The following is a 57,434-nucleotide window of genomic DNA, read 5'->3' on the forward strand; positions in this document are numbered from 1 at the left end:
TGCGCATCGCCGAGGAAGGCGACGGCCTGCTGCGAGTGCGGGTCAACTGGCAGACCCTGTTCCAGCGCCTGGACCAGACCGGCAGCTTCTTCGGCCATGCCACCTACCGCCTGAAACCCCATGGAGAGGCCTGGCTGATCGCGCGCAAGCACATCGTCCTGCTCAACGACCGGATCGACTCGGTCCTCGACTTCTACCACCTCTGAACGGCGGGACCCGTCACGATGAATCACAAAGTCGCCCTCAGCTTCGCCGACGGCAAGACCCTGTTCCTGCCCGTCGGCCACGACGACCTGCTCCTCGACGCCGCCCTGCGCCACGGCATCAACCTGCCGCTGGACTGCCGCGAAGGGGTCTGCGGCACCTGCATGGGCCGCTGCGAGGCGGGCAGCTACAGCCTGGACTACGCCGACGAGGACACCCTCTCCGCCGCCGACCTGGAGCAGCGCAAGGTGCTCGCCTGCCAGACCCGGGTGCGCTCCGACGCGGCCTTCTACTTCGACTTCGCCTCGACCCTCTGCCATGCCGCCGCGGCCCAGGCGCACAGCGGCGTGGTGCGCGAACTGCGCCTGCTCTCCGAGGACACCGCGCTGCTCCGCCTCGACGCCGGCGCCGCGGGCCGCCAGCTGGACTTCCTGCCCGGCCAGTACGCGCGCCTGCAAGTACCCGGCAGCGACTGCCGGCGCGCCTACTCCTTCGCCAACCGGCCGAATCCGCAGAACCACCTGCAATTCCTCATCCGCCTGCTCCCGGGCGGCGCCATGAGCGACTACCTGCGCCAAGGGTGCCGGGTCGGCGACGAGATCCGCTTCGAGGCGCCGCTGGGCACCTTCTACCTGCGCCAGGTGGAGCGCCCGTTGCTGCTGGTGGCCGGCGGCACCGGCCTGTCGGCGTTCCTCGGCATGCTCGACGAACTGGCCGAGCGCGGTTGCGAGCGGCCGGTGCATCTCTACTACGGGGTACGCCGCGCCGACGATCTCTGCGAATTGCAACGGATCGCCGGCTACGCCGAGCGGCTTCCCGGCTTCCGCTTCGTCCCGGTGCTCAGCGAGGCGGACGCCGACTGGGATGGCCGGCGCGGCTACCTGCACGAGCATTTCGACGCCGCCCGCTTGCGCGACGAAGCTTTCGACCTCTACCTGTGCGGGCCTCCGCCGATGGTCGAGGCGGTCCGCCAGTGGCTGCGCGAGCACTCCCTGGAGCATCTGCGGCTGTACCTGGAGAAGTTCACCGAAAGCGGCGACTGAAGCGCTCAGCCGAGGTCACCGCCAGCTACCGGCAGGGTCACGCCGGTGATGTAGGACGCCTCGTCGGAGGCGAGGAAAAGGATCGCCGCGACCTGTTCGTCGATGCTGCCGTAGCGCTTCATCAGGCTGCTGTCGAGGGTCTGCTCGACGATCTGTCGATACCAGCGCCGCTCCTCCTCGCTCTGCGCCGCGGCGTTGCGCGGAATCCTTCGCGGCGGCGCGTCGGTGCCGCCCGGCGCCACCGCGTTGACGCGGATGCCCTGGTCGGCGGTCTCGAACGCCAGGCAGGCGGTCAGCGCGTTCACCCCGCCCTTGGCGGCGCCATAGGGCACCCGGTTGACCCCGCGGGTGGCAACCGACGAGACGTTGACGATCGCCCCGCTGCCCTGCCCCAGCATCGCCGGCAGCGCCGCTCGGCAACACCACAAGGTGGGCAGCAGCGAACGCCGCAGCTCGGCCTCGATCTCGTCCTCGGCGTAGTGTTGGTAGGGCTTCGCCCAGAGGGTGCCGCCGACGTTGTTGACCAGGATGTCCAGCCGGCCGAAACGCTCCAGGGTCCGCTCCAGTACCCGCTGGCATTCGGCGTAGCGCTCCAGGTCGGCGGTCAGGCACAGGCAGGCGTCGCCGGCCAGTTCGTGGACCAGCTCGGAGCGGTCCACCGCCACCACCCGCGCGCCTTCCTCCAGCAGGCGCCGGACCACGCCCAGGCCGATACCCTGGGCGGCGCCGCTGACCAGGGCGACCTTGTCGCGGAATCTGTCGTTCATGGGAATCTCCTTGGCTGCTCGGGTTCAGGCCGCGCTGGCAGCGAACTTTTCGTAGTAGAAATTCGCCGGGCGCACGCCCTGCTCGCGCAGGTAGCGCTCGACCGCCTCGACCATCGGCGGCGGCCCGCACAGGTAGATGTCGACGTCGCCCTCGTGCAGGTGCTGCGCGGCGATGTGCTCGGTCACGTAGCCCTTGCGCGGATAGTCGCTGTCGGCGCTGGCCACGCAGGCGCTCCAGGTGAAGCCGGGAATCCGTTCGGCGAACGCCTCCAGGCGCTCGAGCCCGACCAGGTCGACGTCGTGGGTCACCCCGTAGACCAGGTGCAGCGGGTGCGCGCTGCCCTGCTCGGCGATCCGTTCGAGCATCGCGGTGAACGGCGCCAGGCCGGTGCCGCCGGCCAGCATCAGCAGTGGCCGGTGAATCTCGCGCAGGTAGAAACTGCCCAGCGGGCCGTCCATCGCCAGGCTGTCGCCGGCCCTGGCCGTGCCACTGAGGAAGCCGCTCATCAGCCCGCCGGGGACGTTGCGGATCAGGAAGCTGACCTCGCCGTCCTTCGCCAGCGAGCTGAAGGAGTAGGCGCGGCGCTGCTCGCTGCCGGGTACCTGGAGGTTGACGTACTGCCCGGGCAGGAACGCCAGGCTGGCCAGCGCCTCGCCGCGCAGCGACAGGCCGATGGTGCTCGGCGACAGTTGCCGGACTTCGCTGATGCGCGCCTCGTAGCGCGCCTGGCCGGTCCTGCACAGGGTCGAGGACGCCGGCACGCGCAGCACGCAGTCGCTTTCGGCGCGCATCTGGCAGGTCAGCACGTAGCCGCGGGCGGCTTCCTCGGCGCTGAGGGCATCGTCGATGTAGTCCTGGCCCAGCGCATAGCGCCCGGCCTCGGCCAGGCACTTGCAGGTGCCGCAGGCGCCGTCGCGGCAGTCCAGGGGGATGTTGATGCCCTGGCGGTAGGCCGCGTCGGCCACGGTCTCGCCGGGCGCGGCATGGATGAAGCGGGTCACCCCGTCTTCGAAGTTGAGTGCGATCCGATGGTTCATGGCATGTCCCTCGACAGCCCGCCGGCGCGGGCGTCAGACGTGGTAGACGTCGATCAGCTGGCGAACGTAGTCGTTCTTCAGGATCACTTTCTTGGCCTTGATCAGCGGACTCTCGCCGCGTACGTCGAGGTCGTAGAAGGTGGTGCCGAAGTAGCTGTCCACGGTCTTGTAGCGATAGCTCAGGGTGTGCCAGTTGCAGCGCGCGCGGCAGATGCCGTCGTCCTCGCCGAGCAGTTCGATGTTGCTCAGGTTGTGCGAGGTGCGGGTGTCCGGCAGGGTCGCGCTGGAGCGCTCGGTGCGGATGCGGAATACCCGGTCCTCCAGGCCGCCGCGGTTGCCGTACCAGATCAGCGAGATTTCCCGCTGCGGGTCCTCGGTGAGCTGGTCGCGGTCGTCCCAGGACGGCATCCAGAAACTGGCGTCCGCGGCGTACAACGCCAGCCAGGCGTCCCAATCCTTGTCGTCGAGATAGCGCGCCTCGCGGTAGAGGAAATCGCGCAGGGCGTCGTAGCCCAGGCTCATGACGCCACCTCCCGCAGCGCCACGCGCTGCGTCCGCTCGCGCTCCAGGGCGGCGAGCAGCGCCTCCTGCCAGTAGCGATGCTGCAATACGAACAGCCCTTCGTCCTCGGTGCGCACGCCGCTCAGGCGCGGCCGCAGGTCGATGGCCGCGGCCGCCGCGTCGGCGCCCTCTATCCAGTGTTCGGCGCCGCGCGACAGGTCGTTCCAGCCGACCACGCTGCCCTGGTAGCCCTGCTGGCAGGAACGGAACTCCTCCAGGTCGTCCGGGGTGGCCATGCCGCTGACGTTGAAGAAGTCCTCGTACTGGCGGATGCGCCGGGCGCGCGCCTCGGCGCTCTCGCCTTTCGGCGCGATGCAGTAGATGGTGATTTCCGTGCGGTCCACCGACAGCGGCCGGGCGATGCGGATCTGCGAGCTGAACTGGTCCATCAGGTACACGTTGGGGTACAGGCAGAGGTTGCGCGAGTTCTCGATCATCCAGTCGGCGCGGGCCTCGCCGAAGTCGCGGGCAAGCTCGGCGCGGCGCTCGAAGGCCGGCCGGTCCTCGGGGTTGGCCCAGCGACTCCAGAGCAGCATGTGGCCATGCTCGAACGAGTAGAAGCCGCCGCCCTGCCGGGCCCAGCCCGCGGCGCTCATGGTCCGCAGCGGGTCCGCGGCGTCGCGCTGCTGGCGCTGGCTCTGGGTCGCCGCGTAGTTCCAGTGCACCGAGCTGACGTGGTAGCCGTCGGCGCCGTTCTCGGCGGTGAGCTTCCAGTTGCCTTCGTAGACATAGCTGGAAGAGCCGCGCAGCACCTCGAGGCCTTCCGGCGACTGGTCGACGATCATGTCGATGATCTTCGCCGACTCGCCCAGGTGCTCGGCCAGCGGCCTGACATCGGGGTTGAGGCTGCCGAACAGGAAGCCACGGTAGGACTCGAAGCGCGCCACCCGGGTCAGGTCGTGCGAGCCCTCGCAGTTGAAGCCCTGCGGGTAGCCGGCCTCGGCCGGGTCCTTGACCTTGAGCAGCTTGCCGGAGTTGTTGAAGGTCCAGCCGTGGAACGGACAGGTATAGCTGCTGCGATTGCCGCTCTTGTGCCGGCAGAGCATCGCGCCACGGTGGCTGCAGGCGTTGATGAAGGCGTTGAGCTGGCCGTCGCGGTTGCGCGCGATGACGATCGACTGGCGGCCGATCTGGGTGGTCAGGTAGTCGTTGACTCCGGCAACCTGGCTTTCGTGAGCGAGATAGACCCAATTGCCCTCGAAGATGTGCTTCATCTCCAGTTCGAACAGGCGTGGATCGGTGAACATCTCCCGCTTGCAGCGGTAGACGCCGCGCTCGGGGTCTTCCTCGAGCAGAGAACGCAAGTAATCGCTACCCAGGGACATGGCCGGGGCCTCCGTTGTTATTGTTCAGGCCCGGTCAGGTTAGGTAGCGCGTGCTGCTGGGGATATCCGTTGCCTGCGGATCGCTGGCCGATTCCTGCACGCCGTGGCGGTCGGCGCTAGGCGCGCCGGCGCAGGGTTTCCGAAGGCAGCTCGCCGAACTGCCGGCGATATTGCTCGGCGAAGCGGCCGAGGTGGGCGAAACCGAAGTCCAGGGCCAGTTCGGTGAGGTTGCGTACCCGGCAGCCGGGGTCTTCCAGGCAGGCGCGGATGCGCTCCAGGCGCAGCCGGCGAATGTATTGCCGAGGGCTCTCGCCAAGCTGGCGCTCGAACAGCGCGTACAGCGAACGGGTGCTCATGTGCGCCTGCTCGGCCAGCGCCGCGACCTCGATCTCGCTCTGCAGATGGCGGCGGATGTAGGCATCGAGGCGGGCGAAGACGACCTGCGCATCGCCGGGGTCCTCGCGGCTGACGTTGGTCTTCAGCAGGGTCAGCAGCTTGCTGCCGAGGATCTGCTCGAAGTGGCTGTCGACCCGCGCCAGCCGCTCGCCGGACTCGGCCTCGCGGCAGACCAGGGCGAGCAGGCCGACGAAGCCTTCCAGCTGGTCCAGGCGATAGCGATGTTCGAGGAAACGCACGCCGCGCGCCGGATGGCTCCAGCGCTGCTCGGCGCAGATCGCTTCGAGCAGCGCGCAGGGCAGCTTGACGATGAATTTCTCGCAGTCCGCCGAATAGGTCAGGTCGACCGGATCGTCCGGGTTGATCAGCAACAGCTCGCCCGGCGCCAGGGCGTGTTCCTGCCCGCCGCCGCGCCACAGGCAGTGGCCGCGCAGGAGGATCTGCAGGTGGAAGATGCTCTCCAGCGCCGGCGAGGTGACCCGTACCGCCGCGCCGTAGCTGATCCGGCACAGGTCGAGGCTGGCGAAGGTGCGGTGGTCGAGGCTGGCTTGCGGCCTGCCGGCGGCCGGCAGGCGTATGCAGTGCGTACCGACGTGCCGGTTGACATAGCCGGACACCGCATAGGGGTCGGCACGTTCGAACACCCGGCTGCGCTCGCTGAGCAAGGAGGCATTCATGGGCAGGACACTCAGGCTGCTATCGTTGTTGTTATCGCCGCGCGGCACCAAGCGCCGGGCGCGGAACGTCCACCCACACTACGCAAGCCCTCCGCCGGCGACAATCCGGGCCGGCAATCGCGTGCGGTAATCGAACGGAATCCGTCCAACGGCCAACGAAAAAGGGCCGCCAGGGTTTCCCCTGCCGGCCCGCTTGCGCGCCCGCTTCAGCCGGCCGCCGGCGTCTCCTCGCGCGGCCCGGCGTCGCGCCCGTGGGTCCAGCGATAGAGCACCGGCAGCACCAGCAGGGTCAGCATGGTCGAGGACAGGATGCCGCCGATCACCACCGTCGCCAGCGGCCGCTGCACCTCGGCGCCGGTGCCGGTGGCCAGGGCCATCGGCACGAAACCGAGGGACGCCACCAGGGCGGTCATCAGCACCGGACGCAGGCGGGTGATGGCGCCCTCCCACACCGCCTGGTCGAGGCTGCGTCCTTCCTGCAACAGGTTGCGGATGAAGGAGATCATCACCAGGCCGTTGAGCACCGCCACCCCGGACAGGGCGATGAAACCCACCGCCGCCGAGATCGACAGCGGTATCCCGCGCAGCCACAGGGCCAGCACCCCGCCGGTGAGGGCGAAGGGGATGCCGGTGAACACCAGCAGGCCGTCCTTGACGTTGTTGAACATGGCGAAGAGCAAGGTGAACACCAGCAGCAGCGCCACCGGCACCACTACCTGCAAGCGCTTGGCGGCGGACTGCAACTGTTCGAACTGGCCGCCCCAGGTGGTCCAGTAGCCGGCCGGGATCTTCACCCCGTCCTGCAGCTTCTGTTGCGCTTCCAGCACGAACGAGCCGATGTCGCGGCCGCGCACGTTGGCGCTGACCACGATGCGCCGCTTGCCGTTCTCCCGGCTGATCTGGTTCGGTCCCGGCGAGAGGACGAGGCGCGCCACGTCCGACAGCGGGATGAAGTCGATCCGCGCCAGGTTGTTCGGCGGCAGCGGGATCAGCAGGTTGGACAGTGCCGGCAGGTCGGCGCGCAGGGTTTCCGGCAGGCGGATGACGATGTCGAAGCGGCGGTCGCCCTCGAACAGGGTACCGGCGTTGCGTCCGCCGAGGGCGGTGGCCACGGTGTCCTGGATGTCGCCGACATTGAGGCCGAAGCGTGCCGCCTTGTCGCGGTCGATGTCCACCGTCAGCACCGGCAGGCCGGTGGTCTGCTCGACCTTCACCTCGGAGGCGCCGTCGATGCCTTGCAGCACCTTGGAGATCTTCTCCGCGGTGTCGTTGAGCACCTGCATGTCGTCGCCGAAGACCTTCACCGCGACGTCGCTGCGCACCCCGGAGATCAGTTCGTTGAAGCGCAACTGGATCGGCTGGGAGAACTCGTAGACGCTGCCCGGCACCTCAAGGGCCGCGGCCTGCAATTCTTCCAGCAGCGCCTCCCGCGACTTCTTCGGGTCCGGCCACTGGCTCTGCGGCTTGAGCATCACGTAGCTGTCGGAGGCGTTCGGCGGCATCAGGTCGGAGGCGATCTCGGCGGTCCCGGTGCGGGCGAAGACCCGCTCGATCTCCGGGAACTTGCCCATCAGCTTCCTCTCCAGGGTCTGCTGCATCTCGACCGACTGGGTCAGGCTGGTGCCCGGCACCCGCAGGCCCTGCATGGCGAAGTCGCCCTCGCTGAGGCTGGGAATGAACTCGCTGCCCATCCGCGAGGCCACCAGCCCGGTGAGCAGGATCGCGCCGAGGGCGCCGCCGACCACCAGCGCGCGGTGCCCGAGCACCCAGCGCAGCGCCGGTTCGTAGGCCAGACGCGCGCGGCGCATGACGAAGTTCTCCTCCTCCTTGACCTTGCCGGTGATGAACAGCGCGATCGCCGCCGGGACGAAGGTCACCGAGAGGATCATCGCGCCGAGCAGCGCGGTGACCACGGTGAACGCCATCGGGTGGAACATCTTCCCCTCGACCCCGGTGAGGGCGAAGATCGGCAGGTACACCACCATGATGATGATCTGGCCGAAGACCAGCGCCCGGCGCGCCTCCCTGGACGCGGCGAAGACCTCGTGGAAACGTTCCGCGCGGGTCAGCTGGCGGCCGTGGTGGGCCTGGGCGTGGGCCAGGCGGCGGATGGCGTTCTCGACGATCACCACGGCGCCGTCGACGATGATGCCGAAGTCCAGCGCGCCGAGGCTCATCAGGTTGGCGCTGACCCTGTTGCCGACCATCCCGGTGAAGGTGAACAGCATCGATAGCGGGATGATGGTGGCGGTGATCAACGCCGCACGGATGTTGCCGAGGAACAGGAAGAGCACCGCGATCACCAGCGCCGCGCCTTCCACCAGGTTCTTCTTCACCGTGGCCACGGCCTTGTCCACCAGGGTGGTGCGGTCGTAGACGGTGATCGCCTTGACCCCCTTGGGCAGGGTCCGGTTGATCTCCTCCAGGCGCTGGCCGACCGCCTGGGCCACTTCCCGGCTGTTCTCGCCGATCAGCATGAACACCGTGCCGAGCACCACTTCGCGGCCGTTCTCGGTGGCCGCGCCGGTGCGCAGCTCCTTGCCCAGGCCGACCTCGGCGACGTCGCGGATACGGATCGGCACGCCGTCGACGTTGGAAACGATTATCCCGCGGATATCGTCCATGTCCTTGACCTGGCCCGGCGCGCGGATCAGCAACTGCTCGCCGCGCCGCTCGATGTAGCCGGCGCCGACGTTCTCGTTGTTGCGCAGCACGGCGTTCTGCAGGTCGCCGAGGGTCAGCTTGTAGGCCGCGAGCTTCTTCGGATCCGGGGCGATGAGGAATTGCTTGGCGTAGCCGCCGATGGTGTTGATCTCGGCCACGCCCTTCACGTTGCGCAACTGCGGACGGATGATCCAGTCCTGGATGGTGCGCAGGTCGGTGGGCGTGTAGGCGCTGCCGTCCTCCTTGGTCGCGCCCTCCTCGGCCTCAACCGTCCACAGGTAGATCTCGCCGAGACCGGTGGAGATCGGCCCGAGGGTCGGCGAGATGTCTTCCGGCAGTTGCTCGCGCGCCGTGCTCAGGCGTTCGTTGACCTGCTGGCGGGCGAAGTAGATATCGGTGCCCTCCTCGAAGATCACCGTCACCTGGGAAATCCCCGGCCGCGACAGCGAACGGGTTTCCTGCAAACCCGGCAGGCCGGCCATGACGGTCTCCACCGGGTAGGTGATCCGCTGCTCCACTTCCAGCGGCGAGTAGCCGGGGGCGGCGGTATTGATCTGCACCTGGACGTTGGTGATGTCCGGGACCGCGTCGATGGACAGCTTCTGGTAGCTGCCGATGCCGACCCCGGCCATCCCCAGCACCGCCAGCAGGACCAGCCAGCGTTGCTCGATGGCGAATTGGATGATGCGTTCGAACATGCGAAGACTCCTGGAGCGGGACTCAGTGACCGTGTTCCGCCGAGCCCTTGCCCAGTTCGGATTTGAGGATGAAGCTGCCGCTGGCGGCGACCTGGCTGCCGGCGCGCAGGCCCTCGAGGACCTCGACGCGCTGGCCGTCGCTGATGCCCAGCTTGACCGGCTGGAGCACGAAGCCATCGGCCACGCGGACGAACACCACGTCCTCGCCGTCGACGTTCTGCACCGCGCCGTCGGCGACCGTCAGGACTTCCTTGCGGGTCGCCTCGGCCACCTGCACGGAAACGAACAGACCCGGGCGCCAGGTGCTCTCGGGGTTGCTCAGGGTGACCCGGGCGGTGGCCGCGCGGGTCTGCTCGCCGAGCAGGTCGCCGATGTAGGACACGGTGCCCTCCACCTCGCTATCCAGCGCCTGGGCGAGCACCTTGACCTTGCTGCCGACGCGGACCTGGCCGAGCAGTTGCGCGGGCACGTTGAAGGTGGCCCAGACCGAGGACAGGTCGGACAGGGTGAAGACGTTGGCGGTGCCGTCCACCGGCTCGCCCTGGGTCAGGTGCTTTTCCACCAGCACCCCGGCGAACGGCGCGCGCAGCTCGTAGCGGTTGCCGCCCTGCAGGCTGGGATTGCCGCCGAGCGCGGCGATCTTCGCCCGCGCGTTGTTCAGCGCGATCTCGGCTTCCTGCAAACCCTGGCGGGCGAGCAGGAATTCCTGCTCGGCGGAAATGCCCTCCTTCCACAGCTGCTGCTCGCGCTTGTAGGTGCTCTGCGCCAGGCTCAGGCGGCGCTGGGCGGCGGCGAATTCGCTGCGCTGGTCGGACAACTGCGGGCTGCTGATCACCGCCAGCAGCTCGCCCTGCTTCACCGCCTGGCCAAGATTGGCCGGCACGCTGTCGACGATCCCCGGCAGGCGCGGGACGATATGCGCGGTGCGGTCCTCGTTGAAGCGGATCTCGCCGGGCAGCGAGACCACCTGGGCCAGGCTGATCGTCCGCGCCGTATCGAGGGTGATGCCGGCGGCCTCGATCTGCTCGGCATCCAGCTCCAGCTTGCCCTCCTCGCGGGTGAAGGCGAAGTCGTAGCCCTGCTTGCCGGCCATCAGCTTGAGGCGCGCGGTGAAGGCATGCGGCTCGGCGATCCCGGCATTGGCCACCAGGCCATCGCCGCTGGCCTTGAACAGCAGGTCCTCGACCTCGCCGGTGGCACGCTCGACGTCGGCGCCGAGGACCACCTCCTGCGGCGCCAGCGCCTTGCCGCCGCGCTCGACCCAGGCCTTGAGCGGGCTGCCGTCCTCCGGCACCAGCAGTTCCAGGGTCAGGTCGCCCTGGCGCAACAACATGCCGCCGCGCGGTCCGCTGCCCTCGCCCTCGGCGGCCGCTTCGCCGGCGCCGGCCGGCGCCTTGCCGCCCAGCTCCAGGTAGGCGCCGCCGCCCAGGCCGAGCAGTGCCAGTGCGGTCACCGCGATAATCGTCTTCTTGCCCATTCTGTTCTCCCGAACCGTTCGGGGGGCGCGCCGGCGGCCCGCCCCGGAAATCTCACTGGCCGAGGTGGCCGATGTCTTCACCGAGCAGGCGCTCCATGCTCACCCGCGCCTGCGCCGCGGCGTCCAGCGCGCGCACGTACTGGGCACGGACGCCGACCAGGGTGCGCTGGGCATCGAGCACGTCGAGGAAGTTGAACTTGCCCATCTCGAAGCCGCGGGTCATCGAGTCCAGCGCGCTCTGTGCGCCGGGCAGCAGGTCGCGACGGACCAGCGCCAGCTCCTGTTCCGAGGTGCGCAACTGGTCGTAGGCCTGTACCGCTTCGCTGCGCAGGCGCAGCAGGGTCGCGCGCTGCAGGTCGCGGGCCTGGTCGGCGCGGCTCTGGGCGGCGTAGATGTTGCCCTGGTTGCGGTCGAACAGCGGCAGCGGCATCGACAGGCCGATCAGGTTGACCCGTTCGCCACGTCCGTCGCGGGCGGTCTGGTCGTACTTGCTGCCGATGCTGACCGTCAGGTTGGGGATGCGCTGGCGCTTCTCCAGGTCGACCTGGGCCTCGCCGCGCGCTACCTCCTGGGCCGCCAGGCGCAGGGTCGGCGACTCGTCGAGATGGCGCAGCAAGGCGCCACGGGTGATGCTCGCCGGCACCGCGTCGAGCGCGCCGCCGACCCTGGCGAAGCCTGGCTGCGGCTCGTCCCAGGTGCTCGACAGCTGCACATAGGTGCGCTGCTGCTCCAGCTCCGCCTGGCTCAGGTCGAGCTGGGCGTTGTCCGCCAGGACCTGGGCGCGAACCCGTTCCACCGAGGAGATGCTGCCGGCCTTGACCCGTCGGTCGGCGGCCTGCAGCGCGCGCCTGGCCAGGTCCAGGGAGGTCTTCGCCAGGCGCACCCGCTCCTGCGCGGTCAGCGCCGCGTAGTAGGCGCCGCGGACCTGGGCGCGCAGTTCGGCGCGACGGACTTCCAGTTGGGTCCAGGCGATCTCGCTGCCGCGTTTCGCCACCTCCACCCGCGCACCGCGCTTGCCGCCCAGCTCCAGCGGCTGGGCGATGCTGACGCTGGTCTGGCGATTGCCTTGGCGGGTGTCCTCGACGCTCCAGGACAGATCCGGGTTGGGGATCAGCCCGGCCTGCTGCCGCGCGCCGCTGGCGATCTCGGTCTCGCGCCCCACCGCCGCCAGCTCGGGGTTGCTCCGCAGGGCTCGCTCCAACGCCTGCTCGAGGCTGATCGAAGTGCCGTTGAAACTCACCGGCGCCTCGTTCGCCAGGGCCGGCAGGCCCAGGCAGAGTCCCATCAGTAGCCAGCAGGCGCGTTTCCCCGCGCTGGCCAGTGGCCGAAGTATCGGCATGTTCCGCTCCTCGTCTGCTGATCGTCGTCGGCGACGGCGATCCATTACCGGCCCGGAACCACGCAACCGTTCATCGGCGATATCTCGCCGGCGATATTCGAAGTTGCACTTCCGGGATGCGGCAGATGTTAGGTAGCGGGGCTTATCGGCAAGGTGACGGAAGAATTACAAGTCGGTAATGAATATTCTCCACGGACAATTAGCGGTTACACTTCGGCAACCTTCGAAGAGACTGGCAATAGTTGGATGAAACATAGGGACAAAAGCAACATGCGCTTACAAAAGGCATTGCCTCTCACGCCCAGCGGTGCTTGCGCCGCGGACATTTCCAAAGTTCTCAGGCGGACTCCCGGGAGAACTACCCGGTCATTCGATAATTATCATCGAAGCAGCGCAACGATATGAAATTACATTTCCAGGATTCTATCCAGGCAACGCCCGCAATGTAACTTTATAGCAATGCACTTAAACATTTACTTGAAAATGAATCCATACTTTATATAGGGGCGAACATGCGCATCCTTATTATCGAAGATGAAGTCAAGACTGCCGACTACCTGCACCAGGGCCTGACCGAAAGCGGCTACATCGTCGACCGCGCCAACGATGGCATCGACGGCCTGCACATGGCCTTGCAACACCCTTACGAACTGGTGATCCTCGACGTCAACCTGCCCGGCATCGACGGCTGGGACCTGCTCCGCCGCCTGCGCGAACGCAGCAGCGCGCGGGTGATGATGCTCACCGGGCATGGCAGGCTGACCGACAAGGTGCGCGGCCTCGATCTCGGCGCCGACGACTTCATGGTCAAGCCGTTCCAGTTCCCCGAACTGCTGGCGCGGGTCCGCTCGCTGCTGCGCCGCCACGACCAGGCACCGATGCAGGACGTCCTGCGGGTCGCCGACCTGGAGCTGGACGCCAGCCGCCACAGGGCCTTCCGCGGCCGGGTGCGGATCAACCTGACGACCAAGGAGTTCGCCCTGCTGCACCTGCTGATGCGGCGCAACGGCGACGTCATCACCCGGACGCAGATCATCTCGCTGATCTGGGACATGAACTTCGACAACGACTCCAACGTGGTGGAAGTCGCCATCTGCCGCCTGCGGGCGAAGATCGACGACGGCTTCGACCTCAAGCTGATCCATACCATTCGCGGCGTCGGCTACGTCCTGGAAGCGCGCCGATGACGCCACCAGGCCGACTGTCGCTGCGCCTGGCCCTGCTGGTCGGCGCCCTCGGCGCGCTGCTGGCCCTGGCGCTCGGCGCAATGGCGCACTGGAACCTCGGCCGCGAGCTGGAAGCCCGCGAGCGGGAAAACCTGCAATTGAAGCTGGAGCAGATCCGCCACAGCCTGGAAGACGATCTCGACCTGCGCAGCGACCCGGCCGTACAGGCGCATGCCCTGCAGGACCAACTGGTGGCGCACAGCGGCCTGCACCTGAGCATTCTCGACAGCCGCAGCGGCCAGCCGCTGATGAGCTTCGGCGACCAGGCCGCGGCCAGCGTCGCGGCCAACCGCGCGCTTCTCGCCCGCTTGCAGGCGGATGCCCGCCAGCCGGTGTTCCAGAGCTGGAGCACCGGCAACGACCAGCGCCTGCTGAGCATCGGCGCTTCCATGCGCATGAAGAACGGCACCCCGGTACAGGTGTTGCTGAGCAGCGAGCGCAACGCCGACGAGCGCCTGCTCGACGGTTTCCTCCGCGCCACCCTGCTGGCCCTGCCCTTCCTCCTGCCATTGATCGCCCTGGCCGCCTGGTGGGTGGTGCGTGCCGGCCTCGAACCGTTGAACCGCTTCCGCCGGGTGGCCGCCCAGGTCAGCCCGCAGGATCTCTCCTACCGCATCCCCGAGCAGAACCTGCCGCGCGAGCTGGACAGCCTGGCCCGCAGCTTCAACCACATGCTCGGCCGCCTCGAGGATGGCGTACGCCAGCTCTCGCAGTTTTCCGACGACCTGGCCCACGAACTGCGCGCGCCGATCTGCAACCTGCTGGTGCGCAACCAGGTGCTGCTCAGCCAGCATCGCGACAGCGCGGCATACCGCGAAGCCCTGGAGTCCAATGCCGAGGAACTGGAGCGGCTGTCGCGGATCGTCACCGACATGCTGTTCCTGGTGCAGGTGGACAACCCGGCGATCCAGGCCCAGTTCGGCTGCGTCGCCCTGCACGAGCAGGCGGCCAAGGTCATCGACCTGTACGAGATGGTCGCCGAGGACAAGGGCGTCGAGCTGCGCCTGTCCGGCAGCGGCTTCGCCCACGGCGACAACCTGATGATCCAGCGCGCCATTTCCAACCTGGTGTCCAACGCCGTGCGCCACACCCCGCAAGGCGGGCGCATCGACGTGCGGATCGGGGAGCGCGCGGGGCACACCGAGGTGAGGGTCAGCAACGACGGCCCGGGCATCCCGCCGGAGTACCTGCCGCACCTGTTCGAGCGCTTCTACCGCCGCGCCGGACGCCAGACTGGAGCCCAGGCCGGCACCGGCCTGGGACTGGCCATCGTGCAATCGATCATGGCCTACCACGGCGGCCGCGCCGAAGCGGAAAGCGTACCGCAGCAGAAGACCCACCTGCGCCTGCTGTTCCCTTCGACGGGCGCTGCCTGACGCCGGTTTCAGCAACCGGCGCGGCGCCGCCACAGCCGGTACTCGCCGCAGAAACCGGCGAGGAACAGCGCCAGGCCGAGCGCCAGCAGGGTCCAGGGCGTCCGCAGCGGGGCGCGCTGGAGCGGCGGATCGCCGTGCAGCAGGACGAAGCATTGCAGCAGCGCCCAGAACATCGCGGCGACGCCGCCAAGCATGGCCAGGCGGCACAACCAGCCGAGCCAGTAGCCTCGGCGCGAGGGCATTTCCGGAAACTTCCCCGACACGTATTCACCTCCACATCCGCCGCCGTACTCTAGCCGAGACGCGGACGGCGGTGTGTCATGCAAGCGCAATAGCGGGGAAAGGCATTCGTCAGGAACAGGCAGCGAGAAGAACTCAGGGCGAAGGCGGCAGGCCCTCTTCGACCCGGCCGAGCCGCTCGTCGGTCCGCTCGATGTCGGCGCTGTCCCAGCCGCCGCCCATTGCCGCGATCAACTGGACGCTGGCGGTCAGGCGGCTGCCGAGCAGGGTCAGCACGGTGCGTTCGTTGCTCAGCGCGGTGGCCTGGTTGGTGACCACGTCGGTGTAGTCGACGGTGCCGGCCTTGTACTGGTTCTCGGCCAGGCGCAGTGCCTCGCGGGCCGACTCCAGGGCTTCGCGCTGCACCCCGCTCTCCTCGTCGAGGACGCTCAATTGCACCAGGTAGTCCTCCACCTCGCGGAAACCGTCGAGCACGGTCTGCCGGTAGGTCGCCACGGTCTGGTCGTAGGTCGCCTCGGCCTGGTCCACCTGGGAGCCGATCAGGCCGCCGTCGAACAGGGTCATGGCGAACTGCGGGCCGATCGACCAGAAGCGGTTCGGCGTGCTGATCCAGTTGCTCAGGCTGCCGCTGCGGTAGCCGCCGGCGGCGCTCAGGGTGAGGTCGGGGAAATAGGCGGCCTTGGCCACGCCGATCTGGGCGTTGGCGGAAATCACCTTGCGTTCCGCCGAGGCGATGTCCGGCCGTCGTTCGAGCAATTGCGACGGCACCACTGCCGGCAGGTCCGGCAGCTTCGGCACGCTCGCCACCGGCGGCAGGTTGAATTGCGCCGGCGGCAGGCCGACCAGCACGGCGATGGCGTGCTCCAGCTGGGCACGCTGGTACTTCAGGTCGATGGCCTGGGCCTGGGTGCTTTTCAGCTGGGTGCGGGCCTGGGCCACGTCGGCCCTGGTGACGATGCCGGCGCGGTATTTGTTCTCGGCCACCTTCAGCGAACGCTCGTAGGCCGTCACCGTGTCGTTGAGCAGGCGGATCTGTTCGTCCATCACCCGCAGTTGCAGGTAGTTCTGCGCCAGTTGCGACTGCTGGCTGAGGCGCACCGCGGCGAGGTCGGCGGCGCTGGCATGCAGGCTCGCCTGGTTGGCCTCCAGTTGCCGGCGCAGCTTGCCCCAGAGGTCGACCTCCCAGCTGACACCGAGGCTGGTCGAGTAACTGTTGCTGATCGCACCGGAACCACCGCCGCTGCTCACAGTGGAGCCGTCGGGCAGGCGCACGGTGCTGTCGCCGCCGCCCTGGCCGCTGCGGGTCTTGCCCACGTTGCCGGTGATCGACGGGAAGAACGCCGCCCGCGCGCCGCGCACCAGCGCCTCGGCCTGGCGGAACTGCGCCACCGACTGGGCCAGGGTCTGGTTGGAACGTTCCAGGTGCATCTGCAGGTCGTTCAGGGTCTGGTCGCCGTACAGCTCCCACCAGGCGCCGCGCTGGAACACGTCGCGCGGCTCGGCGCGGCGCCAGCCTTCGGCTTCCTTGAATTCGGCGGGCACCGCCAGGTCCGGTCGCTGGTAGTCGGGGCCGATGGCGCAGCCGCCGAGGGCGGCGACCAGGGCCAGGGCGAGCAACGAGGGGGTGTGTTTCATAGGGGTGTCTCCAGCGCACCGTCCGTGCGTACGCCGCGTTTCTGGTTGACCCAGTGGCGCAGGCGGTCGAGATAGAGGTAGACCACCGGGGTGGTGTACAGGGTCAGCAACTGGCTGCCGATCAGCCCGCCGACGATGGTGATGCCCAGCGGCCGGCGCAGCGCGGCGTCGCCGCCGATGCCGAAGATCAGCGGCAAGGCGCCGAGCAAGGCGGCCAGGGTGGTCATCATGATCGGCCGGAAGCGCATCATGCAGGCCTCGAGGATCGCCTCGCGCGGGCTCAGGCCGTGGTTGCGCTCGGCCTCCAGGGCGAAGTCGATCATCATGATCGCGTTCTTCTTGACGATGCCGATCAGCAGGATGATGCCGATCAGCGCGATCAGGCTCAGCTCGCTGCGGCAGAGGATCAGCGCGAGCAGCGCGCCGACCCCGGCCGAAGGCAGGGTCGAGAGGATGGTCAGCGGGTGCACATAGCTCTCGTAGAGGATGCCGAGGACGATGTACACCGCCAGCAGCGCCAGGAGGATCAGCCAGGGCATCTGGTTCTGCGTGTCCTGCACCGCGCCGGCGTTGCCCTCGAAGCTGGTCTGCACGTCCACCGGGATGTGCAGCGGCTCCAGGGCCTGCATGATGGCCTCGCGGGTCGGGCCGATCTGCGCACCCGGTGCCAGGTTGAAGGACAGCGTGGTGGCGGCGAACTGGCCCTGGTGGTTGACCTCCAGCGGTGCCCGGCTCGGTTCGTAGTGGCTGAACGCGGACAGCGGCACGCGCTGGCCGTCGTTGCCGATCACCTGGACCTGGCGGAGGATCTCCGGGCTCTGCTGGTACTGCTGGTCGACCTCCATCACCACCCGGTACTGGTTCAGCGGGTTGAAGATGGTCGACACCTGGCGCTGGCCGAAAGAGTCGTTGAGCACCGCGTCGACCATTTCCACGTTGATCCCCAGGGTCGCCGCGCGGTCGCGGTCGATCACCAGGCGGGTCTGCACGCCCTTGTCCTGGGAGTCGCTGTTGACGTCCACCAGCTGCGGCAGCTTGCGCATCGCCGCCTCGACCTTCGGCGCCCATTCGCGGAGCAGGGTCAGGTCGTCGCTGCGCAGGGTGAATTCGTACTGCGCGTTGCTGTCGCGGCCGCCCAGGCGCACGTCCTGGCCGGCGTTGAGATAGAGCGCCGCGCCGGGCACCTTGGCGATCCGCTCGCGCAGCCGGGTGAGGACCTTCTCCACCGGGTCGCGCTCGCCGATCGGCTTGAGAGTGACGAAGAACGAACCGGTGTTGCTCGACTGCCAACGGCCGCCACCGATGAAGCCGACCACGTTTTCCACCGCCGGATCGGAAGAGAGGATCTTGCGGTACTCGCCCATCTTCGCGCTCAGGGACTGGAACGAGATGCTCTGGTCGGCCACCGCGTAGCCGCGCAGGCGCCCGGAGTCCTGCTGCGGGAGGAAGCCCTTGGGCACCACCACGAACAACCAGAGGTTCATGGCGATGCAGGCCAGCATGATCGCCACCATCAGCCGCGAGTGCTCCAGCGCCCAGCCCAGGCTGGCGCGGTAGCGCAGCATGAAGGCGGCGAAGAAGCGATCGCTGCGCCGCGCCAGGGAAGCGCCTTCGGGCCGTTTCAGCGGACGCAGCAGACGCGCGCAGAGCATCGGCGTGAGGGTCAGGGATACCACCAGGGACACCAGGATCGCCGCCGAGAGAGTCACCGCGAACTCGCGGAACAGCCGTCCGGTGAGGCCGCCCATGAGCAGCAGCGGGATGAACACCGCGACCAGCGAGAGCGTCATCGACAGCACGGTGAAACCGACCTGGCGGGCGCCGGTGATCGCCGCCTGGATCGGCGGATCGCCCTCCTCGATGCGTCGGGCGATGTTCTCCACCACCACGATGGCGTCGTCCACCACGAAGCCGGTGGCGATGATCAGCGCCATCAGCGACAGGTTGTTCAGGCTGAAGTCGCACAGGTACATGGCCGCGAAGGTGCCGATCAGCGAGACCGGCACCGCCAGGCTGGGGATCAGCGTGGCGCGGCCGTTGCGCAGGAACAGGAAGACCACCAGGATCACCAGCGCCACCGAGATCAGCAGGGTCAGCTCGGCCTCTTCCAGCGACGCACGGATCGACGGGCTGCGATCGTCCATCACGTTCAGCTTGACCTGCGGCCCGAGCAGTTCCTGCAACACCGGCAGTTGCGCGTGGATGGCGTCGGTGGCCTCGATGATGTTGGCGCCGGGCTGGCGGGTGACGATCAGCAGCACCGCCGGCAGGTCGTCGGAAAAGCCGGCGTTGCGCACGTCCTCCACCGAGTCGCTGACCTTGGCCACGTCGCCGAGGCGCACCGCGGCGCCGTTGTCGGCGTTGTAGTGGATCACCAGCGGCTCGTACTCGCGGGCCTTGCGCAACTGGTCGTTGGCGTCCACCTGCCAGTGCTTGTCGTCCTTCTCGACGGCGCCCTTGGGGCCGTTGCTGTTGGCCGCGGCGATGGCCGTGCGCACGCTGTCCAGGGACAGCCCGTACTGGCTCATGGCATCCGGGTTGAGGTCGACCCGCACCGCCGGCAGCGAGCTGCCGCCGATGCTCACCTGCCCTACCCCCTGCACCTGCGACAGCTTCGGCGCCAGCACGGTCGAGGCGAGGTCGTACATCTCGCCGCGACTCTGGGTCTCCGAGGTCAGGGTGAGGACCATGATCGGCATGTCCGAGGGGTTGGCCTTGCGGTAGCTGGGATTGTTCGGCATACCGCTGGGCAGCAGGCTCATCGCGCCGTTGATCGCCGCCTGCACCTCGCGGGCGGCGCCGTCGATGTCCTTCTCCAGGTCGAACACGAGCACCACGGTGGTCGAGCCCAGCGAACTGCTGGAGGTCATCTCGCTGATCCCGGCGATCCGTCCCAGCGAGCGCTCCAGCGGCGTGGCCACCGACGAGGCCATGGTTTCCGGGCTGGCGCCCGGCAGGCTGGCGCTGACCACGATGGCCGGAAAATCGACGTTGGGCAGCGGCGCCACCGGCAGCAGGCCGAACGACAGGGTGCCGGCCAGCAGCAACGCCAGGGTCAGCAGCGTGGTGGCGACCGGGCGGCGGATGAAGGGCGTGGACAGACTCATCGCCCGGCGTCCCCGTCGAACCCGGCCTCGGTGTTCAGGTCCAGCCCGCGCTGCTTGCGCCAGGCCGCCCAGCGACGGGCCAGGCGGTCGAAGTAGAGATAGATCACCGGGGTGGTGAACAGGGTCAGGACCTGGCTCAGCAGCAGGCCACCGACCATGGTGATGCCCAGCGGCTGGCGCAGCTCGGCGCCGGCGCCGCCGGCGAGCATCAGCGGCAGCGCGCCGAGCAGCGCGGCCATGGTGGTCATCAGGATCGGCCGGAAGCGCAGCAGGCAGGCCTGGTAGATCGCCTCATGGGGCGGCTTGCCTTCGTTGCGCTCGGCGTCGAGGGCGAAGTCGATCATCATGATCGCGTTCTTCTTGACGATGCCGATCAGCAGGATGATGCCGATGATCGCCACGATGCCGATCTCCTGCCCCGCCAGCATCAGCGCCAGCAGCGCGCCGACCCCGGCCGAGGGCAGGGTCGAGAGGATGGTCACCGGATGGATGAAGCTCTCGTAGAGGATGCCCAGGACGATGTACATGGTCACCACCGAGGCGAGGATCAGCAGCAGCGTGTTCGACAGCGAGGCCTCGAAGGCCAGCGCCGCGCCGCGGAAGCTGCCCTGCATGCTCAGCGGCAGCTCCAGGCTGGCCTCGACGCCACGGATCGCCTCGACCGCCTCGCCCAGGGAGTAACCCTTGGCCAGGTTGAACGACAGGGTCGCCGAGGGGAACTGGGCGATATGGTTGATCGCCAGCAGGGTATGCCGCTCCTCCACCTTCGCCAGGCTCGACAGGCGCACCTGGGTGCCGTCGCTGGACGGCACGTAGAGCTGCTCCAGGGCCTGCGGGCCGAGCTGGAACTGCGGCGCCACCTCCAGCACCACGCGGTACTGGGTGGCCTGGGTGAAGATGGTCGAGATCAGCCGCTGGCCGAAGGCGTTGTAGAGCACGCTGTCGATGTCGGAGAGCTTCACGCCGAGGCGCGAGGCGGTGTCGCGGTCGATGTTCAGGTAGGCCTGCAAGCCCTTGTCCTGCCAGTCGCTGGCGACGTCGGCGAGCTGCGGCAACTCCTGCAGCCGCGCCACCAGCTTCGGCACCCACTCGGCGAGCACGTCCGGGTCGGCGTCCTGCAAGGTGAACTGGTACTGGGTGCGGGCGACCCGGTCCTCGATGGTCAGGTCCTGCACCGGCTGCATGTACAGCTTGATCCCGGGCAGGTGGTCGAGTTCGGGCTGCAGGCGCTGGATCACTTCGCTGGCGGTGACGTCGCGCTCGCTGTGCGGCTTGAGGTTGATCAGCAGGCGGCCGGTGTTGAGGGTCGGGTTGCTGCCGTCGACGCCGATGTAGGAGGACAGGCTGGCCACCGCCGGGTCCTTCAGCACCACCTCGGCAAGGGCGCGCTGGCGCTCGGACATGGCCTGGAAGGAGATCGACTGCGGCGCTTCGGCGACGCCCTGGATCACCCCGGTGTCCTGCACCGGGAAGAAGCCCTTGGGCATGGCCAGGTAGAGCAGCGCGGTCAGCGCCAGGGTGGCGATGGCCACCAGCAGGGTCAGCGGCTGGTGCCGCAGGACCACCCGCAGGGCCTTGGCGTATTGTGCGATCAGGCCATCGATGACCCGCCCCGCGGCGCGCGCGAAGCGGCCCTGCTGGTCCTCGTCGATGTGGCGCAGCAGCTTGGCGCTGAGCATCGGCGTAAGGGTCAGGGAGACGAAGCCGGAAATCAGGATCGCCACCGCCAGGGTGATGGCGAACTCGCGGAACAGCCGCCCGGCGACGTCGCCCATGAACAGCAGCGGGATCAGCACGGCGATCAGCGAGAAGGTCAGCGAGATGATGGTGAAGCCGATCTGCTTCGAGCCCTTGAGCGCCGCTTCCAGCGGCGAGTCGCCCTGCTCCAGGTAGCGGGCGATGTTCTCCACCATGACGATCGCGTCGTCGACCACGAAGCCGGTGGCGATGGTCAGCGCCATCAGGGTCAGGTTGTTGATCGAGAAGCCGGACAGGTACATCACGCCGAAGGTACCGATCAGCGACAGCGGCACGGCGAAGCTGGGAATCAGGGTGGCGTAGACGTTGCGCAGGAACAGGAAGGTGACCATCACCACCAGCGCCACCGCCAGCGCCAGCTCGAACTGCACGTCCTTGACCGAGGCGCGGATGGTGGTGGTGCGGTCGGTCAGCACCTGCACGTCGAGATTGCCCGGCAGGGTCGATTGCAGCTGCGGCAGCAGCGCCTTGATCCGGTCGACCACCTCGATCACGTTGGCCCCCGGCTGGCGCTGGATGTTCAGCACCACCGCCGGCAGGTTGTTGGCCCAGGCGGCCAGGCGCACGTTCTCGGCGTCGTCCTCGACGCTGGCGACGTCGCGGATGCGCAGCGGCGAGCCGTTCTTGTAGGCGATGATCAGGTCGCGGTAGGCGTCGGCCGAGCGCAACTGGTCGTTGGCGTCCAGGGTCGAGGCACGGGTCGGGCCGTCGAAGCTGCCCTTGGGGCCGTTGAGGTTGTTGCTGGTCACCGTGCTGCGCAGGTCCTCCAGGCTCAGCCCCGCCGCCGCCAGCGCCGTCGGGTTGGCGCGCACCCGCACCGCCGGGCGCTGGCCGCCGCTGATGCTGACCAGGCCGACCCCGGAGATCTGCGAGATCTTCTGTGCCAGGCGGGTATCCACCAGGTCCTGGATCTGCGGCAGCGGCATGCCGTCGGACATCACCGCCAGGGTCAGGATCGGTGCGTCCGCCGGATTCACCTTGCTGAACACCGGCTGGTTCGGCAGGTCGTTGGGCAGCAGGCTCTGCGCGGCGTTGATCGCCGCCTGGACTTCCTGCTCGGCGACATCGAGGTTGCTCTGCAGGCTGAATTGCAGGGTGATCACCGAGGCGCCGCCGGAACTGCTGGAAGACATCTCGTTGAGCCCCGGAATCTGCCCGAGCTGGTTCTCCAGCGGCGCGGTGATCGACGAGGTCATGATCTCCGGGCTGGCGCCGGGGTACAGGGTGACCACCTGGATGGTCGGGTAGTCCACTTCCGGCAACGCCGAGATCGGCAGGAAGCGGTAGGCGATCAGGCCCGAGAGCAGGATCGCCACCATCAGCAGGGTGGTCGCGACCGGCCGCAGGATGAACGGGCGGGACGGGTTCATTCAGCGCTCCCGCTACCCACCGAGTCGCCCTGGAGGCCGCTGGGGCGGCCAGTCTGCGGTTTCTGCGGCTCGCCCTCGAGGACCTGCGGGGAGGCCTCGGCGACACGCACTTCCATACCGTCGCGCAGGCGGTCGGTGCCTTCCACCACCACCTGCTCGCCGGCCTTCAGGCCGCTTTCCACCACCACCCGCTCGTTCTCGCTGGTGCCGATGGCGACGCTGCGCTGGCTGACCTTGTTGTCGGCGCCGACCACGTACACATAGATACCGTTGGTGCCGCGCTGCACGGCGTTGGCCGGAATGGTCAGCACGCCCTTGAGGGTCTGCGCCAGCAGGCGCACGTTGACGAACTGGTTGGGGAACAGCTTGCCGTCGGCGTTCTCGAAGCGCGCCTTGAGCTTGACCGTGCCGGTGGTGGTGTCGATCTGGTTGTCCAGGGTGGTCAGGGTGCCTTCGGCGAGAACCTTGTCCTGGTTGCGGTCCAGCGCGGTGACCGCCAGCTTGCCGGGGCCGTTCATCTGCTCGACGACGGTGCCGATCTGCTGCTGCGGCAGGCTGAACACCACCGAGATCGGCTTGACCTGGGTGATCACCACCAGCGGCGTGGTATCGCCGCTGGTGACCAGGTTGCCGATGTCCACCTGGCGCAGGCCGAGGCGCCCGGAAATCGGTGCGCGGACCTCGGTGAAGGTCAGATTGAGGCGGGCGTCGTCGACCTGACCCTGGTTGGTACGGATGGTGCCCTGCAACTGGCGGACCTGGGCTTCCTGGGTATCCAGGGTCTGCTTGGCGATCGAGTCCTCGGCGTACAGCCCCTTGTAGCGCTGCAGGTCGATCTCGGCGTTCTTCAGTTGCGCCTGGTTCTGCATCAGCGTGCCCTCGGCCTGGGCCAGCGCCGCCTTGTAGGTGCGCGGGTCGACCACCGCCAGCAGGTCGCCGGCCTTGACCTCCTGCCCCTCCTGGAACAGCACCTTGACCAGCTCGCCGTTGACCCGCGGCTTGACGTTCACCGTGTTGAAGGCGGTGACGGTGCCAAGCGCGTTGAAATGCAGCGCCAGGTCGCCCTGCTCCACCCTGGCCACGCCGACGGTGAGCGCGTTGGCCTTGGGCAGCGCGGCGCCCGGCTTGCCGCCGCGACCGGGTCGCCCGTCGGAGGACGGTGCCGAGGCGGGCGCCGCCAGCCACATCACCAGGCCGATCACGGCGGCGAAGGCCAGGGCCGTGATCAGCCACGGGCGCAGGGTACGGAACTTGGATTTACCGGTCGTTGGAGTCATGGTTCTTCTTCAGGCTTAGAACGGAGGCGCTTTTTCCAGGCTGCACGATAAGCATTGCAGGGGCCCAGGCAAAGCCTCTTTACCCGCTATTTACCCTTGCTTTACCGATAGTTAGGCATTCCGCCCGCATGCTTCGGCGAGCCACCCGCAGCCTGGCACCAGGCTATGACAACAAACGGCTTGCTCCGTTACGGGCGAAGGCTTGAAATAGAGCGTTCTGCATTCGCCCACTCCGCAATCGGCCAGGGACGCACAGATGATCGACCCGTTGAAACACCGCTTCGCGGCGCTCCGCAGTCGCGCCGAATTCCACTCCTTGCGCTACGTCCAGCGTAGCGGCGAGTACCTCTCGGTGCGCCGCAACGTCAGCGAACCGCCGCACTTCAGCCAGGACCGCGGCGCCATGCTCTGCGTACGGCTGAACGGCGTGGAAGCCTACGCCGCCACCAACGATCTCTCCGCGGCCGGCCTGCAGGCCGCCCTGGAGCAGGCCGAACGGCAAGCCGAGCGGATCGCCCGGCACGCCCTGTTCGACGTCCGCGGATTGCCGCCGGCAAGCGGCCGCTCGCAGTATCGCTCGCCGAACCAGGACGCCCCTTTCCCCTCCCTCGCCGAGTGCTACGAACTGCTCGCCGAGGAGTCCGCCAAGGTGCCGCGCGACGAGCGCCTGGTGAACTGGAGCGTATTCCTCGAAGTCAGCCGCCAGGAACAGCTCTACCTGAACAGCGCCGGCGCCGAGCAATACCACGAGCAGCGCTTCGTCTATCCCGGCGCCAGCGTCACCGCCTACGACGGCCATGACAGCCAGACCCGCAGTTTCGGCGGCCACCATGCCGGCCAGCAGGGCGGCGCCGAAGTGATCGAGCGCCTCGGCCTGGTCGGCGCCGCGCCGCGCATCGCCGACCAGGCCCTGCAACTGCTGGCGGCGCCGAACACCCCGAGCGGCCGCTGCGACCTGCTGCTGATGCCGGACCAGATGATCCTGCAGATCCACGAGTCGATCGGCCACCCGCTGGAGCTGGATCGCATCCTCGGCGACGAGCGCAACTACGCCGGTACCAGCTTCATCAAGACCGAGGACTTCGGTCGCTACCAGTACGGCTCCAGCCTGCTCAACGTCAGCTTCGACCCGGAAATCCCCGAGGAGCTGGCCAGCTACCGCCAGGACGACGACGGCAGCCCCGCGCGCAAGGAATACCTGATCCGCGAAGGCCGCCTGCTGCGTCCGCTCGGCGGCGCCCTGTCGCAACACCGCAGCGGCCTGGAGGGCGTCGCCAACAGCCGCGCCAGCAGTTGGAACCGCGCGCCCATCGACCGCATGGCCAATCTCAACCTGGAGCCCGGCGACAAGAGCTTCGCGCAGCTGGTGGCCGGTATCGAGCGCGGGGTGCTGATGTCCTACAACCGCTCCTGGTCGATCGACGACGCACGCAACAAGTTCCAGTTCGGCTGCGAATGGGGCCAGTTGATCGAGGACGGCGAACTCAAGGGCGTGGTGAAGAACCCCAACTACCGGGGCATCTCCGCGCAGTTCTGGCGCAACCTCAGCGCGGTGGGCGACGCCGGCACCTTCGAGGTGCTCGGCACGCCCTACTGCGGCAAGGGCGAGCCGAACCAGGTGATCCGTGTCGGCCACGCCTCGCCGGCCTGCGTATTCAGCGATGTGGACGTATTCGGGGGAGATACCTGATGCACCAGAGACAGCATTTCGAAGCCCTCGCCGAGGACCTGCGCCGGCATCTGGCCGAGGGCGAGGACTTCACCCTCTGGTACAGCGCCGAGGACTCCGAGTTCATCCGCTTCAACCGGGCGCGGGTCCGCCAGGCCGGCCGGGTGCGCCAGGCCAGCGCGCTGCTCCGGCTGATTCGCGACGAACGCCAGGCGAGCCTCGACCTGACGCTCTCCGGCGCGCCGGAAGAAGACCGCCAGCGTCTGGCCGAAGGCCTTCGGCAACTGCGCCAGAGCCTGGCCTGGATTCCCGCCGATCCCTATCTGCTGCTCGACACCTCGGCCTGGCAGCGAGAGAACCAGGACCTCGGCGCAGCGCCCGACAGCGGCGCGCTGCTGGCCAGCCTCGAACGCCGGGCGCGCGACCTCGACCTGGTCGGCATCTATGCCGCCGGACCGCTGTTCCGTGGCTTCGCCAACTCCTGGGGCGCCTTCGGCTGGCATGCCGGCAGCAGCTTCAACTTCGACTGGAGCCTGTTCCATGGCAACGGCCAGGCGGTGAAGGCCGACTACGCCGGCCAGCGCTGGGACGACGAAGCCTTCGCCCGGCGCTTCGAACAGGCCCGGGAGCAGCTCGGCCACCTGGGCAAGCCGCTGCGCCAGTTGCGCCCCGGCGACTATCGCGCCTACCTGGCGCCGGCGGCGCTCGAGGAAGTCATGCAGATGCTCTGCTGGGGCGGTTTCTCCGCGCGCGCCCTGGCTACCGGCGAAAGCCCCCTGCAACGCCTGCAGAACGGCGACGCCCTGCTCAGCCCGCTGCTGAACCTCGCCGAGCGCCCTGCCACCTCGCCCTCCCCGGCATTCAGCGCGGAAGGCTCGCCGCGCGCCGAGGTCGAACTGGTCGGCAACGGCCGCCTGAGCGGACGCCTGGTGAGTTCGCGCAGCGCCCGCGAATACGGCCTGGTAGCCAATGGCGCCGGCGCCAACGAGGCGCCCACGGCGCTGGACATGGCCGGCGGCAGCCTGGAACAGGCGCGTATCCTCGAGGCCCTGGATACCGGCCTGTACATCGGCAACCTGTGGTACCTGAACTACTCGGACATGCCCGCCGCACGCCTGACCGGAATGACCCGCTTCGCCACCTTCTGGGTGGAGAACGGCCAGATCCGGGCGCCGGTCAGCACCATGCGCTTCGACGACAGCCTGTACAGCTTCCTCGGCGCCCATCTGGAAGACCTCAGCCACGAGCGCGAACTGCGCCTGTCCAGCAATACCTACGGCGAACGCCAGACCGACTCGATGCACCTGCCGGGCGCGCTGACCGGGCGCTTCACCCTCACGCTCTGAATCCACACGGCGCTCCCCGGCGGTTCGCCGCCCGGGAGCGCCGCGTGCGCAATCCGAAGAACGACCGCCGATATTCCGGCGCCATTATCACGCCACCATAAACGGACCGACTCCCTCCTCGTTATCCACTCTGGTGACACACGCCCGAGAGGAACCCACCGCACGCATATCCCATTCGGTACACGGAGGTGAAGCTATGCCCGCTTTGAGTCGTCGTTCGTTCGTGACCCTGACCGCCCTGGCCTCCAGCAGCATCCTGCTGAGCCCGCGAGCCTTCGCCGGGAGCGGCGCGACAAGCGCCGCCGGCAAGCCGCAAGAGACCTTCCTGGATTTCAACGAAAGCCCCTACGGCCCCTCCGCCAAGGCCAGGGCCGCCATGCAGCGGGCGGCCGCGCTCTGCGGTCGCTACGACTACGACGCGCAGGACGCCCTGGTCGGCCTGTTCGCCAAGCAGAACGGCATCCCCGCCGAATGCGTGCACGCCTACTGCGGCTCGCGCCAGCCGCTGCAATACGCCGTCGCGGCGTTCACCGGCAAGGAGCGCGGCCTGGTCATCGCCGATCCCTCCTACGACTCCGTGGTTGGCGCCGCCCAGGCCCAGGGGGCGAAGGTCGCTGCCGTGCCGCTGGACGCCGAGGCGGCCCACGACATCGAGCGCATGCTCGCCGCCGCGCAACGCGACGCCGGGCTGATCTATATCTGCAACCCGAACAACCCGACCGGCACCCTCACCCCGCACCAGCGGATCGTCAGGGCGATCGAACGCAAGCCCGAGCGCAGCGTGGTGCTGGTCGACGAGGCGTATATCCATTTTTCCGACGCACCCAGCGTCGTTGGCCTGGCCGTCCAGCGCCAGGATGTGCTGGTCCTGCGTACCTTCTCGAAACTCTACGGGATGGCCGGCGCCCGGCTCGGCCTGGCCATCGGGCATCCGCAGCTGCTGGCGCGGCTGGAGCGCTTCGGCGGCCACAACGTGGTGCCCTCGCCAACCGCCCACGCCGGGCTGGAAAGCCTGCGTGACGACGACCTGGTGCCACGGCGCAAGCAGCAGAACGCAGAGGTCCGCGAGCGCACCATCGCCTGGCTGCGCCAGCAGGGCTTCCGCTGCACCGCCTCACAGTCCAACTGTTTCATGGTGGATATGCGCCGTCCCGCCGAGCTGGTCATCGCCGAACTGGAGAAACAGCGGGTGCACGTCGGCCGCCCGTGGGCCTCCTGGCCCAACTGGGTCCGCGTGACGGTAGGCAGCGAGGAAGAGATGCAGGCGTTCCGGAGCGCCTTCGCCAGCGTCAGCCGGCGCCACCAGGTCGCCATGCGCTAGCGCTGCGTCTCTGCGACGCAGGGCGGATGACCGCGCTGCGATTATCCGCCCTGCTCATGGCCCGAGGCGAGCAGCCAAGGGATTCGGGTTCGCCCGTTACCAGCCAGCCTGGCTGACGGTCATGGGACGAAGCGGGTTGGCCGTGGGGCTCAGAGAGCCGCCAGGGCCGCCGCGTAGTTCGGCTCGTCGGCGATTTCGCCGACCAGTTCGCTGTGCAGCACCTTGTTCTGCTCGTCGAGCACCACCACGGCGCGCGCGGCCAGGCCGGCCAGCGGGCCGCTGGCGATGGCCACGCCATAGTTCTCGAGGAACTCGCGACCGCGCAGGGTCGACAGGTTGACTACGTTCTCCAGGCCTTCGGCGCCGCAGAAGCGCTTCTGCGCGAACGGCAGGTCGGCGGAGATGCACAGCACCACGGTGCTGGCCAGCTTGCCGGCCTCGACGTTGAACTTGCGCACCGAGGTGGCGCAGGTCGGGGTGTCGACGCTGGGGAAGATGTTCAGCACCTTGCGCTTGCCGGCGAAGTTTTCCAGGGTCACGTCGGCGAGGTCGCCGCCGACCAGGCTGAAGGCCGGAGCCTGGGCGCCTTTCTGCGGGAGCTGGCCATCGACGTTGACCGGGTTGCCCTTGAGAGTCACTTGAGCCATTGCGTTGATCCTTCTAGTCAGTGAGAAGCCGCCGGCCCTGTGGCCGGCGGCGGAAGCATTCGGGGCCGGCGACGATGCTAGCACGCTTTACCCGAGCGAAAACCTCGGGTTTGAGCGTCGCCGTCCCCCGAGGCTCAACTCCTGGCCTTGGCGAAATACTCCCGGGTCAGGCGGAACACCACCGGACTCAGCAGCAGCAAGGCGATCAGGTTGGGAATCGCCATCAGCGCGTTGAGGGTATCCGCCACCAGCCAGGCGAAGTCCAGCTGGGTCATGGCGCCGAACGGAATCGCCAGGGTCCAGACGATCCGGAACGGCAGGATCGCCCGGGTGCCCGCCAGGTACTCCCAGCAGCGCTCGCCGTAGTAGCTCCAGCCGAGGATGGTGGTATAGGCGAACACCACCAGGGCCAGCGACAGGATGTAGTGGCCGACGCCCGGCATCGCCGCCTCGAACGCCGCCGAGGACAGCGCCGCGCCGCTGGCGCCGCTGGTCCAGACGCCCGAGGTGATGATCGCCAGGCCGGTCAGGCTGCAGATGATCAGGGTATCGATGAAGGTGCCGAGCATACCGATCAGGCCCGAACGCACCGCGCTATGGGTCGTGCCGGCGGCCTGGGCGATGCCGGCGGTGCCGAGGCCGGCCTCGTTGGAGAAGATCCCGCGTGCGACACCGAAACGGATTGCCGCCATCACCGCTGCGCCGGCGAAGCCGCCGGTGGCGGCGATCGGCGTGAAGGCGTGGGTGAAGATCAGTTGGAACGCGCCGGGAATCGCCTCGGCATGGACCACCAGGACGATCACCGAGGCGACGATGTAACCGACGCACATGAAGGGCACCAGGGCTTCGGCGACCTTGCCGATACGGCGGATGCCACCAAGGATCACCAGCCCGGTGACGAGCATGGTGGCGACCCCGGTGACCCAGTCGGGCACGCCGAAGGAAACCTCCAGGGCATCGGCCATGCTGTTGACCTGGACCATGTTGCCGATACCGAAGCCGGCGAGCCCGCCGAACAGCGCGAAGGCCGCGCCGAGCCAGGCCCAGCGCTTGCCCAGACCGTTCTTGATGGCATACATCGGACCGCCGACGTGTTCGTTGCGCTCATCCTTCTCGCGGTAGTGCACCGCCAGCACCACTTCGGAGAACTTGGTGGCCATTCCCACCAGCGCGGTGCACCACATCCAGAACAGCGCGCCCGGGCCGCCAAGGAAGATCGCCGTGGCCACCCCGGCGATGTTGCCGGTACCTGCGGTGGCCGCCAGGCAGGTCATCAGCGCCTGGAACGGGCTGATCTCGCCGCTGCTCTCGTCATCCTTGCTACGCCCCTGCCAGAGCAGGCGAAAGCCGACTCCCAGGCGCACCAGGGGCATGAACTTCAACCCCAGCATCAGGTACAGGCCGGTGCCGAGAATCAGCACCAGCATCAACGGCCCCCAGACCACGCCGTTCAGGTCGACCACCCACTTCTGCAAGCTTTCCATCAGCGATCCTTATTCTTGTTCGAATGAATGCGGCCTGGCGGCAGCGGGCATCCGGAACTCGGACGAACATCCCTGCTCGACAGGCCAAGGCTGCCGATCCTAACGAGGTTCTCTCGGCGAAATCGAGAAAAATCTTCGCCCGGAAAGCCTGCGTCTCATTGCGTCTCGCCGGCCGCCTGGCGACCGAACAGTTCCACCAGCCAGTCGACGAACACCCTCACCCGCGGCGACAACTGGCGCTGCGAGGGATACACGGCATGCAGCGGCAGCGATGGCGGCAACCATTCTCCGAGCACTTGTCGGAGGCTACCGTCGGCCAGGCCGGCGGCGACGTGATAGTGCGGCGCCTGGATCAGCCCGAGCCCGGCCCGGCAGGCGGCGACGTAGGCATCGGCGTTGTTGACGCTGACCCGGCTGCGCATCGGCAACGTGCGCAGGCGCCCGTCGACGCTGAACTCGAAGTCGAAGGTACGCCCGCTGGAAGGCGACTGGTAGTTCACCGCGAGGTGCCCGCCGAGCTCGGCGAGCTGCCGCGGATGGCCATGACGCTCCAGGTAGGCGGCGCTGGCGCAGGTCACCTGCGGCAGGTCGGCCAGGTGCCGGCCGACCAGGCTGGAATCGTGCAGCTCGCCGACCCGCAGCACGCAGTCCGCACCCTCGCGCAGCAGGTCGACCAGGCGATCGTTGCTGCTCAACTGCAGCTCCAGTTCCGGGTAGCGCTCGCAGAACTCCGGCAGGAACGGAATCACCCGCATCCGCCCCAGTGCGCCCGGCAGGTCGACCCGCAAGCGCCCGCGCGGGTTGTTCAGGACGCGTGGAAAGCAGCTTTCCGCCTCCTCCAGGTCCGCCAGCAGGCGCACGCAACGCTCGTAGTAGGCCTGCCCGTCGAGGGTCAGGCTGACCTGGCGGGTGGTGCGCTGCAGCAACTGCACGCCAAGGTGCGCCTCCAGTTGCTGGATCGCCTGGGTCACGCTGGCGCGCGGCAGCTCCAGGCTGTCCGCGGCCTTGCCGAAGGCGCCCAGCTCGACGATGCGGGTGAAGGCCTGCATGGCCTGGAAACGATCCATCGGACACCCTCGATTATTTGGAAAATACGAATGGTAAAACCGTAATTATGGGCTTTATCCAGACCAATGCAGAGCGAAGAATGACGACGTTTTCCTTCCCTCCCGCGAGGCTCGACACATGAAAACCCGTCAACTCGGCCACAACGGCCCTTCCGTCTCCGCCATCGGCCTCGGCTGCATGGGCATGACCGACTTCTACACCACCGGCGGCGACCGCCAGGAGGCCATCGCCACCCTGCATCGCGCCGTGGAACTCGGGCTGAACTTCTTCGATACCGCCGACATGTACGGCCCGCACAGTAACGAGGAACTGCTCGGCGAGGCCCTGCGCGGCAAACGCGAGCAGGTGTTCCTGGCCAGCAAGTTCGGCATCGTCCGCGACCCTGCCAATCCCCGGGCGCGCGGCGTCGACGGCAGCCCGGCGTACATCCGCCGCGCCATCGAAGGCAGCCTGAAGCGCCTCGGTACCGACCGCCTGGACCTGTACTATCAGCACCGCATGGACCCGCAGGTACCCATCGAGGACAGCGTCGGCGCCCTCGCCGACCTGGTGAAGGCCGGCAAGATCCGCCACATCGGTCTCAGCGAAGCCTCGGCGGAAACCCTCGAGCGTGCCCACCGGGTGCACCCGATCAGCGCGTTGCAGAGCGAGTACTCGCTGTGGACCCGCGATCCGGAGGACACCGGGGTGCTCGCCGCCTGCCGTCGCCTGGGCATCGCCTTCGTCCCCTACAGCCCGCTGGGCCGAGGTTTCCTTACCGGCACCCTGAAGCGCCCGGAAGACTTCGCCGCCGACGACTACCGTCGTTTCAGCCCGCGCTTCCAGGGCGAGAACTTCGCGAAGAACCTGAAGCTGGTGGACAAGGTCGGCGAACTGGCCGCAGCCAAGGGCGTGAAACCCTCGCAACTGGCGCTGGCCTGGGTGCTGGCGCAGGGCGATGACCTGATCCCGATTCCCGGCACCAAGCAGCGGCGCTACCTGGAGGAGAACGTCGCCGCGACGGAATTGCGCCTGAGCGCGGCGGAACTGGCCGAGCTGGATGCGATCTTCCCCGCCGAGGCGGTCGCCGGCAGTCGCTATAGCGAGGAAGGCATGCGCCTAGTCAATCTCTGAGACAGTGAAGCTGCAGTCACGTCCCCGTATGCCGGAGCCTGGTTGTAGGGCGAATCACCGCTTGCGGTTATCCGCCGCTTATCCGGGGTTTCGGCGGATACCGCCTGTGACGGTATCCGCCCTACGGGTCTCTATCGCTCGCAATTTCCTGGCTGCCTACACGGCGGGAAAACGACGACGGGGCGGCCGCCATCGGCAACCGCCCCGCTCCCCTCGGCGCCAGGCGAACCTCAGGGCGTCCACCAGTAGCGCACCACGTGGAAGAAGATCGGCGCGGCGAAGCACACCGAGTCCAGGCGGTCGAGCATGCCACCGTGGCCTTCGATCATGTGCCCCCAGTCCTTGACCCCACGGTCGCGCTTGATCGCCGACATCACCAGGCCGCCGAAGAAGCCCAGCAGGTTGATCAGCAGCGCGATCAGCGCCGCCTGCCAGAGGTTGAACGGGGTGATCCACCACAGCGAGGCGCCGATGGCGGTGGCCAGGGCGATGCCGCCGACGAAGCCTTCGACGGTCTTCGACGGCGACAGGTTGGGAGCGATCTTGCGCTTGCCGAACAGCTTGCCGCAGATGTACTGCATCACGTCGGAGAGCTGCACGACGATCACCAGGTAGGCGATCAGCAGCAGGTTGCGCCCCTCGAAGCCGGGGATGTCGAGGGTCAGCAGCGCCGGCACGAAGGAGATACAGAACACCGCCAGCATCAGGCCCCACTGCACTTTCGAGGCGCGCTCGAGGAAGTGCTTGGTGTCGCCGCCCAGCGAGGCGAGGATCGGCAACAGCAGGAACACGTACACCGGGATGAAGATCGAGAACATGCTGTACCAGTCGATGTAGATCAGCAGGTACTGCATCGGCAGCACGAAGTAGAACGCCGCCACCAGCGCCGGGTAGTCGCTGCGCCGGGTCGGGGTGAGGGTGATGAACTCGCGCAGGGCGTAGAACGACACGCCATAGAACAGCAGGATTACCGCCGCCTGGCCAAGCCAGAAGGCGAAACCGATCACCAGGACCATCGCCCACCAGGCGTTGATCCGCGCGTTCAGGTTGTCGATCACCGCGTTCGGGCCGGGACCGGCGCGCCACTTGAGGACGAAGCCGACCAGCGAGGCGAGCAGCAGCAGCGCGCCGATCCCGCCGAAGAGCATCCAGGTCTGTTCGTTCATCTCAGGCCTCCTCTTCCGGCGCCAGGTCCAGCAGGGCCATGCGCGCTCGTTCGAGGAACGCCTCCTTGCCTTCTTCCGCCGTGGCGACCAGCGGCTTGCCGAAGCTCAGGGTGCAGAGCAGCGGCAACGGCAGCATGCGGCCCTTGGGCATGACCCGGTTGAGGTTGGCCAGCCAGACCGGCACCAGCTCGACGTCCGGGTGGGCCAGGGACAGGTGGTAGATACCGCTCTTGAATGGCAACAGCTTGACCTCATCGTCCAGGTTGCGGGTGCCCTCGGGGAAGATGATCAGCGAATCGCCGCCGTCCAGGGCGCGGTCGAGGGGTTCGAGCGGATTGGCATTGGCCTCGCTGCGCTGGCGGTCGACCAGCACGCCGTTGAACACCTTGTTGATCACGTAGCTGCGCAGGCCGGCCTTGTTCCAGTAGTCGGCGCCCGCCACCGGCCGGGTACGCCGCCGCACCTCCGGCGGCAGCGAGGCCCAGAGCAGGACGAAGTCGCCATGGCTGCTGTGGTTGGCGTAATAGATGCGTTGCTTGGGGATCGGCGTGGTGCCCAGCCAGAGGCTGCGCAAGCCGGTGATGGCGCGGGCGCCGGCGATGATGCCATAGGCGACGACTGATTCGAGCATGGGAAGACTCTTCAGGTTTGAGCGTTGAATAGAGGGACCGACAACAGGCACGACAAGGCCAGCAGGAACTGGGCGCCACAGGCCAGCGCCTGCCAGCGTAGCAGGCGCAGGGCGCCGCGGCTGCGCTGGTGCCAGGTGCGCCCTGCGGCGTCCGCTCGGGCCAGGCCGAGATCGGCCAGGGCCCGGTCCAGGTCTTGGGTCTGCGCTTCCAGCCTGTCGCCGACGTGGCTGAAACGTTCGAACAGTTCGGCGTCCAGGGCCACTCGCAGCGCCCAGTACTTCTGCCACAGGCCGAGCAGGGCGATCGCCAGCATCGCCGCAGCGAAATAGCGCCAGCCGATGCCCTGCACGGCCTGGTACAGGCCCAGCCCGATGGCCAGCAGGGTCAGTGCGGCGGACAGCCGGTCAAGCTCGCGGCCACGGCGCAGCAGGGCCGCCACCAGGGCCAGGGTTTGCTCAGGCATGGCGCACCTCGCCCAGTTCCGCCGATGGCTCCGGCACGCTCCCGCTCAGCGCCGCGAGGGTCCGCCGCTGGGCCTCGCCCAGCAGCACTTGCGGTCGCGCCCGACGTAACACGGCCACGGCCGACTCGACGTCCGCCGCGCGGCCGCTGAGCAGCAGCCAGGCGGCGACCAGCGTGGCGCTGCGCGAATAGCCCAGGGCACAGGCCACCAGCAGCGGCCCTTGCGCCAGCAGTTCGTCGATCAGCACCGCGGCGCGCCGGCAGTCCTCGACGTCCGGCGCGACCAGGTCGAGCAACGGCAGGCTGCGATAGGCCAGCCCCTGCGGCTCGCAGGAAAGTTCGGCGGTAGCGTCGAGCAATGCGCGGAAGCGGCCGTCGGCCAGTTCCGCGGACGACGGCAGGCGCCCCAACCAGAGGCCCGGCAGCACCTCGTCCGGCTGCGGCCGGCGACGGGTCCAGAGCCAGGCGTTGATCCGCGCGGCAAGCAGATATGGCGCCAGCAGCCAGCGCGCGGCGGCGCTCAGGCGGCCAGTGCTGCCCTTCTGGAAGCCGGCGGCGCCGAACAGCAGGTAGTTCAGCGCCACCAGCGCCAGCGCCAGCGCCGGCCAGCACAGCCACAACGCCGCACCGCCGACGGCAAAGGCGACGGCGGCGCAGGCCAGCGCGCCGAGGCCGTAGCGAGCGGCCAGCCGCCGCCGTTGCCGGTCGCGGCTCAGACTGGCGCGGGCGAACGGCGCGGGCTGCGCCTGCGGCCACAGCCAGACGCACAGCCAACCGGCCAGCGCGCCGGTGGGCACGTCGATGAAATGGTGCTGCCAGGTGGTCAGCACCGACAGCCCGATCAGCGCGAACCAGCCATGCAGCAGCCAGCGCCAGGCGCCGCTGGCGTAGCGCGCGTAGCAGACCCAGAGCACTACCAGCAGGGCGATGTGCAGCGACGGTGCCTGGTTGTACGGTTTGTCGAACCCCATCAGCACGTCGAACAGCCAGCCGAACACGCCGCCCAGTTCCGGCCGTTCGAAGGTGAAGCGCAGGGGGAACAGCAGGAAGCAGGTCACCGACAGCACCTGGGCGCTGAGCAGGCGCAGGCAGTGGGTGTCCAGCTCGCGCTTGTCCCGCGGCAACAACAGCGACAGGCCGTAGAGCAGGTCGATCGACCAGTACGGCAGGATGGTCCAGGGCCACAGCGGCATCCCGCGTTCCCAGTCGAAGGCCAGGCTGCCGACGTCGCCGCGCTGGCTGGTCAACCAGTTGGCCAGGCCATAGCTGGCGAAGAAGAACGGGCCGAGGAACAGCAGCCAGAGCACCGCCCGCTTCAGTACCCCCGGCTCGCGCGGCGCCATCAGCGGGCGACCTTCTGCGCCAGCGATACGCTGAAGATGCCCCACTGGTCGACCCGCTGGGTGATCTTGCGGAAGCCGGCGGCGGCCACCAGCTGGTCCATTTCCGCCTGGGTCCGGCGCCGCATCACCCAGGCCTGGCCCTGGCGGTGGCTGGTCAGCGCGCGGGCGATCAGTTCCAGCTGCGGGTGCCAGGGCTGTCCGGTGTAGACCAGGTAGCCGCCCTCCTCCAGCGCCTCGCCGAGGCCGGCGAGGGAGTCGCCGACCATGCGGTTGTCGGCGAACAGCTCGTAGAGCCCGGAAACCACCCCGAGGCTCGGCTTCGGTTGCAGCGCCGCCAGGTCGGCGCGATCGAAGGCATCGCCCTTGACGAAGCGGGCGATGCCGGCGAGGCCCTTGCTTTCGATCAGGGCGCTGCCGTCACGCACGTTGATCTCGCTGTAGTCGCGCAGGAGGATGCTTTCCGGCAGCGGCTCGACGCCTTGCAGGGCTTCGAGGATGTAGCGGCCGTGGCCGGCGGCGATGTCGACGATGCGCACCTCGCGCTGCTCCTCGCGCAACCGCTGCATGGCCAGGCGCAGCAGCTCCTCGGCGTGCAGCTTGCGCTGGCGGATGCCGCGCCAGCCGATGGAGTCCAGGTAGTTGCGGTCGATCAGGCGACCCAGCGGGCCGCTGCCGCTGGGCTGGTTGCGGTAGACATAGTCGAGGGTGCTGCCGGAATCGAAGCCGGTGTCGAAGCCCAGCTTGACCCCGTCCGACCACAGGCTGCCCAGGCGCAGCCCGGCACGGGTGGCGCGCCAGTAGAGATCGCGCGGCGAGTTCTTCGGCAACGGCGCGGCCAGCGCCTCGGCCTCGGCGCAGGTATGGCCCAGGCGGTCGGCATCGAGCAGGCTCGGTCGTTCAGGTGCCGTGGCGAATGCCTCGAGGAGGAAGCGCCGGGCACGGCCGACGGCCAGGTGACGATCGCGCTCGCCAAGGGTGTCGTGGAAGAAGCCGGGCAGGATGTGCTTTTCCTTGCGCAGGCTGCCGAGACGCTCGAAGAAGCGCTCCTGCGGCGCACGATGGACGACGAAGTCGGCCCCGGAAATCAGCAGTTGGGTGGGAATCTGGATCGCCTGTGCGTCCGCTACCACCCGCTCGGCAGCTTCGTAGAGGCCGAGCAGGATGTTCACCGAGATCGCCTTGGCGATCAGCGGGTCGCTGTCGTAGGAGGCGATCCGCTGCGGGTCGTGACTGAGGAAGCGTGCCTTGACATAGCTGTTGACGAAGAAATTGCCGCGCCACAAGCGCATCAGTTTCAGCCCGCTGCGGGCGAACGGCACGTAGAGCTTGACCTGGAACGCCGGCGAAGCCAGCACCAGTGCGCGCACCTTCGGCGCGTAGTCGTGGGCCCAGGTGGAAACCAGCACCGCGCCGACGCTCTGCGCCACCACCGCCATCCGCTCTTCGGCGATACCGTGGACGGCCTGGATATGGTCGACGAAGGTCTGTACGTCGCGCACGCTGGTGGCGAAGCTCGGGCTGTCGCCGCGGGCGCCTGGCGAGAGGCCGTGGCCACGGGCGTCCCAGGCGAAGAAGTCGTGTTCCGGCAGGTCGAGTTCGTCGACCAGGTGGGCGATCCGCCCGGAGTGCTCATGGCCGCGGTGGAACAGCAGCACCGCCTGGCGCGTGCCGTCCGGCGCCGGGCGGCTGGCCGGCCAGTGGCGGTAGAAGAGTTCTACCCCGTCGTGGGTGGTGAAACGCAGTTCCTGTACGTCGCGCATGTGATGTCCCTATGTCGTTGCCCCGGCCGGGAACCCGGCGGGGTTGCTTCCTGCGGGCGCCCACCTCCATGGCGTTCGCCCATTCCCGCTCAGGCCTGCTCGTCGCGGCCCCGCCGACTCGCGGCCAGCTCGGCCAGGCCCTGGCGCACACGGTTGCCGATGGTCAGCAGCAGCAGGGCCGCGATCAGCAACATCAGCCAGTCGATCCAGGCCAGCGGCAACAGGCCGCTGGCCACCCCGGCGCCGATCACGCCGAAACACAGCGCCCGGTCGCTCTTGCCCATCGGGCCGTCGTAGCGGCGCGAAGCGCCGACCATGGTGCCCAGCGCACCGGCATATTCGCTGATCACCGCCAGCAGCACCACCAGCACCACCCACAGCGGATTGACTCCCGGCAACAGGGCGAACGGCAGGTACAGGCCGCTGTCGGCGATCACGTCGGTGAGTTCGTTGAGGTAGGCGCCCAGGTCGGATTTCTGGCCGAACTCGCGGGCGAGCATGCCGTCCACCGCGTTCAGCGCCATGCGCAGGAACATCCACAGCGGAACGAGGGCGAACAGCCAGAGATGGCTGGCGAAACCGGCGACCAGCGCGCCGACCAGCAGCGACAGCAGGCAGGCCGCCAGGGTCACCTGGTTGGCAGTGATGCCGCGCTGGTAGAGGCGCTGCACGCCGGGACGAAGAAGATTCTGAAAACGCGGTTTGAGTTGATAGACGGAAATCATGTCAGCCAGTCCTTGTGCCGAGTTGCTTCGGGCACCGACCTGGCGGTCGGCGCCCGCTCCATTCTACGACGTCGATGCGCCGCTAAAAGTGACACACTTTTATGCGTTACGCATGGTCCGTATCAGCGCATCCGTCAGAAATCGCGCTTGAAGAACAGGTCCAGCGAACTGGCCAGGCCGCTCGCCGCTTCGAGATAGAGGCGTTTGGTCAACTGGTAGCGCAAGGCGATGGTATTTGCCGGTTCGAACACTCCAACACCATAGCGCAGGCTGAGCTTGTCGGTGATATTCCCGCTGGCGACCACGCTGGTGCTGTTGCCGGTGCCCTCGGTATCCAGCTGGAAGTCCTGGATGCCGAGCTGCTTGGCGATTTCCCCGGTGAGCGGTGCGCTACCGGCCAGGCCCAGGGCCAGGGCCGCCTCGCCGAGCATGTTGCTGTCTTCGCCGGTGCTCATCGGCCGCCCCAGCACCAGGTAGGACAACGCCTGCTCCTGGCTCATCGCCGGTTCGGAGAATACCGCGCTGGTCGGCTGCTCGGCGCTGCCGGTCAGGCGCAGGCCGGCGACCACGTCGTCGACCCGGCGGATCGCCTCGATATCCAGGTACGGCTGGTCGATCGGTCCGGCGAAGAACAGCCGCGCCCTACGGATCGTCAGGCGCTGGCCGTAGGCACGATAGCGGCCCTTGTTCAGGTTCAGCTCGCCGCGGGTATCCAGGTTGTCGCCGATGTGCAGGTGGCCGGCCAGTTCGGCGCTGAGGCCGAAGCCGGAGAACGCCAGCTTGTCCTGGCCGACCTCGACATCGATGTCCATCTTCATCTTCAGCGGCTGCTGCTCGGGCTGCTCGGAGCCGACGATCACCGCATCGTCGGAGACCTTGACCGTCGATGGCGGCAACTGGCGGATGGTGATGTCGCCACGCGGCACCAGGACCTTGCCGGAGATCGCCAGCTCCTGGCCGGCCATGCCGATCTTCAGGTCCGGTTCCACCTCCAGTTGCGCATAGGGATCGACCACCACCGGCAGGCGGTTGCCACGAATGTTCAGGGCGACGTTCAGCGCCTCGCCCCAGCTCAGGTTGCCGGACAGGCTGCCCTGGCCGTACCTGCCGCTGCGCCAGCCGCCGCCGAGTTCCAGGCTTTCGCCAGCGATGCGAGCGTCGAGGGAAAGGTTCTCGAAGCTGGTCGGCAGCTCGCCGCCGCCGATGTTGCCGTCGCTCAGCGTCACCCGTCCGTCGACCCGCGGCGCCAGCAGGCCGCCGGACAGCCGGCCGCTGCCGTTCAGCCTGCCTTGCAGTTTCTCCACCATCGGCACGAACGGGCGCGCCACCGACAGGTCGAGGCCGGCCAGGCTGAACTCGCCGCTCAGCGGCTTGCTCGCCGGGCGCGGGTCGATCTGCGCCTGCACCCGCAACTCACCGAGCTTCGGTCCGCGGAAGTCGAGGGAGGTATCGACGCGGTTGGGCGCCAGCCGGCTCTCCAGGCGCAGGCTGTCGTAGCCGACGTCGACCCACTGGCCCTGGTCGCGCAGGCGCAGCGTACCGCTGCCGGCGTCCAGGCTGACCACGCCGCTCGGGCCGCGGGCCGGAACGTCCAGTTGCAGGTCGCCGTTCAGCTTGCCCTGCCAGGCGAAATCCTCGGGGAACCATTGCTTCAGGCTGTCCAGCGGGAAGTCGCGCAAGGTGTAGCGCAGCCGCGGCTCGGGCAGCAGGCGCTGCTCGCCGCCGCAGAGGCTGGCGGCGCCGGATACCCAGCAATGTGCGCCGAAATTGACCTTGCCGTCGGCCAACCGCTCCAGGCGCGCCGGCTGCTGTAGCTTCCAGTCCTGGCCGCCGCTGCTCAACTCGCCGCGCGCCAGGCGACCGCGCCAGTTGCCGCGCTCCAGTTGCCCGTCGAAGGCCAGGCCGAGCTTGAGCAAGGCGCCTTGCAGGTCCAGTTCCAGTTGCTGGCGGCGTTGGTCGCCGCGGGCATTGGCCTTGAACAGGCCGAGGTCGGTTTCGCCGCTGCGCAGGCCGGAAGCGACCAGCGCCAGGGTGCCGTTCTGCCGGGCATCGAGGTTCGCCTGCAGGTCGAGGCCGGCGATGCGCTGCTCGGCGTAGGCGATCTGCTGTCCCTTGAGGTTCAGCCTGCCTTGCGGCGCCGCGAGGCTGCCAGCCAGGTCGAGGCGTCCGTCGAGGCGACCGAAGAGTTGCGGCCAAAGCTGGCCGAGACGGTTCAGGGCGATGTCCAGGCGGCCTTGCAGGCGCTGGTCGAGCGCCCCGCTGCCCTGAACCTTGTTATCCCCCAGGCGCAGGTCGAGGTTGCCCAGCGTCCAGCGCTGCCCCTCGCCCTCGGCGCGCGCCTGGAATAGCGCCGGCTGGCCGCGCAGGCGGCCCTTGACGTCGAGATCCACGCCCAACGCCAGCCGCTCGTCGCGAACACTTCCCTGGCTGCGCAAGGGACCGGCCAGTGAACCCGGCAGCTCGGCGACCCAGTAAGCCGGGTTCAGTTCGCTGAGCTGCAGGGCGGTATCCCAAGCCACGCCATTGTCGAAACGCAACGTCACCCGCCCCTCGGCCTGGCCTTGCCCGGCGCGGAGCTGCAGCGACGGCAGGTTGAGCTGGACGAGGTCGCCGGACACCGGGCTGGCCAGCGTGAAGTCGCCCGCCGGACCGCTCGCCGCCGCGCTGAAATTGCCCAGGTAGCGCTGGTCCTGGTAATGCACTTCCGCCTTGAAGGTCTTCAGCGTCACCGGCGGCGGCTCCGCCAGCGGATACAGGCGCAGCCAGGGGAAATCCTTCCAGTCCAGGGTCGCGTCGGCGGCCAGGCTTTCGCGCCAGTCCAGGCGTCCGACCAGCTCCAGGCGCTGCTCGCCGCCAGCGTCCAGGCGCAGTTGGCGGATATCCGCGCCCTGGGCGTCGACCCGCCCGTCCAGGCTCAACGCCACCGCCCCGCCCTCGCCCGGCAGGCTGGCGCCACCGCGGATCAGGTAACCGCTCTTGAGATCGCCGCCGGCATCGAGCTGGATGGCATTCAGGGTCAAGGTGTCCGGTAGTCCGGCCGCACCCTTGAAACCGTCGGCGCGGATCAGCAATCGTGCCGGCAGGTTTTCCGCCAGCGCCTGCGACTGTCCTTCCAGGCTGCCGTCCAGGTAACCGCTGCTGCGGCCTTTCAGGGTCAGCGCCTTCTGCAGTTCACCGCCGACCTGGACGGCCAGCTTCCACGGCTTGTCCTCGGGAGCGGGCAGGCCGAGCGTGGCTTCGGCCTGCAAGGGCCAGTCGCCGCTCGGCTGCAAGCGCCCCTGGAGCGCCAGGTCCAGGCCGAAGCCCCGCGCCGTCAGCGAGTCGATGTGCAGGCCGTCGGCCAGCCAATGGGCCGCCAGCTTGAGTTCGGCGACCTGCTGGTTGCCGTCGAGCAGGAAGCTGCCGACCGCCACTTCGCCGAGTTCGATGCTCAGCGGCAGTTTCAGCGTCGGCAGGCTGATCGGCCCACTGTCGGCGCTGTCGCCGCTCGGCGGCAGGTCCAGCGCGACCCGTTCGGCGGCCACCCGCTGCAGGCACAGGCGCAGCCCCGCCAGGCAGCCCGGCGACCAGCGCAGTTCCGGCCGCTCGACGACCAGTTGCGTACCGTCCTGCGCCCAGGACAGCCGCTGTGCCTGCCAGGCGCCACCGAGGCGACCCTCGAAGCCGCTGACCTGCAGGCCCGGCACGCGGCCGAGCAGCCAGGCGCTGCCGGTCTGGGTGCCGAGCAGCGCAGCGAGTCCCAGGAGCAGCGCGAGGAGCAGCCCGACTATGGCCAGAAAGGTGATCTTCAGCGCCTTCACAGTTCTGGCCCCATGGAGAAGTGCAGGCGGAAACCGCCGTCGTCGTCGAGCGCATGGGCCAGGTCGAGGCGCAACGGGCCGACCGGCGAGACCCAGCGCACGCCGAAGCCGACCCCGGTCTTGATCGACGGGAAGTCCAGCGAGTTGAAGGCGTTGCCCTGGTCGACGAAGGTCGCCAGGCGCCAGCGCTCGGCCAGCGGATATTGATACTCGACGCTGCCGGCGATCATGTAGCGGCCGCCGATCTTGTCGCCATCGGAATTCTCCGGCGACAGCGTCCGGTAGTCGTAGCCGCGCACGCTCTGGTCACCGCCAGCGAAGAAGCGCAGCGAGGGCGGGATCGACTTGTAGTCGTTGGTGGCGATTCCGCCTACCTGCAGGCGGCCGAGCAGGCGATGGCCGCCGGCAAAGCTGGTCAGGCCCTTGGCCATGGCGTCGACATGGAGGACGTCGGCGTCGGCCAGCAGGCCTTCCTTCGCCCCCTTGACGTTGAACTGCAGGCGGTAGCCATGGCTGGGGTCGACCTTGTTGTCGGTCTCCAGCAGCGAGTAGCCGATCCCCGGCATCAGGAAGCTGCTCAGCCCGGAGTCGTCGCCCAGCTTGTACTCCTCGCGCATCCAGTTCAGCGAAACCACCCGCTGCCAGCCATCGGGCTGCTTGCTGTGCCATTCGCCGCCAAGGGTCAGCAGCTTGCTCTCGGTGTCGACCAGGTCTTCGAACTGGTAGCCGCTGGTGAAGCGCAGCTTGTCGGTGAGCGGCGGATCGAGGGGAATCTCGTACCAGGCGCCGACGTTCTGCCGTGGTGCGGAGATTTCCGACTCGAATCCCAGGCTATGTCCTTCGGCATTCACCCAATGGCGGGTCCAGTTGAACCTCGCGCGCGCCCCGACGTCGGTCGAGAAACCGAGGCCGACGCCCATGGTCCGGGGCTTGCGCGCCTCCAGCCGGACCGCTACCGGGATCGCCTGGCGCGCGCCGTCGGCCTGCGCCTGGGTCGGCGCGGCGTCGACCCGCACGCCCTCGAAGTAGCCGCTGGATTGCAGGTTCTGGTTGAGTTCGGCGATCAGTTCGGAGTCATAGGGTTGGCCGGCCTTGAACGGCACCATGCGGCGCAACAGTTCTTCCTCGATGATCGAGTCGCCGTCGAAGCTCACCTTGCCGAAGGTGTAGCGCTGGCCGCTGTCGTAGACCAGGTCGATGTCGGCGATGCCGGCGCGCGGATCGATGCTCAGGCGCTGGGTGCTGAAGCGGCCCTGGAAGAAGCCGTAGCGCGAGGCCTGGTTCTGGATCAGCCGCTTGGCGTCCTCGTAGACGCCCTGGTTCAGCTTCGCGCCCGGTTTCAGCTGCTTGCCCGACGGCAAGCGGAAGCTCTCCAGGCTGGCGGCCTCGCCGAGCACCTGGATATTCACCTGGCGCAGGCGCACGGGCTCGCCGGGCACTACCTTGAGCGTGAGCTTCGGCGGCTTGCCGTCCTTCACCTCGCTGTCGATCTGCGCCTGGAAGTAGCCGAGCGCCTGGGCCGCCTTTTCCGCCTGTGCCTCGGCATTGCGGCGGAAACGTTGCAACGCCGCCTCGTCCCGCTCGCCGAGGCTACCCACATAAGCCTCGATATTGGCCTTCAGGGCGGCATTGGCGGGGGTGACGCGCACGCTAAGCTGGCTCTCCGCGAAGGCGGCCGTACTCAGGCACAGCAGCCCGGCCAGCGGGAACCGGAACAATCCTTGAGTCAGTCTCATGGCGCGGATGCTACGCAGGCGGGTGGCGCGCGTCCAGATTTGCGCGGACGCCGCCGACCACCTCCTGACATTCGGGTTTTATGACGCCAAGCGCCTGACAGGCATGGCTTTTCTCGCGCGTCCGGGGGAACGCTCAGGTCGCCGCCGGCGTCTCGCCAGGATGCAGGAGGACGTGCTCGCGCACCGCTCCCAGCGTCACCTCGCCGATCTCGCGGTAGCCGTGCCGCTGGTAGAAGTCCAGGTAGCGCGCATTGCCGGTATCCAGGACCAGCCCCTGCGAAGCGGAGTCCTCGGCGCACCAGCGCTGCACGGCCGCCAGCAACTGCTCGCCGATCTGCCTGCCCTGGTACTCGGGATGCACGCCGAGCATCGGCAACTGGTGGTGGGGGCCGACCGGCAGGCAGGCCTGCACCGCCCGGTGGTAATCCAGGTAGCGCCGGGTCGCGGCCAGGCCGACGCTGAACAGCATGCGCAGGCGCCAGCTCCAGCTCTCGGTGATATCCAGGCGCCGCTGCGGCGGCGTGATCAGGGCCGCCGCGACCAGCCGATCGTCGATGAACAGGCCGATGGCCGGCAACTCTTCGCCCAGATGGCGCTCGACCATCTCCCGGACGCAGGCACGCACGCGCTGGTCGTAGCCGGCGCGCTGCGCATCCATCAGGTAGGCGAAGGTCGGTTCGTGGCGGTAGGCGTGGTAGAAAAGCGAGCGGACTTCGCGACTATAGCCGTCGTCGAGCAGACGGACATCGGTGACCTGATCAGGCATGGAACGCATTCCTTGTCGGCCGCAGGCGCAGCGACACGCACGCTTCGCCACGGCGATTGGTCGAGCGGATGGCCTGGCCATCCCCGTCCGCGGCAGACCACAGGGCCGGCAAGGCGCCAAGCCACACAGCCATCGGGTACCCGGCGGACACTAGCACAGCGCCTCCAGGGTCGCCAGGCATCCCCCGGCTGGGCTAGCATTCCTGTTTTTGCCAGGACGCCCACCATGAAAATCGTCTCTTTCAATATCAACGGTCTGCGCGCCCGGCCGCACCAGCTGGCGGCGCTGATCGAGCGGCACCAGCCCGACGTGATCGGGCTGCAGGAAACCAAGGTCGCCGACGACCAGTTTCCCCAGGCCGAGATCGAGGCGCTCGGCTACCACGTCCACTACCACGGGCAGAAAGGCCACTACGGCGTCGCCCTGCTCTCCCGCCAGGCGCCCCTGGAACTGCACCGCGGCTTCCCGAGCGACGGCGAGGAGTCCCAGCGGCGCTTCATCTGGGGCACCTTCAGCGACGCCCAGGGCAACCCGATCACCGTGATGAACGGTTACTTCCCGCAAGGCGAGAACCGCGAGCATCCGACCAAGTTCCCGGCCAAGCAGCGCTTCTACGCCGATCTCCAGTCGCTGCTGGAGAACAGCTTCAAGCCCGAGCAGGCCCTGGTGGTGATGGGCGACATCAATATCTCGCCGGAGGACTGCGACATCGGCATCGGCGAGGAAAACCGCAAGCGCTGGCTGAAGACCGGCAAGTGCAGCTTCCTGCCGGAAGAGCGCGAATGGCTGGCTACCTTGAAGAACTGGGGCCTGGTCGACAGCTTCCGGGCCCTGAATCCGGAGGTGAACGACCGCTTCAGCTGGTTCGACTACCGCAGCCGTGGCTTCGAGGACACCCCCAAGCGCGGCCTGCGCATCGATGTGATCCTGGCCAGCCGGGTGCTGCAGTCGCGCTTCAAGGACGCCGGCATCGACTACGACCTGCGCGGTATGGAGAAACCCTCCGATCACGCCCCGATCTGGCTGGAACTGGCCTGAGACCCAGCCTAAGGAAAAGGCTCATCCCCGGATGAGCCTTCAGGCGGTCGCTGCCTGGCCCGGGCGATCTCGCCGACGCCCCCCTATCCGGCACGCGACCTTTCCCTCAGGCAGGATTGTCCACCCGCGGCCCCTTCAGCTCCACTCGATTGCCGTCCGGATCGAAGAAGTACAGCGACCAGCCGTCGCCCTCGGCGCCGAAGCGGATTTCCGCGGGAACCTGCGGGACCAGGCCGAACCCCTCGAGATGGGCGATCAGCGCGGCCTCGTCGAACGGCTCGATGCGCACGCAGAAATGATCGACGTTGCGCCCTTCCCCACCCGGCGCCGCACCGCCCTCCCGGCCGAGCGACCCGGACACCGCGACCAGGTCGAGCATCGACGTGCCCAGGCGCAGATGGGCCAGCTCCAGGTCGTCGCGCCACTTCACCACCACGCAACCGAGGACATCGCGATAGAACGCGATGCTGCGTTCCAGGTCGCGGACCCGCAGGACGATGTGATCGAGACGTTCGACGACGAAGGGTTGCATGGTCATTCACCTATAGGACCGTGGACTATGGCGAGACTTTAGCCAGCACACCTCGGGTTGATAATGGTTTAATCCCTGATTCATTGATTACTGACAGTGAATTATCGCCGTGGATCACCTCACCGCCCTCAAGGTCTTCCGCGCCGTGGCCGCGAATGGCGGCTTCGCCGCCGCGGCCCGGCAGATGAATCTCTCGCCGGCCGCCGTGAGCAAGAACGTCGCCGAGCTGGAAGCGCACCTCAAGGTGCGCCTGATCAATCGCACCACCCGCAGCATGAGCCTGACCGAGGCCGGCGAAGTCTACCGGCAGCGCCTGGAGCGCATCCTCGACGACCTCGAGGCCGCCGACGCCGCGCTCACTTCGATGCAGCAGGGCCCCAGCGGCCTGCTGCGGGTCAGCGCCCCGCTGACCCTCGCCCTCACCTGCCTGACCCCGGCCATTCCGGCCTTTCTCCAGCGTTATCCGGACCTGCGCCTGGAACTGCTCCTGCAGGACGGCCGCCAGGACCTGATCGCCGAAGGCATCGACCTGGCCCTGCGTGGTAGCGACCGGGTTGCGGACTCCGGCCTGGTCGCCCGCCCGCTGCTGGTCCTGGAGCACGTGCTCTGCGCGGCGCCGGCCTACCTCAGTCAGCATGGCCAGCCGCTGCGGCCGGAGGCCCTGCGCGAACACGAGTGCATCCGCTTCAGCCTCTCTGGCCATGCCGACCGCTGGACCTTCCGCAAGGACCGCGAGTGCATAGCGGTGCCTATCGCCGGCCGTTACCGGGTGTCCTCCAGCCTGGCGGTGCGCGATGCCCTGCTCGCCGGCTTCGGCTTGAGTCTGATCCCACGGCTGTACGTACAGGCGGAACTGGCCGAAGGCCGCCTGGTTGAATTGCTGGCTGACTGGAAGGCCGACGAGACGGCGATCCACGCGGTCTATCCATCGCGCCAACTGGCCGGCAAGACCCGGGTGTTTCTCGACTTCCTGACCGAGACAATGGCGCAGGGCCATGATTCCCCAACGCTGTAACCTTAGCGTCACCCGTCTGACTTAATCTCGCCGGCAAATCCCTTCCCCCATAGAAGACGATGCCCGCGATGCCACACCGCCAGCGCGCCAGTGACAAAGACCTCTGGAGCCGTACCCTGAGCCTGGTTTTCCTCGGATTCCTCTGTTACGCCTTCCCCTGGTCGGTATTCGCCGCCCCCTTGCCGATCCCCACGGACGACACGCCGGCGCTGCGCATCCAGGGTTCCAACACCATCGGCGCGAAGCTCCTGCCGGCCCTGGTCGAGGGCCTGATGGAAGAGGAAGGCCTGGAGGATATCCGCCGTACCCCCGGAGAACGGGAAAACGAACTCCATCTGCTCGGCAAGAGCCGCGACGGCCGCCTGGTGAGGGTGGAGCTATCCGCCCACGGTTCGAGCACCGGCTTCGCCGCCCTCCTCGAACGCCACGCCGAACTCGCCGCGGCCTCGCGCCCCGTCAAGGACAGCGAAGTTCGCGCCCTGGCCGGCTTCGGCGACCTGCGCAGCCCATATGCCGAGCAGGTGATCGCCATCGACGGACTGGCGATCATCCTGCATCCGGACAACCCGCTGGCCTCGCTGGACACCGCGCAACTGGCGGCGGTGTTCGCCGGCGAGGTGCGTACCTGGGAAGAACTGGGCGGCAAGGGCGGCGCCATCCGCCTGTACGCTCGCGACGAGCAGTCCGGCACCTACGACACCTTCAAGGAACTGGTGCTGGCCAGTCACGGCAAGAGCCTGGCCAGCGACGCCCGCCGCTTCGAATCCAACGATCGGCTGGCGGCCGCGGTGAGCGCCGATCCGCACGCCATCGGCTTCGTCGGCATCGCGTCGGTGGGCCGGGCCCGCGCCTTGGCCATCGCCGACGGCGAATCGCTGCCGATGGCGCCCCAGGAAAGCCTGATCGCCACCGAGGACTACCCGCTGTCGCGCCGCCTGTTCCTCTACCTGAAGCCCGGCGAGAAGAACCCCTGGGCCCAGGCCCTGGTACGTTTCGCCCAGGGCCCGCGCGGCCAGGCGATCGTCACCCGCAGCGGCTTCGTCGCGCAGAAGATCCAGGCGGTGCAGATCGCACCGCGCCCGCAGATGCCCGCCGAATACCGCAAGCTCGCGGAACAGGCGCGGCGCCTGACGGTGAACTTCCGCTTCCAGGAAGGCAGCGCGCTGCTCGACAACAAGGCACTGCTCGACGTACAGCGTTTGCTGGACTACCTGCGGCAAAATCGGAAGTTGCAGGAGCGCACCGTGCTGGTGGGCTTCGGCGATCCCAAGTCCGACGCCGAGCGTTCGGTCCTGCTTTCGCGTCTGCGCGCCATGGCCGTGCGCCGCGAACTGGCCCGCGGCGGCGTGAGTTTCCGCGAGATCGCCGGCTTCGGCGACGAGTTGCCGGTCGCCAGCAACGACCAGGAACTGGGCCGACAGAAGAACCGGCGGGTGGAAGTCTGGGTCTACTGAACGCTGTAGCACTTTGTAACCTCGCCGTTTTGCCGGCGCCCGGAGCCTGGTTTATTTTTTCCGAGTGACTGCGGGCCCCTCTGACGGTAAGCAATTGCCGCCATGTCGGAGTCACATGACCATCCGACAATTCGAAGCGAGGGGGCCCAATGGCAGCTCTGCATGCATTTCTCACCGAACCGTTCCTCGGTACGGCTATCTGGTTCTGGCTGGCCTTCCTGGCCATCGTCATCGTTCTCCTGGTCCTCGACCTCGGCGTGCTGCAACGCGACCACCACGAAATCGGCGTGCGCGAAAGCCTGCTGCTGTCCGCCGGCTACTTCGCCTGCGGCCTGGCCTTCGGCGGCTGGGTCTGGTACGCCTTCGGCCCCACCAGCGCGGTGGAGTACTACACCGGCTTCCTGGTCGAACAGTCGCTATCGATGGACAACGTGTTCGTCATGGCGATGATCTTCAGTTTCTTCGGCATCCCCCGCCGCTACCAGCACCAGGTGCTGTTCTGGGGCATCCTCGGCGCCATCGTCCTGCGGGCCATCATGATCGGCCTGGGCGCCGCGCTGGTGAAGGAATTCGACTGGATCATGTACGTGTTCGGCGCCTTCCTGCTGTTCAGCGGCGTGAAGATGCTGTTCAACAAGCACGAGGAAGAACCCGACCTGGAGCACAACCCGGTGCTGCGCTTCCTGCGCAAGCACATGCGGGTGACCAAGGAACTGCACGAGCATCACTTCTTCGTCCGCCTGCCGGACGCCAGCGGCAAGCTGGTGCGCTACGCCACCCCGCTGTTCTTCGCCCTGGTGCTGATCGAGCTGGCCGACCTGGTGTTCGCGGTGGACAGCGTGCCGGCGATCTTCGCCATCACCCAGGACCCGTTCATCGTCTACACCTCGAACATCTTCGCCATCCTCGGCCTGCGCGCCCTGTACTTCTCGCTGGCGGCGATGATCCACCGCTTCGTCTACCTGAAATACGCCCTGGCCCTGGTTCTGGTGTTCATCGGTGCGAAGATCATGCTCCACGGTGTGATCGGCAAGATTCCCGCCGGCCTCTCGCTTGGCGTAACCTTCGGCCTGCTGGCGGGCGGTATCCTGCTCTCCCTGCTGAAGACCCGCACGCCGAAAGCCACCGTCGAGGACAAGGCCGAACCGAATGCCGAACACGCTCTGGATCGAACGTCTGGACACCCACGCTGAACCTTTCTGGCGGGTCCGCCTCGGCACGCGTGGGATCTGCTTCCGCAACGAGCGGGCGGCCCGCGAGTTCGCCGCCCTGCTGCACAGCCGTCGCGCGTGGCAGCTGGAACGCAACGCCGAGGAAAAAGGGGCGGACTCCCCGGAATGAAAAAGGCCCGCATCCGCGGGCCTTTCCCCTATACCACAGCCGTCAGCGGCTGCTGCGCAGCATCTCCCTGGGCACGTACTTGCCCAGCTCGAACTTGCCGATCGCCGCGCGGTGCACCTCGTCCGGACCGTCGGCCAGGCGCAGGGTGCGCTGCATGGCGTACCAGTAGGCCAGCGGGAAGTCGTTGGAAACCCCGGCGCCACCATGCATCTGGATCGCCCGGTCGATCACCTTCAACGCCACGTTGGGCGCCACCACCTTGATCTGGGCGATTTCGCTCTGGGCGATCTTGTTGCCCACGGTATCCATCATGTAGGCGGCCTGCAGGGTCAGCAGGCGCGCCATGTTGATCTCCATCCGCGAGTCGGCGATGTGGTCGATGTTGCCGCCCAGGCGCGCCAGCGGCTTGCCGAACGCGGTACGGCTGACCGCGCGCTTGCACATCAGTTCGAGGGCGCGTTCGGCCATGCCGATGGAGCGCATGCAGTGGTGGATGCGGCCCGGGCCGAGGCGCCCCTGGGCGATCTCGAAACCGCGGCCCTCGCCGAGGATGACGTTCTCGTAGGGCACCCGCACGTTCTCGAACAGCACTTCGGCATGGCCATGCGGCGCGTCGTCGTAGCCGAACACCGGCAGCGGACGGAGGATCTTCACCCCAGGGGTGTCGACCGGTACCAGGATCATCGAGTGCTGCTGGTGGCGCGGCGCGTCCGGGTTGGTCAGGCCCATGAAGATCAGGATCTTGCAGCGCGGATCGCAGGCGCCGGAGGTCCACCACTTGCGTCCGTTGATCACCCAGTCGTCGCCCTGGCGCTCGGCGCGCGCCTCCATGTTGGTGGCGTCGGACGAGGCCACGCCCGGTTCGGTCATGGCGAAGGCCGAGCGGATCTCGCCGCTCAGCAGCGGTTCCAGCCAGGTACGCTTCTGCTCCTCGCTGCCGTAGCGCACCAGCACCTCCATGTTGCCGGTATCCGGCGCGGCGCAGTTGAAGGGTTCCGGCCCGATCAGCGAACGGCCCATGATTTCCGCCAGCGGCGCGTATTCGTGGTTGGCCAGCCCGGCACCGTACTCGGACTCTGGCAGGAACAGGTTCCACAGCCCTTCGGCCTTGGCCTTGGCCTTCAGCTCTTCCATGATCGCCGTCGGCTGCCAGCGGTCGCCCTCGGCGACCTGGCGCTCGAACACGGCCTCGGCGGGATAGACATGCGCTTCCATGAACGCGCTGACGCGTTCACGCAGCTCCTGGACCTTGGGGGAATAGGCGAAATCCATGGGGGATACCTTCTGACGGGTTGGCAGGCGAGGCATCGGACAAAGGCGCTGGTAACGATGCCGGAACAGGGCTTAAGATTTGCCCAGTCTATTTTTTCCGTCCATGAACATTCATGATCCATATGGGGGTCATCCAAGCCCCCAATAACAAGAAAAGTCGCGGAGCCAGTGCCATGAACCTGAACAAAGTCGACCTGAACCTGTTCATCGTGTTCGATGCGATCTATACCGAAGCCAACCTGACCCGCGCCGGGCAGATCGTCGGCATCACCCAGCCAGCCGTATCCAACGCCCTTTCCCGGCTGCGCGAGACCTTCAACGACCCGCTGTTCGTGCGCACCGCCCAAGGCATGGTGCCGACCCCTATGGCGCAGAACATCATCGGCCCGGTGCGCAACGCGCTGCAGTTGCTGCGGGTTTCGGTGCAGGAGAGCCGCAGCTTCGATCCGCAGCAGGCGAACAAGACCTACCGCATCAGCATGACCGACCTCACCGAAGCGGTCATCCTCCCCCCGCTGTTCCAGCGCTTGCGCCGCCTGGCGCCGAACGTGCATATAGAGAGCTTCCTCGCCAAGCGCCGCGAGACCACCAAGGAACTCGCCGCCGGCCGCCTCGACTTCGCCGTCGACGCGCCGCTGAACACCGATCCCCAGGTGCGCCACGTCAAGCTGATGGAGGACCGCTACGTCTGCGCCATGCGCCGCGGCCACCCACTGGCGGGCAAGCCGAAGCTGGCCCTGGACGATTACCTGGGCCTGACCCACATCCATATTTCCAGCCGCCGCAGCGGCCTCGGCTACATCGACCTGGCGCTGGGCAAGATGGGCATCCAGCGCAAGATCGCGCTGCGCTCGCAGCACTACCTGATGGCCTCCACGGTGGTCCAGCAGACCGACATGGCGATGACCGTGCCGGAACGCTTCGCCCGTCACCACGACCTGCACTACGCGGTGCTGCCGGTGAGCGACGTGCCGAAACTGGAAACCCACCTGTACTGGCACGAGAGCACCGACCAGGACCCGGCCAACCGCTGGATGCGCGAACAGATCATCGAGCTGTGCCAGCAGGTCACCGCGCGCGAGAACAAGGCGGCGCAGCCGGCGTGAGCGCCTGCCAAGGGGCGTAGGGCGAACGAGGCTCGGGCATTTGCTTCCGAGGTGCCTCAGTGCGCCCTCTCCCTGAAGGGAGAAGGCGCCGTTGCGGAAACGACGGATAGTCGCCGCTACAGGCTGCGCGCGATCACCAGGCGCTGCACGTCGCTGGTGCCCTCGTAGATCTGGCAGACCCGCACGTCCCGATAGATGCGTTCCACCGGGAAGTCCTTGAGGTAGCCATAGCCACCGAGGGTCTGGATCGCCGCGGAGCAGACTTCCTCGGCCATCTCCGAGGCGAATAGCTTGGCCATCGAGGCTTCGGTCAGGCACGGCAGGCCGGCTTCGCGCAGGCTGGCGGCGTGGTGGACCATCTGCCGCGCCACGGCGATGCGGGTGGCCATGTCGGCCAGGCGGAAGGCCACCGCCTGGTGCTCGATGATCGGCTTGCCGAAGGTTTCCCGCTCATGGGCGTAGTCGCGCGCCGCCTCGAACGCCGCGCGCGCCATGCCGACCGCCTGGGCGGCGATGCCGATGCGGCCGCCTTCGAGGTTGGCCAGGGCGATGCGGTAGCCCTCGCCCTCCTCGCCCAGGCGCAGCGTGGCCGGGATACGCAGGTCGTTGAAGGCCAGCTGGCAGGTGTCCGAGGCGTGCTGGCCGAGCTTGTCCTCGATCCGCACCACCTCGTAGCCGGGCGTGTCGGTGGGCACGATGAACGCGCTGATGCCGCGCTTTCCGGCATCCGGATCGGTGACCGCGAAGACGATCACCATCCCCGCGTGGCTGCCCGAAGTGATGAACTGCTTGGCACCGTTCAGCACGTAGTGGTCACCGTCGCGGCGGGCGCGGGTCTTCAGGAAGCTCGCGTCGGAACCGGCCTGCGGCTCGGTCAGGGCGAAGGCGCCGAGCATCGAACCCTGGGCCAGCGGACGGAGGAAGCGCTCCTTCTGCTCGGCGCTGCCGAACTTGTGGATCGGCATGCAGCCGACCGAGTTGTGCACGCTCATGATGGTCGAGCAGGCGCCGTCGCCAGCGGCGATCTCCTCAAGGGCCATGGCGTAGGCCAGGTGCCCGGTCTGCGCGCCGCCCCATTCCTCGGGCACCAGCATGCCGAGGAAGCCGAGGTCGGCCATCTCGCGGATCGCCTCGGCCGGGAAACGGTGCTCGCGGTCCCAGTCGGCGGCGAACGGTTTCAGCCGTTCCTGGGCGAACTGCCGCGCCATGTCACGGATCTGGATCTCTTCTTCGCAGGGAATCATCGCGGGTTCCTCTTCTTCACTGCCTGCATCAGCGCAAGCGCTCGACGGCGATCGCGGTCGCCTCGCCGCCGCCGATGCAGACCGCCGCCACGCCGCGTTCCAGGTCGTACTGCTGCAGGGCGTTGAGCAGGGTCACGACGATCCGCGCGCCGGACGCGCCGATCGGATGGCCCAGCGCACAGGCGCCGCCGTGGACGTTGAGGCGCTCGTGGGACAGGTCGAGGTCGCGCATTGCCGCCATGCCGACCACGGCGAAGGCTTCGTTGACCTCGAACAGGTCGACCTCGCCCAGCGACCAGCCGGTACGCTGCATCAGGCGCTTCACCGCACCGACCGGCGCGGTGGGGAACAGGTTCGGCGCGTCGGCGAACGAAGCATGCCCACGAATCGCCGCCAACGGCGCGAGCCCGCGTCGCTCGGCCTCGGAAAGGCGCATCAGGACCAGCGCGGCGGCGCCGTCGGAAATCGAACTGGAGTTGGCCGCGGTCACCGTGCCGCCTTCGCGGAACGCCGGCTTCAGGGTCGGGATCTTGTCCAGCCGGGCCTTCGGCGGCTGCTCGTCGCTATCCACCAGGCGCTCGGTCTTGCCGGCGGTGACCGTCAGCGGCACGATCTCGGCCTGGAAGCGCCCGTCGCGCATGGCTTGCTGCGCGCGGGTCAGCGAGGCCACGGCGAACTCGTCCTGTGCTTCGCGGGTGAAGCCGTAGGCCTCGGCACAGTCCTCGGCGAAGGTGCCCATCAGGCGGCCCTTGTCGTAGGCGTCTTCGAGGCCGTCGAGGAACATGTGGTCGAGCACCTTGCCGTGGCCCATGCGGTAGCCGCTACGGGCGCGCTCCAGCAGGTAGGGCGCGTTGGACATGCTTTCCATGCCCCCGGCCAGCGCGACCCCGGCGCTGCCGGCGAGCAACGTGTCATGGGCGAGCATCAGCGCCTTCATGCCCGAGCCGCACATCTTGTTCAGCGTCGAGCACGGCGTGCCGCGCGCCAGTCCGGCGCCAAGCACCGCCTGGCGCGCCGGCGCCTGGCCCTGGCCGGCGGCGAGCACGCAGCCGAGCACGGCCTCGTCCACTTCGTCGGCTTGCAGGCGCGCCCGCTCCACCGCGGCGCGCACCGCCGCGGCACCGAGGGTAGCGGCGTTGACGTCCTTGAAGTCGCCGAGGAAGCCGCCCATCGGGGTGCGGACGGCGCTGACGATGACGATCGGATCTTCGCGGGTCATGGGATCTTCCTCCTGTATTAGCGGGCGGCCATGCGGATGGCGCCGTCGAGGCGAATCACTTCGCCGTTGAGCATGCTGTTCTCGATGATCTGCCGGACCAGCGCGGCGTATTCGTCCGGACGCCCCAGGCGCGGCGGGAACGGCACGCTGGCGCCGAGGGAGTCGCGCACCTCCTGGGGCATGCCGGCCATCATCGGTGTCTCGAAGATGCCCGGGGCGATGGTCATCACCCGGATGCCGAAGCGCGCCAGCTCGCGGGCGATGGGCAGGGTCATGCCGACCACCCCGCTCTTCGAGGCGGAATAGGCGGCCTGGCCGATCTGCCCGTCGAACGCCGCCACCGAGGCGGTATTGACGATCACCCCGCGCTCGCCGCCCTCGTCCGGCTGGCCCTGGGACATGGCCTCGGCGGCCAGGCGCAGCATGTTGAAACTGCCCACCAGGTTGATGTCGATGACCCGGCGGAAACTCTCCAGGGCATGGATGCCATTGCGTCCGAGAACCTTCTCGGCCGGCGCCACGCCCGCGCAATTGGCCAGGCCATGGAGGCCGCCGAAGGCCTCCAGTGCAGCGGCCACGGCCTGGCGGCCGTCGGCCTCGCTGGCGATGTCGGCCCTGACGAAGCGCGCCTGGGCGCCAAGCTCGGCGGCCTTGGCCGCGCCGGCCTCGGCGTTGATGTCGGCCAGCACCACCTTGCCACCCTGCTCCACCAGCATCTTCGCGGTGGCGGCGCCGAGGCCGGAGCTGCCGCCGGTAACCAGGAACACTCGATTTTCGATACGCACGTCGTTTTCTCCTGCTGAATCAGTTCGCGGCGGCCGCCCGTGGGGCCGCCTCGCGTTGCCGGGCGATCTCCTGGTTGCGCAGGAGAAAGCGCTGGATCTTGCCGCTGGGAGTCTTCGGCAGTTCCTCGAGGAACTCGATCTCCCGCGGGTAGGCGTGCGCCGACAGGCGCTGGCGCACGTATCGCTGCAATGCGTCCGCCAGTTCCGGCGTCGGCCGGTGGCCGGCGCAGAGCACGACGAAGGCCTTGACCAGTTCGGTGCGCTCCGGGTCGGGCTTGCCGATCACCGCCGCCTCCATCACTGCCGGGTGTTCGATCAGCGCGCTCTCCACATCGAACGGGCCGACCCGGTAGCCAGAGGTGGTAATGACGTCGTCGGCGCGGCCGACGAAGCTGATGCTGCCGTCTTCGTTGAGTTCGACGGTATCGCCGCTCAGGTAGTAGTCGCCGACGAAGGCTGCGGTTTCCAGGCCCTGGTAGCCGGGAAACCACATCAGCGGCGAACGCCGCCGGTCGAGGGCGAGGATGCCCGGCTGGCCGGGCGGCAGTTCGTTGAGATCGTCGTCCAGCACTACCACCCGGTGCCCGGGACAGGCGAATCCGGCGGCGCCGACCCGCACCGGATGCGCCAGGGCATGGTGGTTGCACAGCACCATGCCCAGCTCGGTCTGCCCGTAATGGTCGTGGATGGTGGTGCCGAGCCTGTCGGCGAACCAGCGGATCACCTCCGGCGTCAACGGCTCGCCGGCGCTGCTGACCGCGCGCAGGCGCCCCTTCAGCGCAGTTTCCGCGGCCGCGCCGGCGGCCATCAGCAGGCGATAGGCGGTGGGCGATCCGGCGAGGTTGGTGATGCCGTAGTCACGGATGATCCGGCAGGTGCTTTCTACGCTGAACGGCCCTTCGTAGAAGGTGGTCGGATGGCCCATGGCGAGGGGACCGGCGACAGCGTAGTAGAGGCCGTAGGCCCAGCCCGGATCGGCGAGGTTCCAGAAGGCGTCCTCGGGGCGCAGGTCCACCGCCTCGCGCAGGTAGCCGACGAAGGCGAGGATCGCCTTGAGCGGCACCGGCACCGGTTTGGCCAGGCCGGTGGTGCCGGAGGTGAACATCATCAGGAACGGATCCTCGCCGCTGCGCGGAACCGGCTCGAATTCGGCCGGATAGCGCTCCAGCTCGGCCCAGAAGCTGAAATCGCCGCGACGGATGCCCTGCCCCT

Annotated in this window: 45 protein-coding genes (2 of these 45 cut by a window edge); 14 read left to right on the forward strand and 31 right to left on the reverse strand. The window is 68.0% G+C overall.

Going from position 1 to position 57,434, the window contains the following annotated elements; all coding sequences use genetic code 11:
- Positions 1-206 carry the 3' portion of an anthranilate 1,2-dioxygenase small subunit gene (gene antB / locus HMPREF1224_RS14415; RefSeq protein WP_003158531.1) on the forward strand. It extends 286 nt beyond the left edge of the window, so 206 of the gene's 492 nt are visible here — the last part of the coding sequence; the start codon falls outside the window, past its left edge; the stop codon is at positions 204-206.
- An 18-nt stretch (positions 207-224) separates the two neighbouring features.
- On the forward strand, positions 225-1,247 hold the full coding sequence (antC, locus tag HMPREF1224_RS14420) for an anthranilate 1,2-dioxygenase electron transfer component AntC (RefSeq protein ID WP_010793060.1): 1,023 nt from the start codon (positions 225-227) through the stop codon (positions 1,245-1,247).
- 5 nt (positions 1,248-1,252) lie between these two features.
- On the opposite strand, the gene HMPREF1224_RS14425 is transcribed toward antC, so the two are convergent.
- The 8 genes from HMPREF1224_RS14425 to HMPREF1224_RS14460 form a co-directional block, all read right to left on the reverse strand.
- Positions 1,253-2,014 (reverse strand): 1,6-dihydroxycyclohexa-2,4-diene-1-carboxylate dehydrogenase, encoded by a 762-nt coding sequence (locus HMPREF1224_RS14425; RefSeq protein WP_003116862.1) that lies wholly within the window; start codon positions 2,012-2,014, stop codon positions 1,253-1,255.
- 24 nt (positions 2,015-2,038) lie between these two features.
- Positions 2,039-3,052, reverse strand: coding sequence for a benzoate 1,2-dioxygenase electron transfer component BenC (gene benC, locus HMPREF1224_RS14430; protein WP_003109537.1), 1,014 nt, complete (start codon positions 3,050-3,052; stop codon positions 2,039-2,041).
- Positions 3,053-3,085: 33 nt separating this feature from the next.
- Positions 3,086-3,574, reverse strand: coding sequence for a benzoate 1,2-dioxygenase small subunit (gene benB, locus HMPREF1224_RS14435; protein ID WP_003120077.1), 489 nt, complete (start codon positions 3,572-3,574; stop codon positions 3,086-3,088).
- The gene (benA, locus tag HMPREF1224_RS14440) at positions 3,571-4,938 is read right to left on the reverse strand and encodes a benzoate 1,2-dioxygenase large subunit (RefSeq protein ID WP_003113315.1); all 1,368 of its coding nucleotides are present in this window, start codon (positions 4,936-4,938) and stop codon (positions 3,571-3,573) included. Before benA ends, benB begins: the two co-directional genes overlap by 4 nt.
- 116 nt (positions 4,939-5,054) lie before the next feature.
- Complete coding sequence (locus HMPREF1224_RS14445; RefSeq protein WP_003109534.1) at positions 5,055-6,011, reverse strand: AraC family transcriptional regulator; 957 nt, start codon at positions 6,009-6,011, stop codon at positions 5,055-5,057.
- Between the two features lie 206 nt (positions 6,012-6,217).
- Positions 6,218-9,373: an efflux RND transporter permease subunit gene (locus HMPREF1224_RS14450; RefSeq protein WP_010793061.1), complete on the reverse strand. Its 3,156-nt coding sequence runs from the start codon at positions 9,371-9,373 to the stop codon at positions 6,218-6,220.
- A 22-nt stretch (positions 9,374-9,395) separates the two neighbouring features.
- On the reverse strand, positions 9,396-10,850 hold the full coding sequence (locus HMPREF1224_RS14455; RefSeq protein ID WP_010793062.1) for an efflux RND transporter periplasmic adaptor subunit: 1,455 nt from the start codon (positions 10,848-10,850) through the stop codon (positions 9,396-9,398).
- A 52-nt stretch (positions 10,851-10,902) separates the two neighbouring features.
- Entirely contained in the window at positions 10,903-12,189 is a 1,287-nt protein-coding gene (locus HMPREF1224_RS14460) for a TolC family protein (protein ID WP_003113317.1), read from the reverse strand.
- Between the two features lie 512 nt (positions 12,190-12,701).
- On the opposite strand from HMPREF1224_RS14460, the gene HMPREF1224_RS14465 reads away from it, so the two are divergent.
- Together HMPREF1224_RS14465 and HMPREF1224_RS14470 are read left to right on the forward strand one after the other, a co-directional pair.
- Entirely contained in the window at positions 12,702-13,376 is a 675-nt protein-coding gene (locus HMPREF1224_RS14465) for a heavy metal response regulator transcription factor (protein ID WP_003089900.1), read from the forward strand.
- Positions 13,373-14,791 carry a sensor histidine kinase gene (locus HMPREF1224_RS14470; protein ID WP_003089902.1) on the forward strand — a complete coding sequence of 473 codons (1,419 nt, stop codon included), beginning with the start codon at positions 13,373-13,375 and terminating at the stop codon, positions 14,789-14,791. Before HMPREF1224_RS14465 ends, HMPREF1224_RS14470 begins: the two co-directional genes overlap by 4 nt.
- A gap of 8 nt (positions 14,792-14,799) precedes the next feature.
- Here the strand turns inward: HMPREF1224_RS14470 and HMPREF1224_RS14475 are convergent, their stop codons facing one another.
- The 5 genes from HMPREF1224_RS14475 to muxA all read right to left on the reverse strand — a co-directional run bounded on the left by HMPREF1224_RS14475 (position 14,800) and on the right by muxA (position 24,178).
- A complete protein-coding gene (locus HMPREF1224_RS14475) occupies positions 14,800-15,033 on the reverse strand; it encodes a hypothetical protein (RefSeq protein ID WP_016561952.1) in 234 nt (77 codons plus the stop codon).
- A 133-nt stretch (positions 15,034-15,166) separates the two neighbouring features.
- A complete protein-coding gene (opmB, locus tag HMPREF1224_RS14480) occupies positions 15,167-16,666 on the reverse strand; it encodes a multidrug efflux RND transporter outer membrane subunit OpmB (RefSeq protein WP_003120075.1) in 1,500 nt (499 codons plus the stop codon).
- Positions 16,663-19,773 (reverse strand): multidrug efflux RND transporter permease subunit MuxC, encoded by a 3,111-nt coding sequence (gene muxC / locus HMPREF1224_RS14485; RefSeq protein WP_010793063.1) that lies wholly within the window; start codon positions 19,771-19,773, stop codon positions 16,663-16,665. The genes opmB and muxC overlap by 4 nt, the downstream gene beginning before the upstream one ends.
- Positions 19,770-22,901 carry a multidrug efflux RND transporter permease subunit MuxB gene (gene muxB / locus HMPREF1224_RS14490; protein WP_003089920.1) on the reverse strand — a complete coding sequence of 1,044 codons (3,132 nt, stop codon included), beginning with the start codon at positions 22,899-22,901 and terminating at the stop codon, positions 19,770-19,772. Before muxB ends, muxC begins: the two co-directional genes overlap by 4 nt.
- Entirely contained in the window at positions 22,898-24,178 is a 1,281-nt protein-coding gene (muxA, locus tag HMPREF1224_RS14495; protein ID WP_003111498.1) for a multidrug efflux RND transporter periplasmic adaptor subunit MuxA, read from the reverse strand. Before muxA ends, muxB begins: the two co-directional genes overlap by 4 nt.
- 256 nt (positions 24,179-24,434) lie before the next feature.
- Between muxA and HMPREF1224_RS14500 the strand changes: the two genes are divergently transcribed.
- From HMPREF1224_RS14500 to HMPREF1224_RS14510, 3 genes are all read left to right on the forward strand, one after another.
- Complete coding sequence (locus tag HMPREF1224_RS14500; RefSeq protein ID WP_003113321.1) at positions 24,435-25,868, forward strand: TldD/PmbA family protein; 1,434 nt, start codon at positions 24,435-24,437, stop codon at positions 25,866-25,868.
- Positions 25,868-27,193 (forward strand): TldD/PmbA family protein, encoded by a 1,326-nt coding sequence (locus HMPREF1224_RS14505; RefSeq protein WP_003113322.1) that lies wholly within the window; start codon positions 25,868-25,870, stop codon positions 27,191-27,193. The genes HMPREF1224_RS14500 and HMPREF1224_RS14505 overlap by 1 nt, the downstream gene beginning before the upstream one ends.
- 196 nt (positions 27,194-27,389) lie before the next feature.
- Positions 27,390-28,514 (forward strand): pyoverdine biosynthesis transaminase PtaA, encoded by a 1,125-nt coding sequence (locus tag HMPREF1224_RS14510; protein ID WP_010793064.1) that lies wholly within the window; start codon positions 27,390-27,392, stop codon positions 28,512-28,514.
- Between the two features lie 149 nt (positions 28,515-28,663).
- Here HMPREF1224_RS14510 and tpx read toward each other — a convergent pair whose 3' ends face one another.
- From tpx to HMPREF1224_RS14525, 3 genes are all read right to left on the reverse strand, one after another.
- Positions 28,664-29,161, reverse strand: a complete 498-nt coding sequence (gene tpx / locus HMPREF1224_RS14515; RefSeq protein WP_010793065.1) for a thiol peroxidase — start codon at positions 29,159-29,161, stop codon at positions 28,664-28,666.
- Between the two features lie 134 nt (positions 29,162-29,295).
- On the reverse strand, positions 29,296-30,645 hold the full coding sequence (locus tag HMPREF1224_RS14520; protein ID WP_010793066.1) for an alanine/glycine:cation symporter family protein: 1,350 nt from the start codon (positions 30,643-30,645) through the stop codon (positions 29,296-29,298).
- Between the two features lie 155 nt (positions 30,646-30,800).
- Entirely contained in the window at positions 30,801-31,712 is a 912-nt protein-coding gene (locus HMPREF1224_RS14525; RefSeq protein WP_003120066.1) for a LysR family transcriptional regulator, read from the reverse strand.
- A 118-nt stretch (positions 31,713-31,830) separates the two neighbouring features.
- Here HMPREF1224_RS14525 and HMPREF1224_RS14530 point away from each other — a divergent pair, with 118 nt between their 5' ends.
- Positions 31,831-32,826, forward strand: a complete 996-nt coding sequence (locus tag HMPREF1224_RS14530; protein ID WP_003113326.1) for an aldo/keto reductase — start codon at positions 31,831-31,833, stop codon at positions 32,824-32,826.
- 230 nt (positions 32,827-33,056) lie between these two features.
- Here the strand turns inward: HMPREF1224_RS14530 and HMPREF1224_RS14535 are convergent, their stop codons facing one another.
- The 9 genes from HMPREF1224_RS14535 to HMPREF1224_RS14575 form a co-directional block, all read right to left on the reverse strand.
- Positions 33,057-33,992 (reverse strand): phosphatidate cytidylyltransferase, encoded by a 936-nt coding sequence (locus HMPREF1224_RS14535; RefSeq protein ID WP_003089962.1) that lies wholly within the window; start codon positions 33,990-33,992, stop codon positions 33,057-33,059.
- Between the two features lies 1 nt (position 33,993).
- On the reverse strand, positions 33,994-34,623 hold the full coding sequence (locus tag HMPREF1224_RS14540) for a lysophospholipid acyltransferase family protein (protein WP_003113327.1): 630 nt from the start codon (positions 34,621-34,623) through the stop codon (positions 33,994-33,996).
- Between the two features lie 11 nt (positions 34,624-34,634).
- On the reverse strand, positions 34,635-35,087 hold the full coding sequence (locus tag HMPREF1224_RS14545; protein WP_010793067.1) for a hypothetical protein: 453 nt from the start codon (positions 35,085-35,087) through the stop codon (positions 34,635-34,637).
- Positions 35,080-36,429 carry a phosphatase PAP2/dual specificity phosphatase family protein gene (locus tag HMPREF1224_RS14550; RefSeq protein ID WP_010793068.1) on the reverse strand — a complete coding sequence of 450 codons (1,350 nt, stop codon included), beginning with the start codon at positions 36,427-36,429 and terminating at the stop codon, positions 35,080-35,082. Before HMPREF1224_RS14550 ends, HMPREF1224_RS14545 begins: the two co-directional genes overlap by 8 nt.
- Positions 36,429-38,189 (reverse strand): bifunctional alpha/beta hydrolase/class I SAM-dependent methyltransferase, encoded by a 1,761-nt coding sequence (locus tag HMPREF1224_RS14555; protein WP_010793069.1) that lies wholly within the window; start codon positions 38,187-38,189, stop codon positions 36,429-36,431. The genes HMPREF1224_RS14550 and HMPREF1224_RS14555 overlap by 1 nt, the downstream gene beginning before the upstream one ends.
- 89 nt (positions 38,190-38,278) lie before the next feature.
- Positions 38,279-38,914: a CDP-alcohol phosphatidyltransferase family protein gene (locus HMPREF1224_RS14560; protein WP_003139074.1), complete on the reverse strand. Its 636-nt coding sequence runs from the start codon at positions 38,912-38,914 to the stop codon at positions 38,279-38,281.
- Between the two features lie 134 nt (positions 38,915-39,048).
- Positions 39,049-42,714 (reverse strand): translocation/assembly module TamB domain-containing protein, encoded by a 3,666-nt coding sequence (locus HMPREF1224_RS14565; protein ID WP_010793070.1) that lies wholly within the window; start codon positions 42,712-42,714, stop codon positions 39,049-39,051.
- Positions 42,711-44,450: an autotransporter assembly complex protein TamA gene (locus HMPREF1224_RS14570; protein WP_003122638.1), complete on the reverse strand. Its 1,740-nt coding sequence runs from the start codon at positions 44,448-44,450 to the stop codon at positions 42,711-42,713. Before HMPREF1224_RS14570 ends, HMPREF1224_RS14565 begins: the two co-directional genes overlap by 4 nt.
- A 133-nt stretch (positions 44,451-44,583) precedes the next feature.
- Complete coding sequence (locus HMPREF1224_RS14575; protein ID WP_003122637.1) at positions 44,584-45,297, reverse strand: GNAT family N-acetyltransferase; 714 nt, start codon at positions 45,295-45,297, stop codon at positions 44,584-44,586.
- 144 nt (positions 45,298-45,441) lie between these two features.
- Between HMPREF1224_RS14575 and xthA the strand changes: the two genes are divergently transcribed.
- Complete coding sequence (xthA, locus tag HMPREF1224_RS14580; protein ID WP_003089983.1) at positions 45,442-46,254, forward strand: exodeoxyribonuclease III; 813 nt, start codon at positions 45,442-45,444, stop codon at positions 46,252-46,254.
- Between the two features lie 106 nt (positions 46,255-46,360).
- Here xthA and HMPREF1224_RS14585 read toward each other — a convergent pair whose 3' ends face one another.
- Positions 46,361-46,792, reverse strand: a complete 432-nt coding sequence (locus HMPREF1224_RS14585) for a VOC family protein (protein ID WP_003131260.1) — start codon at positions 46,790-46,792, stop codon at positions 46,361-46,363.
- A 103-nt stretch (positions 46,793-46,895) separates the two neighbouring features.
- Between HMPREF1224_RS14585 and HMPREF1224_RS14590 the strand changes: the two genes are divergently transcribed.
- The 4 genes from HMPREF1224_RS14590 to HMPREF1224_RS14605 all read left to right on the forward strand — a co-directional run bounded on the left by HMPREF1224_RS14590 (position 46,896) and on the right by HMPREF1224_RS14605 (position 50,596).
- On the forward strand, positions 46,896-47,801 hold the full coding sequence (locus tag HMPREF1224_RS14590) for a LysR family transcriptional regulator (RefSeq protein ID WP_003104465.1): 906 nt from the start codon (positions 46,896-46,898) through the stop codon (positions 47,799-47,801).
- A gap of 59 nt (positions 47,802-47,860) precedes the next feature.
- Complete coding sequence (locus HMPREF1224_RS14595) at positions 47,861-49,255, forward strand: substrate-binding domain-containing protein (protein WP_003139062.1); 1,395 nt, start codon at positions 47,861-47,863, stop codon at positions 49,253-49,255.
- Positions 49,256-49,404: 149 nt separating this feature from the next.
- Positions 49,405-50,448 carry a TerC family protein gene (locus HMPREF1224_RS14600; RefSeq protein WP_003089993.1) on the forward strand — a complete coding sequence of 348 codons (1,044 nt, stop codon included), beginning with the start codon at positions 49,405-49,407 and terminating at the stop codon, positions 50,446-50,448.
- On the forward strand, positions 50,405-50,596 hold the full coding sequence (locus HMPREF1224_RS14605; RefSeq protein WP_003089995.1) for a hypothetical protein: 192 nt from the start codon (positions 50,405-50,407) through the stop codon (positions 50,594-50,596). Before HMPREF1224_RS14600 ends, HMPREF1224_RS14605 begins: the two co-directional genes overlap by 44 nt.
- Positions 50,597-50,638: 42 nt before the next feature.
- Here HMPREF1224_RS14605 and HMPREF1224_RS14610 read toward each other — a convergent pair whose 3' ends face one another.
- Complete coding sequence (locus tag HMPREF1224_RS14610) at positions 50,639-51,868, reverse strand: acyl-CoA dehydrogenase (protein ID WP_003089998.1); 1,230 nt, start codon at positions 51,866-51,868, stop codon at positions 50,639-50,641.
- A gap of 173 nt (positions 51,869-52,041) precedes the next feature.
- Between HMPREF1224_RS14610 and HMPREF1224_RS14615 the strand changes: the two genes are divergently transcribed.
- Entirely contained in the window at positions 52,042-52,974 is a 933-nt protein-coding gene (locus HMPREF1224_RS14615) for a LysR family transcriptional regulator (protein ID WP_003090000.1), read from the forward strand.
- Positions 52,975-53,090: 116 nt separating this feature from the next.
- Here HMPREF1224_RS14615 and HMPREF1224_RS14620 read toward each other — a convergent pair whose 3' ends face one another.
- The 4 genes in view from HMPREF1224_RS14620 to HMPREF1224_RS14635 are tightly spaced (at most 28 nt apart) and all read right to left on the reverse strand, a layout consistent with a single transcriptional unit that may run on beyond the window.
- Positions 53,091-54,218: an acyl-CoA dehydrogenase family protein gene (locus HMPREF1224_RS14620; RefSeq protein WP_003090001.1), complete on the reverse strand. Its 1,128-nt coding sequence runs from the start codon at positions 54,216-54,218 to the stop codon at positions 53,091-53,093.
- Positions 54,219-54,246: 28 nt separating this feature from the next.
- A complete protein-coding gene (locus HMPREF1224_RS14625) occupies positions 54,247-55,437 on the reverse strand; it encodes an acetyl-CoA C-acyltransferase (protein WP_003108823.1) in 1,191 nt (396 codons plus the stop codon).
- Positions 55,438-55,454: 17 nt separating this feature from the next.
- Positions 55,455-56,222: a 3-hydroxyacyl-CoA dehydrogenase gene (locus tag HMPREF1224_RS14630; RefSeq protein WP_003102518.1), complete on the reverse strand. Its 768-nt coding sequence runs from the start codon at positions 56,220-56,222 to the stop codon at positions 55,455-55,457.
- Positions 56,223-56,241: 19 nt separating this feature from the next.
- Positions 56,242-57,434: the 3' portion of an acyl-CoA synthetase gene (locus HMPREF1224_RS14635; protein WP_003102517.1), read on the reverse strand. 475 nt of this gene lie beyond the right edge of the window; only the last 1,193 of its 1,668 coding nucleotides appear in the window; the start codon falls outside the window, past its right edge; its stop codon occupies positions 56,242-56,244.

The organism is Pseudomonas sp. P179, from assembly GCF_000478485.2.
Classification (GTDB): domain Bacteria; phylum Pseudomonadota; class Gammaproteobacteria; order Pseudomonadales; family Pseudomonadaceae; genus Pseudomonas; species Pseudomonas aeruginosa.

Bases quoted from the DNA above. Each gene is read 5' to 3' on its own strand.
- HMPREF1224_RS14505 (WP_003113322.1), top strand. From the start codon at position 25,868: ATGCACCAGAGACAGCATTTCGAAGCCCTCGCCGAGGACCTGCGCCGG.
- antC (WP_010793060.1), top strand. From the start codon at position 225: ATGAATCACAAAGTCGCCCTCAGCTTCGCCGACGGCAAGACCCTGTTC.
- benB (WP_003120077.1), bottom strand. From the start codon at position 3,574: ATGAGCCTGGGCTACGACGCCCTGCGCGATTTCCTCTACCGCGAGGCG.
- tpx (WP_010793065.1), bottom strand. From the start codon at position 29,161: ATGGCTCAAGTGACTCTCAAGGGCAACCCGGTCAACGTCGATGGCCAG.
- HMPREF1224_RS14600 (WP_003089993.1), top strand. From the start codon at position 49,405: ATGGCAGCTCTGCATGCATTTCTCACCGAACCGTTCCTCGGTACGGCT.
- xthA (WP_003089983.1), top strand. From the start codon at position 45,442: ATGAAAATCGTCTCTTTCAATATCAACGGTCTGCGCGCCCGGCCGCAC.
- HMPREF1224_RS14475 (WP_016561952.1), bottom strand. From the start codon at position 15,033: ATGCCCTCGCGCCGAGGCTACTGGCTCGGCTGGTTGTGCCGCCTGGCC.
- HMPREF1224_RS14605 (WP_003089995.1), top strand. From the start codon at position 50,405: ATGCCGAACACGCTCTGGATCGAACGTCTGGACACCCACGCTGAACCT.
- muxB (WP_003089920.1), bottom strand. From the start codon at position 22,901: ATGAACCCGTCCCGCCCGTTCATCCTGCGGCCGGTCGCGACCACCCTG.
- HMPREF1224_RS14575 (WP_003122637.1), bottom strand. From the start codon at position 45,297: ATGGCCAGGCCATCCGCTCGACCAATCGCCGTGGCGAAGCGTGCGTGT.
- HMPREF1224_RS14620 (WP_003090001.1), bottom strand. From the start codon at position 54,218: ATGATTCCCTGCGAAGAAGAGATCCAGATCCGTGACATGGCGCGGCAG.
- HMPREF1224_RS14460 (WP_003113317.1), bottom strand. From the start codon at position 12,189: ATGCCGATACTTCGGCCACTGGCCAGCGCGGGGAAACGCGCCTGCTGG.
- HMPREF1224_RS14530 (WP_003113326.1), top strand. From the start codon at position 31,831: ATGAAAACCCGTCAACTCGGCCACAACGGCCCTTCCGTCTCCGCCATC.
- HMPREF1224_RS14550 (WP_010793068.1), bottom strand. From the start codon at position 36,429: ATGGCGCCGCGCGAGCCGGGGGTACTGAAGCGGGCGGTGCTCTGGCTG.
- HMPREF1224_RS14535 (WP_003089962.1), bottom strand. From the start codon at position 33,992: ATGAACGAACAGACCTGGATGCTCTTCGGCGGGATCGGCGCGCTGCTG.
- HMPREF1224_RS14470 (WP_003089902.1), top strand. From the start codon at position 13,373: ATGACGCCACCAGGCCGACTGTCGCTGCGCCTGGCCCTGCTGGTCGGC.
- HMPREF1224_RS14610 (WP_003089998.1), bottom strand. From the start codon at position 51,868: ATGGATTTCGCCTATTCCCCCAAGGTCCAGGAGCTGCGTGAACGCGTC.
- HMPREF1224_RS14555 (WP_010793069.1), bottom strand. From the start codon at position 38,189: ATGCGCGACGTACAGGAACTGCGTTTCACCACCCACGACGGGGTAGAA.
- HMPREF1224_RS14540 (WP_003113327.1), bottom strand. From the start codon at position 34,623: ATGCTCGAATCAGTCGTCGCCTATGGCATCATCGCCGGCGCCCGCGCC.
- HMPREF1224_RS14585 (WP_003131260.1), bottom strand. From the start codon at position 46,792: ATGACCATGCAACCCTTCGTCGTCGAACGTCTCGATCACATCGTCCTG.
- HMPREF1224_RS14455 (WP_010793062.1), bottom strand. From the start codon at position 10,850: ATGGGCAAGAAGACGATTATCGCGGTGACCGCACTGGCACTGCTCGGC.
- muxC (WP_010793063.1), bottom strand. From the start codon at position 19,773: ATGAGTCTGTCCACGCCCTTCATCCGCCGCCCGGTCGCCACCACGCTG.
- benA (WP_003113315.1), bottom strand. From the start codon at position 4,938: ATGTCCCTGGGTAGCGATTACTTGCGTTCTCTGCTCGAGGAAGACCCC.
- HMPREF1224_RS14510 (WP_010793064.1), top strand. From the start codon at position 27,390: ATGCCCGCTTTGAGTCGTCGTTCGTTCGTGACCCTGACCGCCCTGGCC.
- HMPREF1224_RS14595 (WP_003139062.1), top strand. From the start codon at position 47,861: ATGCCCGCGATGCCACACCGCCAGCGCGCCAGTGACAAAGACCTCTGG.
- benC (WP_003109537.1), bottom strand. From the start codon at position 3,052: ATGAACCATCGGATCGCACTCAACTTCGAAGACGGGGTGACCCGCTTC.
- HMPREF1224_RS14615 (WP_003090000.1), top strand. From the start codon at position 52,042: ATGAACCTGAACAAAGTCGACCTGAACCTGTTCATCGTGTTCGATGCG.
- muxA (WP_003111498.1), bottom strand. From the start codon at position 24,178: ATGACTCCAACGACCGGTAAATCCAAGTTCCGTACCCTGCGCCCGTGG.
- HMPREF1224_RS14520 (WP_010793066.1), bottom strand. From the start codon at position 30,645: ATGGAAAGCTTGCAGAAGTGGGTGGTCGACCTGAACGGCGTGGTCTGG.
- HMPREF1224_RS14450 (WP_010793061.1), bottom strand. From the start codon at position 9,373: ATGTTCGAACGCATCATCCAATTCGCCATCGAGCAACGCTGGCTGGTC.
- HMPREF1224_RS14545 (WP_010793067.1), bottom strand. From the start codon at position 35,087: ATGCCTGAGCAAACCCTGGCCCTGGTGGCGGCCCTGCTGCGCCGTGGC.
- HMPREF1224_RS14425 (WP_003116862.1), bottom strand. From the start codon at position 2,014: ATGAACGACAGATTCCGCGACAAGGTCGCCCTGGTCAGCGGCGCCGCC.
- opmB (WP_003120075.1), bottom strand. From the start codon at position 16,666: ATGAAACACACCCCCTCGTTGCTCGCCCTGGCCCTGGTCGCCGCCCTC.
- HMPREF1224_RS14500 (WP_003113321.1), top strand. From the start codon at position 24,435: ATGATCGACCCGTTGAAACACCGCTTCGCGGCGCTCCGCAGTCGCGCC.
- HMPREF1224_RS14560 (WP_003139074.1), bottom strand. From the start codon at position 38,914: ATGATTTCCGTCTATCAACTCAAACCGCGTTTTCAGAATCTTCTTCGT.
- HMPREF1224_RS14625 (WP_003108823.1), bottom strand. From the start codon at position 55,437: ATGACCCGCGAAGATCCGATCGTCATCGTCAGCGCCGTCCGCACCCCG.
- HMPREF1224_RS14465 (WP_003089900.1), top strand. From the start codon at position 12,702: ATGCGCATCCTTATTATCGAAGATGAAGTCAAGACTGCCGACTACCTG.
- HMPREF1224_RS14445 (WP_003109534.1), bottom strand. From the start codon at position 6,011: ATGAATGCCTCCTTGCTCAGCGAGCGCAGCCGGGTGTTCGAACGTGCC.
- HMPREF1224_RS14525 (WP_003120066.1), bottom strand. From the start codon at position 31,712: ATGGATCGTTTCCAGGCCATGCAGGCCTTCACCCGCATCGTCGAGCTG.
- HMPREF1224_RS14570 (WP_003122638.1), bottom strand. From the start codon at position 44,450: ATGAGACTGACTCAAGGATTGTTCCGGTTCCCGCTGGCCGGGCTGCTG.